Origin of the sequence: Vibrio vulnificus NBRC 15645 = ATCC 27562 (genome assembly GCF_002224265.1) — a bacterium.
Taxonomy (GTDB): Bacteria; Pseudomonadota; Gammaproteobacteria; order Enterobacterales; family Vibrionaceae; genus Vibrio; species Vibrio vulnificus.
Genome location: NZ_CP012881.1, coordinates 1,095,758 through 1,153,428, shown reverse-complemented (window position 1 = coordinate 1,153,428; position 57,671 = coordinate 1,095,758). Strand labels below are relative to the sequence as shown.

The window sequence follows — 57,671 nt, the reverse complement described above, 5'->3', positions numbered from 1 at the left end:
AAATAAAACGGGTTTCTCAAGTGATCGACGCTGTGGCAGTGCAAACCAAGGCATCAGTTCGCTCTCTTTTACTTCTGATGGTGGCAGTTTGCAATCCATATCCAAACGCCCATCGGCAAAGCAAAATCGCATGCGTGTAAAGGCATTGATGATGTAACGGTAGCGATCCAAGCCGGAGAGATTGTCCTGCCAGAGATCGGGTTGGTTACAGTACATGTTCTCAATCAGCCAGCGGTAATTTTCGCTGCGCAGCAGGCTTTCTACTTCCTCGGCACACAAACGTGCTGTCGCAAGATCCCATTGAGGCGAGATGCCTGCGTGGCAAACGACAAATTTGGGATGTTCTGCAAGAAGCGGTTGCTGGCGCAGCCAGTGGAGGAGTTCATTACCATCTTCACTTGCAAAAATTGGCGCTGTTTTGTCTTTGGCTTTGTTATTGCGAATCCCCAGAGATACGGCAATGAGATGGAGATCGTGGTTACCCAGAACCACTTTGGCACTGTTGCCGAGTGATTTGATAAATCTCAGTGTTTCTAATGACTTTGGTCCGCGCGCGACCAAATCACCAGCGACCCAGAGTGTATCCTGGTTTTTATCGAACTGGCACTGCGCTAATAGCAGCATCAATTCATCAAAACAGCCTTGGATGTCTCCAACAATATAGTTTGCCAAATTATTGCCTCAAATCAGTTAAGAATGTTGGGAACCGCGAGGCGGAAAGGTTCAATTTCGACGACAAATTCTTTGCCTTGAGCGTCGTGCATGATGTATTGACCTTGCATGACGCCAACTGGGGTGTCTAATGCGGTGCCACTGCTGTAAGTGTACTCATCACCAGCGTCGATAAACGGTTGTTGGCCGACGACGCCATCGCCTTCGACAGAGATCTGTTTGCCATTGGCATCGGTGATCAACCAACGTCGACTAAGCAGTTGCACGCTCTCTGAACTGTGGTTTTTAATGGTAATGATGTAAGCGAAGATATAGCGAGCAAGTTCAGGATTGGATTGTTCTTCGACGTATTTGGTGTGAACTTGAATTTGGATACGGGGTTGAGATACGTCCATGCTGACTCCGTGTTGGAAAAGCAGAGAGTGAGTCTATGCTCACTCTCATACCGATAGATTTATTTATGGTTAGCATCCAGCCAGTTTGCCATCGCCACAAATTGCTGCAGCGTCAGATTCTCTGGACGCATGCCAGGGTTTACCCCGAGTTCTTCAAGAACTTGCTCACTCATCAGCGACTTATAACAGTTACGCACGGTTTTGCGGCGTTGGTTAAAGCCTTCGCGGCAGACGCGTTCTAGCCATTGTAGGTTATTTGCTGGGTGAGGTAAGGTCTCGTAAGGAACGAGGCGAACCACTGCTGAGTCGACTTTCGGTGGTGGTACAAAGGCGGTTGGTGGTACTTCCAACACGGGTACCACTTTACAGTAGTATTGTGCCATCACCGTTAGACGACCATAGGCTTTGCTACCCGGACCTGCAGCAAGGCGGTTCACCACTTCTTTTTGCAACATAAAGTGCATGTCTTGAATGTCTTTATGAAATTCAAATAGGTGGAACATCAGCGGTGTTGAAATGTTGTAAGGCAGGTTGCCAAAAATACGTAACTTATTGTTTGGTTTCACTAATTGAGTGAAATCAAAACGCATCGCATCCCCTTCATGAATCGTCAGTTTGTCTGCCAATTCTGGATGAGTACGAAGGCGCTCCGCCAAATCTCGGTCAAGTTCGATAACGGTGAATTTGTCCACTTCGCGGCCAACTGGCTCGGTAATCGCGCCTAAACCAGGACCGATTTCAACCAGGTTTTGTCCCGGTCTTGGGTTAATGGCCGAGACGATACCATCAATAATGTATGGATCGTTAAGGAAGTTCTGACCAAAGCGTTTACGCGCTTTGTGCCCCATATGGACATCATTTCTCATTGTTTTTTCTCTACCAGTTCTATCGCATGCTGAAGTGCTGTTCGGAAGCTCCCTGTATCCGCTTGGCCAGTCCCGGCTAAATCGAGTGCAGTTCCGTGATCTACCGATGTTCTTATAAAGGGTAGACCAAGAGTAATGTTGACCGACTGACCAAATCCCTTGTATTTCAACACAGGCAAGACTTGGTCGTGATACATTCCTAGAACAGCATCGGCATCGTTTAAATATTTTTCATTGAAAATGGTGTCTGCTGGCAATGGGCCTAGCAGATGGATTCCTTTTTCTTGACGAATTTTTTCCAGCGTCGGCGTGATGGTTTCAATCTCTTCACGGCCTAAGCATCCGTCCTCTCCTGCGTGCGGGTTTAGTCCACACACGTAAATCTTAGGCTCGGCAATGGCGAATTTTTCTACTAAGTCGCGATGCAAAATATCGATGATCTTCTGCAATCGCTCTGCAGTGACCGCTTTCGACACATACGCCAATGGAATATGTGTCGTGACAAGCGCTACTCTTAAGCCTTCGGTGGCTAACATCATGACCACAAGAGGCGTGTTTGATAGCTCGGCAAAAAACTCGGTATGGCCGCTAAAAGCAACCCCAGCTCGGTTAATCACCCCCTTGTGAACAGGGCCGGTGACAATAGCATCAAATTCGCTTTTCATACAGCCTAAAGCGGCTCTTTCCAGCGTTTTTAATACATAATGACCATTCTCTTCATTGAGCTGCCCTGCCACACAAGTGCTCGGCATATCGATATGCTCGACCACTAATGTCCCCGCTTGTTGGGGGGAGGGGGCAGTTGAAGCATCATAATCAAGCAGGGTAACGTTAATCCCCAATTGCTCTGCACGTTGGGCGAGCATTTTTTTATCTGCACACACCACTAACTGGTGTGGCCAATGCTCTTTTGATAAAGCGAGAACAAGATCGGGACCAATGCCAGCGGGTTCTCCAGCTGTCACCACTAAGCGTTTAACCATCGTTTTCTTCCTCGTTGATGATTTCGACAAACGCACCTGCTCGAAGCTCTTGCATCCAAGCGCCGACTTCCTCGTTGAATTTACGATTAAAGAGGATGCGATAGGCCTTATTTTTCATCGCAGAGTCGGTGCGGTCGACTTCACGGCGGTCAAGCACTTCAACAATATGCCAGCCATGCACGGTCTTAAAGGGTTCACTGATGGTTCCTACCGGCAATGTTTCAACTTGGTGCTTAAACTCGGGCACATAGAGGTCGGGTGTTTGATAGCCCAACTCACCGTCTTGTGCTGCGGAACCTGGGTCTTGGCTGTATTGCTGCGCCAACTCACCAAAGGTTGCTTCACCTGCGCGAATTCGACGGATAAACTCATTCAGTTCGCGCTGAGCACCTTCATCGCTCAAAATGACCGTTGGTTTTAACAGAATGTGTCGTGCATTCACCTCAGTGACCGCAACGGTTTCCAACCCTTTTACGTCTTCAATTTTTAAAATATGAAAACCAACACCACTGCGGAATGGACCAATGATGCTGCCTTTATTTTGCATCTTGATTTGGTCAGCAAAAATGGTTGGCATCTCTTCTTTACGCATCCAACCCCAATCACCGCCTTGCAGTGCTTTTGGTCCTTTGGAATAAGTGTAAGCCATGGTGCTGAAATCAGCCCCTTGCTTGAGCTTTTCAACTAGCTCTTTCGCTTGTGCTTCCAAGGCCGATTTGTCTTGCCCATCAGTAAAACGCAACTGAATGTGGCCAATACGATACTCAACGCTAGCGTTGGTTTCTTTCGATAGCAGTTCAGCGAGGTTATCCACTTCTGCCGGCAAAATATTGATACGACGTCTCACCAAGGCATTTCGTGCTTCAGATGCCGCCATCTCTTTACGAATTTGTTCGCGAAACTCTGCGTAACTCACCCCTTCGCTGGCAATGGCCGTCGAGAGTTCGTCGATGGTTTGATTATTGTTGCGTGCGATTTCCTCAATTGCTTGATTGAGACGTGTATCATCAATGCGCACGCCAATGCGGTCGGCTTCTTGTGTTTGCAGTGTATCGATGATCAATTTATCGACGATTTGTTCGTTTAGCACGTCAGCATCGGGTAGGGCTTGTCCGCTTTTTTTCGCGTTAGCGCGCAAGGTTTTGGTCGCGGTATCAATATCACTTTGTAAGATCACACCATCGTTGACGATCACGGCGACCTTATCTAGCTCAACAGGAGCAGAAACGGCGCTGCCAGTGACCAGCATGCCAAGTAAAAGGGTTTTCCAAATGTTCATTTTGTAATCCATATAACGTTTTGTCTCTTTCGATAAGGTCATCAAAAGTACTAATTATTCAGATAGAAAGGGCGACCGTAGGTAATCGCGTTATCTGTGCTATCCAATTCTTTTGCAGCGGTTTCTGCTTTATTCTTGGTTGCAAAACCTTGAATGCCAAAGTTTACGCTGATGTTGGTATCGTAGACCGGATTGTTATTATCCCCACCGACCACGTCATTGCGCCATTTCACTAATTGGTTGGTGTAAGTAAAACCGATATACCAACAATCTGATTGGTATCGCAAACTGGCCATCCATTCCAAGTCGATCTCTTCGGTCAAATCGTAATAATACTGACCGCTTGCAGACCAATGGCGGTTAATGTTGTAGGCTCCGACAATCCCCGCTTGCGAAATTCCTTTGCGGGTAATCTTGTCTAACTCATCAAAGCTGATGGTATCTTCGATGTAATCTTTGGTGACATAGCGATAATTACCTTGAACAAAGCCATCGGTAAACTGATATTCCAAGGTGCTGTTGGCCAACTGCATCGCATTGAGATCGATGTCGTATTGGATCCCACCGTGATAGAACAAAAAGTCTTCGTAGTTGAAATCGGTCTCTACGGCCCAAGAGGAATAGTTTGACGTTTCTTCTTGGTTACCTGTCAATTTGGTTTTCTTGTCAATGTAGTAAATTTGACCGAAAGAGATGTTCAAGCGCTCCTTGTACTCATCGTCAAAGAAGCGAGTGCTGGCACCATAACTCAGTTGGTTTGCTGCGGCGATTTTGTCGATACTACTGTACTTACGACTGCGGAAGAGGCCGTAATAATCGGTTTGTAGCAGCGTCGTATCGTAGTTGTAGATATTGCCCTGTTCTTCTTCTGGTACATAGAGGTACTGAATTTGTGGCTCCAAACTTTGCGTGTAGCCTTCAAAGAGTTTCGCTTCACGCTCAAGATAAATACGAGCATGAGAGCGGTATTCAGGAATGACACGCGCAACGGTTTCATCCAACTGAGACTTTAGTGTTGGGTCGGTTAATCTATCAAGATCTTGCTGATAGTAGGTGGCTAAAAGGCGTGCTTCGGTCGTCCATGTCGCCCAACTGGTTGAGAGGGGAATGGTTAACCCAGGCTCGACGTGCGCACGCAGTGCATTCGGTTTCGAAGCATCTTGAATATCAAATTGTGTTAACTCACTTTTAACGTCAAAGTTGAGGTAATTACCAAGCAGTGGAGTGTAAAAGTTGAACTTCACCTGCGGCAGTAGTCGATAAGGTTGATTGTTATCTTGCAATAAGATTTGGAAGTCTCGCACTTGCAGCGACATATCCCAAAAATCGGAACGGTAAGCCACTTTGCCTTGTTGCATCAATTGGCCGTCTTCTCGGTTACCTAGATCGGAGCTCAAATCGCGGAAGTAATCGATGTCACTGACTTGAGAGTAGTCGAGAGAAACCAACCACTGCTTATTGATGATGCCATCATGTTTGTACTGATAACCCCAACGATCTTCATCGTTGTATTTTTCATCCCCAGGTAAGTATTCACCTTTGAGTTCACCAGAACCCCAGCCATCGCTTAGATAGCGGAAGTCTGCATCTTGCTTCACCCCACGCTGTTGCATGTAGAGTGTAGTGAGCGTTAAATCGTAATTGGGTGCAATGTTCCAGTAGAAAGGAACTTCGATTTCTAAACCATCGCTAGAACCATAGTTCACTGATGGAAAAAGAAAACCCGTTTTACGAGTGTTGCCGATCGGTAGAGTGAGGTAGGGAGCATAAAAAACCGGTACGTCGAGCACTTCAAACCGTGGGTGGTAAAAGGTTGCGGTTTCTTCATTTTGATCCACTTCAATACTCGATGCGACCAGACGCCATGCGTTGTCATCCGCAGGACAAGAGGTGATAGAGCCATCTTCTAATTCGTAAACCGCTTGGCCTGTTTTTGCGATGTAGGCCGCTTGGCCTCGTCCTTGCTGGCAAAGAAACTGATATTCAGTATTTTCTAGCGAGAAGGTCTCTGACGTCATATTATTGGTGACTTTGCTAGAGCTTGCTTTGACTTCGCCATCATTGAAAGTGACATTACCTTCTGCCACAACAATGTTTTCTTGTTGATGCAAGGTGACCGATTCTGCCGTAATTTTTTTGTTGCCTTGAGTGACTTCAACATCGCCCGAGTAAATGGCTTTGTCACCATTGATGGCTTGCAGGTTATCCGCTTGAATCACGATTTCAGCATTCGCATCATTTTTTTCAGCGTCGACCAAGCATTGATCAGTAGTGGGCATTTCCTGCACACTGTTGTTTAATATCGCTTCAGCTTGAGCGTAGGGGGCAAACAGAGCGGTGGCAATTGAAGCCGCTAAAAATGTCCGGGAGAAATGTTGCATTAAAGGAACTATCCTATGTCACTGCTGCTCGATGGCTCTATGATGGCCATGGTGAAAAAATGATTGCCTTATCATAAAGGAAATCCGTGCTTCCAGCACTATATGACCGTCAATGACGGGAAAAATTCATAGATAGAGAACTCACAAATGCAGATTTTTGGCAAAATTCTTGGTGCCTTTTTTGGTTTTTTGTTCGGCGGGGTGTTTGGGGCACTGTTCGGTTTATTTATTGGTCACCAATTCGACAAAGCACGACGCTTGAGTCAAGCGGGCTTTAAAACCGCAGGTTTTGGCCAAGGGCCAAGTCAAGCTCAGCGACAAGAGGAGTTTTTTAAGTCCGCTTTTGCTGTTATGGGACATGTGGCTAAAGCAAAAGGCCAAGTCACCAAGGAAGAGATCCAACTTGCCAGTGCAATGATGGATCGAATGAGCTTGCATGGCGAACAGCGCAGAGCAGCGCAAGATGCGTTTCGTGAAGGTAAAGAACGTGATTTCCCTCTGGAACAAGTCTTAGAGAGAGTCAAAATTGCCACTAGTGGCCGTTTTGATTTATTGCAGTTCTTTTTGGAATTACAGATCTCTGCGGCTTTTGCCGATGGCGATGTGCATCCAAGTGAACGAAATGTATTGCACAAGATTGCGCGAGGTTTAGGATTTTCGTCTGAACAGCTCGAGCGTCGTTTGCAGATGCAAGAAGCGGCATTTCGTTTCCAACGTCAGGGCGGATTTGGGGGACAACAGTATCAATCTCATCACTCATCTTCTCACGGTGGCTGGCAGCAAGCGTCGCAAACTGACCGTCTCGCGGATGCCTATAAGATCTTGGGCATTGACGCCAATGCCGATGGCAAAGAGGTGAAGCGCGCATATCGTAAGTTAATGAATGAGCACCACCCTGATAAATTGATGGCAAAAGGTCTACCGCCAGAAATGATGAATATGGCGAAAGAAAAATCGCAAGAAATTCAAAGTGCTTACGATCTTATTAAAAAAGAAAAAGGCTTCAAGTAACCAACAAAAAAACAGGACGATGAGATCGCCTGTTTTTTCTCATTCATGTAAAGAGAGAAAGGCCGTATTTCGGCCTTTCTGCGTTTATTGGGCTTGGTTGAGATTCCAGTCATAGTCGTACTCGATTTGACCAGAAAAATCTTGATACTGTGGCGCATAGCGGCCAATGTGGGAAAATAATCCCGCTTTTCCACCAAAATCATCCGCAAACCAATCGTATATGGAAGAGAGCTGCGCTTTATTACCTTGTCGTGATACGCCTTTGGCACTATTGATAAACTCTTTCGCTGCCGCGTCGAGCAAAGCCGGTGTGTTATCGGCTGTAAAGGCTTGCGGTTGCAGATTAGGACAACCTAGGCTGGCGCAGTTGACCGCATAATGGGTGCGTGGATCATTCCAGATCGGGCGCAAAATACGATGTTCGATGTCGTTGAGCGTTAATGGCTTGCTATTGATGGTGATGACTTCTTCATTCCACGGTCCAAAGCTAAACAAGCCACCTAACTTGGTAATAGACGTGAGCGGATAATTGTCGAGGATAAGATCAACCGTGATTGCATTGTAGAGATTCACCCAATAGGCATATTGCTCTGCGCGGTTGAGTATCAGCGGATTTTGCTTAGCCAGCGTAGTAAGGTATTGCTTAAGGGTCTGATGGTCTTGTGTCGACACTTGTGCATAGCGAAAAAGTGTATTTTCTCCTTGGCGAATCAAATAGCGATCGAGCAGTGTTTGCCAAGCTTGATGGGATACTTTGATGGTGCTTTGTTCGTCGGATGGTTGCCAATATGGCCAAAGATCCGACTTTGGTGCCGCGTAACTCGCAACAGAAAACAAGGTGAAAATCAGCAGTAAATATCGTCGCATCGGGAAATATCCTCTACAAAGCATGGTGTTTTAGTTTGATATAGGACCGTGACAAACGACGATCAATTTCATCGCCAGCAAACAAAATGGGAATAGCATGCTATTCCCATCGTTATCTAACTCAATGCAGAAATTAGCGCAGAAACGCAGGAATATCTGCTTCAAAAGCGGCGATCTTGTCCTCATGTTGTAGGGTCAAACCAATGTGGTCTAAACCATTCAACAAGCAGTGACGACGAAAGTCATCGATCTCAAATGAGTATTCTTTGCCATTTGCGCGCACTTTCAACGCTTCAAGATCTACTTCGATTTGTGCCCCTTCCGTCGCTTGCACATATTGGAACAGTTCATCGACTTCTTGTTCAGTTAAACGAACAGGCACCATTTGGTTATTGATCGAGTTGCCGTAGAAAATATCGGCAAAACTCGGTGCAATCATCGCACGAATACCATAGTCAGCCAGTGCCCAAGGGGCGTGCTCACGTGAAGAGCCACAACCGAAGTTCTCTCGTGCCAGCAGGATAGAGGCACCTTGGTAACGCGCGTGGTTCATGACAAATTCTGGATTGGGTTGTTCGCCCGCATCATCAAGAAAACGCCAATCATGGAAGAGGTGTTTGCCAAAACCTAAGCGAGAGACTTTTTGTAGAAACTGCTTGGGAATGATCGCATCGGTATCCACGTTCGCCGCATCAAGAGGAACCACCAAACCGGTGTGTTGTTTAAAACCTTGCATGTGTGTTCCCCTTATTTCCAATCTCGAATATCAACAAAATGACCAGCAATTGCCGCCGCGGCAGCCATGGCTGGGCTCACTAGATGTGTACGACCATCACGACCTTGGCGGCCTTCAAAGTTACGGTTTGAAGTTGACGCACAGCGCTCATGTGGCCCTAGACGATCATTGTTCATTGCCAGGCACATAGAGCAACCAGGTAGGCGCCATTCAAAACCCGCTTCTTTGAAAATGACATCCAAACCTTCGGCTTCGGCTTGCGCTTTGACTTGCTCAGATCCAGGAACAATCAGCGCTTGAACGTGTGACGCCACTTTGCGCCCTTTGGCAACGACAGCGGCGGCGCGCATATCTTCGATACGTGAGTTTGTGCAAGAGCCGACAAAGACTTTGTCGACTTTGTATTCAGACAGCGATTTACCGGCTTCCAGTCCCATGTACGCCAGTGCTTTTTCAGCGGACGCTTTTTCAACGGGATCGCTGAAGCTTTCTGGTGCTGGAATGGGCTCATCCACGGCAATCACCTGGCCAGGGTTCGTGCCCCACGTCACTTGAGGTTTGATATCGGCAGCGTTTAGCGTCACCACGGCATCAAATTTAGCGTCTTCATCGGTTTTGAGTGTTTTCCAGTATTCAACCGCCGCCTCCCAATCTGCGCCAGTTGGCGCGAATTTACGACCTTTGATGTAGTCGAAGGTGGTCTGGTCTGGTGCAATCAAGCCTGCTTTGGCACCTAACTCAATTGCCATATTGCACACGGTCATGCGGCCTTCCATGGAAAGGTCTGTAATTGCTTCACCACAAAACTCCACCACATAGCCCGTTCCACCCGCGGCGGTGGTTTTGCCAATGATGGCAAGGACGATGTCCTTGGCGGTGATACCGTCAGCGACTTTGCCTTGAACTTCGATTTTCATGGTTTTGGCGCGCGCTTGCTTAAGGGTTTGTGTTGCCAGCACGTGCTCGACTTCAGAAGTACCAATACCAAATGCCAGCGAACCAAACGCACCGTGTGTTGCGGTGTGAGAATCACCACAGACAATGGTCATGCCTGGTAAAGTGATGCCCAATTCTGGCCCCATAACATGCACAATGCCTTGATATTTATGGTTGATGTCGTACAAGGTGACACCGAATTCCTGACAGTTTTTGATCAGGGTTTCCATCTGAATACGGGCCATTTCACCAGACGCATTAATGTCCTTGGTGGTGGTGGATACGTTATGATCCATGGTCGCGAACGTTTTGCTCACTTGACGCACTTGGCGCCCCTTTTCACGTAAGCCATCAAACGCTTGTGGAGAAGTCACTTCATGCACTAAATGACGGTCGATATACAGGATCGGCGTCTCACCTTTTGCGGCAACCGCGATGTGTGCTTCATAAACTTTTTCGTATAGTGTTTTGCCCATTGCTCGAACTTCCGTGTTTTTATGAATTTAGAATGTATTGTGCGATCTTATCGCCCATTTCAGCGGTCGATAGTGCTGGTTTGTCACCGGCAAGATCGGCAGTCAGTTCACCGGCGGCTAGCGCTTGAGAAACCGCGTTTTCAATGTCTTGTGCTGCGGCCTCTTCACCAAGGCTATAACGTAGCATGAGAGCGGCTGAAAGGATTTGCGCGACTGGGTTAGCGATGTTTTTCCCTGCGATATCAGGCGCACTGCCACCTGCAGGTTCATACAGGCCGAATTTGCTTTCGTTTAGGCTGGCTGATGGCAACATGCCCATGGAACCCGTGATCATTGCACACTCGTCCGAAATAATGTCGCCAAAGATGTTGGAACAAAGCATGACGTCAAACTGCGCAGGATCTTTGATCAACTGCATCGTTGCGTTGTCGATATACATATGCGATAGCTCAACATCTGGGTAGTCTTTAGCGATCTCTTCGACGACTTCACGCCATAAGATAGAACTTTGCAGTACATTGGCTTTGTCGATAGAGCACACTTTCTTGCGGCGTAGGCGAGCCGACTCGAAGGCAATCTTCGCAATGCGTTCAATTTCAAAGCGGTGATAAATTTCTGTGTCGTACGCTTTTTCGTTGGCGCCTTCACCTTCACGGCCTTTGGGTTGACCGAAATAGATACCACCCGTTAGCTCACGCACGACGACAATATCAAAACCACGGCCCGAGATGTCGGCACGCAATGGTGAAAATGCTTCTAAGCCACTGTGAATTTGAGCAGGGCGAAGGTTGCAAAACAGCTGGAAGTGCTTACGTAGCGGTAGGAGCGCGCCACGCTCTGGTTGGTCGTTAGGTGGCAAATGTTCCCACTTAGGGCCGCCTACTGAACCAAACAGCACCGCGTCTGACTCTTCACATGCGGTCACCGTGCTTTGGGGGAGTGGACAGCCATGATTATCAATCGCAATACCGCCAACGTCGTGCTCTTCACGTTCGAAGTGAATCGCGTGTTTTTTCTCAATCGCATCCAGCACTTTGTGTGCTTGAGCCATTACTTCTGGGCCAATACCATCGCCAGGTAAAACGGCGATTTTGTAAGTTTTGTCTGTCATGTTAATCCTTTAATTATTGAATTTTATTGTGCTGTGTTGCAGCGAATTATGGGCATTCCGAGCACAATTAAGCACTCGGAATGCGGCTATACGGTTGCGACTTTTTTCTGTTTCATTTCGGCAATTTCGTTGGCACGATGAATACTGTTGATCACGTGCAGTAAAGCTTGACCTGATGCTTCAACGATATCCGTTGAGATACCCGTACCGTGGTACTTACGGCCTTTGTAATTGGCAATAATGTCTGCTTGGCCTAAGCCGTCTTCACCTTCCCCTTTGGCGGTGAGATCGAACTTGTCCAATACGATGTCGTAGCCCGTCAGACGGTAGATACATTGGTATAACGCATCAACAGGGCCATTACCAACGGCCGCTTCGCATTTCTCTTCATCGCCACACAACAACTTAATGCTGGTGGTCGCCATTACGCTGCCTGATTGCACGCTTAGGTAGTTCAGCTTGTAATAATCATCTTCTTCGCGCAGGTTAGAGAAGTGCATCAGTGCTTCTAGGTCATAGTCGAAGACTTGTCCTTTGCGATCCGCTAGTTTTAGGAAATCTTGGTATAACGCATCTAAGTTGTACTCATCTTCCTTATAGCCCATAGCATCCATGTGGCTCTTCACCGCAGCACGGCCACTGCGACTGGTTAGGTTCAGCGCTTGGTTCTTCAGGCCAATCGATTCTGGCGTCATGATTTCGTAAGTGTTCTTATTCTTTAGCATGCCATCTTGGTGGATTCCGGAAGAGTGGCTAAAGGCGTTGGCACCGACAATGGCTTTATTGGCTTGGATTGGCATGTTGCAAAGTTGGCTGACCAACTTACTGGTGCGATGGATTTCTTCGTGGTTGATGCCTGTTCGAACCCCTAGCAGCTCTTGACGAGTTTTGATGATCATGGCGATCTCTTCTAAAGAGCAGTTACCTGCTCGTTCACCAATGCCATTGATCGTCCCTTCAACCTGACGTGCACCTGCTTGAACAGCGGCGATGGAGTTGGCAACAGACATGCCTAAATCATCGTGACAGTGAACCGAAATGATCGCTTTGTCGATGTTCGGTACGCGGTTAAATAGGGTTTGAATAATACCGCCAAATTCGCTTGGTACAGTGTAGCCCACGGTATCTGGGATATTAATGGTACGTGCGCCCGCATTTATCGCGGCTTCTACCATGCGGCAAAGATTGTCGATAGGCGTACGTCCGGCATCTTCGCAAGAAAATTCCACATCGTCCGTGTATTTGCGGGCATGCTTCACCGCTCTAACACCCATTTCAACCACATCATCGTAGCTACGACGTAATTTGTCTTGTACGTGAATAGTCGAGGTGGAAATAAAAGTGTGGATACGGAATGCCTCTGCCACTTTCAAGGCTTCAGCAGCGGCATCAATGTCCTTTTCTACGGCGCGAGCAAGGGCACATACGCGGCTATTTTTAATGTTACGAGCGATGGTTTGTACGGACTCAAAATCACCAGGAGAAGAAACCGGGAAACCTGCTTCGATCACATCAACGCCAAGTCGTTCAAGCGCATAAGCAATCTGCAACTTCTCTTTTACCGTTAGGCTCGCTGATAACGCTTGTTCGCCATCACGTAACGTGGTGTCGAATATAATTACCTGATCGTTCATGTTCGCTTCCTTTTCTCGACAGTTAATCGATTTCTTCTGGTCAATGTTGTGTTTGGATATAAAAAAGCCCGCATCGATGTGCGGGCTGTTTGTTATTCTGTGTGGTTTATTTTTCTTCCACAGCCTACCCGCGCGATCTTGTCACGATGAGGAGGAGGTTCAGTAGGAAAGAAAAATGTGCTGTCATCTTGTTAAGCGTTCCACAAAATTAAGTTAACAGATTAGTACCGCACTCAGTGTGGCGCGTCAACCCTAAAGTTGATTTTTTATTCATATCCGATCAGTTGAGCGATAAAAATACGACTTGTTGGAAAAAACAACGTCAGACTCCTCTAGTGACGTCATTGTCTGTGGCATTTCTGCTCTTGCCGAGTATTGGATAGCAAAGATTAAGTGAGAGAGTGTTAATGAGTTGTCGCTACGTAATGTGACATCACTGCTAAAGCGTTTGCTTTCATACTTTTCTAATGCTTGCCCGAAACGGTGTTCGCCTAGCACTATTGGGCACTAAGAAAATAAGGTGTACCGATTAATTCCGGGTTGGCTGGCGCTTAGCGCTCGATGGAACAAGAGTTAAAGTGATGAAGAGAAGGGAGAAGATAATGTCTAATAAATCGGCTTGGTATGCAGTGTTAACATTGAGCTGCTTGACGTTACTTGGCTGTCAATCGACCAGTACCGAAAGAAAAGTAAGCAGTGTTTCTTCGGCACAATTATCTAAAAATGCAGAAGTATTACAACAGCAGCTTGAGTTGACGTTGAGCTCTCAGGAACAGAAAACCTTCCTAACCGCAATGGCGACTTTGTTGGAAAGTCAGAGTTCTGAAATGGCTGGTGGGGAGGAGAAAGAAGGGTTGAAGGCGTCACAATGGCGTATTGCTTCTTCTGATCCTAAAACCAAAACGTTTCTTGTCGGGACTGACGTTTACCCCGGAGTAACATTAAAAGGGGAACTGTCTCTACTGGATTTGCCATTCAGTGCCACCACGGTTGTTAACTTACGCTCAGGTCCATCTGCGAAATCGAATAAAGTAGGGCAGCTACACACGGGAGATGTCTTCATCGCGCTGGCAAAAGTCCCCGGTGCACCTTGGTTGTTAGTCGAGAGGCAGGGAATGATAGAAGGCTACGTACATCAAGGTTATGTACAAAGCCGTATCGAACCGCGTGACATTTTATCGGTGAAGCCCAATGCAGCGTTAACGCCGAAAACCCGATCAGCAAGTCAAAAAATATTGTGGACAGGCAGTTATCAATGTCGTGATTTACAGTATCAGCTCAATGGTGCCAATCAGGCTCGCTCAGGCAATTTGATGGCATGTCGAAAAGACAAAAACATTTGGTATATACAGTCGATCGATCCCAGTTAATTTTCGCGATGGCGATCTCTTCTCTTTATTGATGTCAAAGAGAGCACTCTGTTCGTGCTCTCTTCGTTCTTCTCTGCATCCTTTGTTCCTTTCGCTATCTTCTTGATCACCCAAGCCTTATCAAGGATTCAGGGCGTTGTCACTAAATCGCCAAATTCCTTTCATGGGATTGTCACTCTGATTTCCTAGCTTAGTAGCAGGAGAACGACATTCAGGATGGCAACAATGAAATCGATCAACACGCTGCGTCTGCCGATACAACGTATTGCAGACTTTGACTTTGCGCTTTCTAGCTTTTGCTTAAAACATAGATTCAATTACCAAGTAGCAACCATAAGCAAAGCAATTTCCCACAGTGGCGATGGGCATCTTTACGCTTTAATTGGACTGGCCGCATGGTTGGCTATTCCTTCACTAGGTACGTGGTTTTTGCTCTGTGGTTTACTGGCCTTTATCATCGAGTTGCCCATTTATTGGGGACTCAAAAACAGTTTCAAGCGCCGTCGGCCAGAAGAATACAGTGCCTATTTGCCCGCTTTTATCACCCCTTCTGATCGCTACAGCTTGCCTTCGGGTCACACCGCCGCAGGGTTTGTCATGGCCACCATCACTAGTTACTTCTTCCCAGAGTTGACATGGTTTGCATTTAGCTGGGCGGCCCTTATTGGGTTGTCACGCATTTTACTGGGCGTGCATTTTTTTAGTGACATTGTGATTGGTGCTCTGCTCGGTCATGCCTGTGCCACTTTGGCCTTGATTCTTGTGATGGAGTGAGCCTATGAAAATTCTGTATGGCGTACAAGGCACGGGGAATGGTCATATCGCCCGTGCTCGGGCAATGGCAAACGCTTTTGCGGCGCAGCATTGCCAAGTGGATTTTCTTTTTTCTGGTCGAGACCCGAAGCGCTATTTCTCCATGGAAGCCTTTGGCCAGTACAAAACGTGTCGAGGGCTCACCTTTGCGACGAAAAATGGCCGTGTGGATTATTGGCAAACTGCGCTCGAAAACAGTTTATTGACTCTGAAGCAAGAAGTGCAGCAGCAAGATCTTAGTCAGTATGATTTGGTGATCAGTGACTTTGAGCCCGTTTCGGCGTGGGCTGCTAAACGACAAAACAAGCCCTGCATTGGGCTTAGTCATCAAAATGCGTTTCGTTATTCTGTGCCATTGCGGGGGGCATCATGGCTCGATAAGCAAGTACTGCGTCATTTTGCTCCTGCTAACATTCATTTAGGTTTGCATTGGTACCATTTTGATCAACCGATCTTACCGCCGATTGTTCACACGCTTTGTTACCAAACCGAGCAAAGCGATGCGATTCTGGTTTATTTACCCTTTGAACAGTTGGAATCCATTTGCGAGTTGTTGTGGCGTTTTAAATCGCAGTCATTCATCTGTTATCACCCAGATGTGCTCGCGGAAGAAATGGAAGGCAATATTTCACTCCGTGCGCTCGATCATCATTCATTTCAATTAGATTTACATCGTTGTAAAGGGGTGATCGCGAATGGTGGTTTTGAGCTTCCTTCAGAAGCGTTGACCTTAGGTAAAAAATTATTAGTGAAACCACTTGAAGGGCAATTTGAGCAACAAAGCAACGTGGCGACCTTAGAAACTCTTGGCTTAGCGACGGTGATGGACACCTTGGACAGTCAGGTTGTGCGGCGTTGGTTGCAAGACGCGTTGGCGGAAAAAGTCATTTATCCTCAAGTGGCGCCGGCGATTGTCGAATGGATACTCAAAGGTGAGTGGTCATGTCATCAAACGCTGTGTGAGCAACTATGGCAACAAGTCGACTTTCCCAGTTACGTGTCAATTTCATAACGCTAATATTGACGAGATTGTTGGGTTTGGTGGTGAAACAATAGTTGGAGTAAATGCTTTAGGTGGGTTAAGAGATGAGACATCACTTAGCTCAATAATTGCTACTTATGAGGGTATTTCTGTTTTTTATAGTTTTTTAGGTTTTGCTTAAATGTATGTTTTTAATCAACAAAAATGATAATTGGCTAAAATATTGTGATTAATTATCAATCTAGTTGCTAAACATCAATGAATTCAATGATAGTGAGCTGCGCCCTGAGAGTGATGGGGGCGATAAATATAAGAAATACAGGTTATCTATTCCTGACTATCAAATTCAAATTTGTTGACCGTTACACGAGAGGCGCACTAGATGTTAGATAAAAAAGATGCGATGAGCGCGATTGCCAGCTATCGAATGGAAAGTACTTTACGCGGAGTGGATCTCAACCTACTGACGGTATTTGATGCCGTTATGCAAGAGCAAAATATTACTCGCGCAGCACATAATTTAGGCATGTCACAGCCTGCAGTGAGCAACGCGGTTGCTCGCTTAAAAGTGATGTTTAATGATGAGCTTTTCATGCGTCAAGGGCGTGGTATTCAACCGACCCAGCGTGCTCGCCAATTATTTGGCCCAGTCCGCCAAGCGCTGCAATTGATCCGCAATGAATTACCAAGTTCTGTATTCCAGCCTGAGTCTTCAACTCGTCTGTTCAAACTGGCGATTTGCAGCCCATGTGATATGCGTTTTGCACCACGCATTATGGCAGACATTCATAACAAAGCGCCTAATGTACAATTGCATTTGGATGCAGAGTTTGATCGCATGCTCTCTGAGCGTATGCGCTATCAAGAAATCGACTTTGTGATTGATTACGCACGTTTTGACGAGCAAGGTTTCTCAAGTACAGAGATCTTCAAAGATGAACTCGTGGTTGTGACGTCTAAGCAGCATCCTCGTATTCAAGGTAAAGTGACAGAAGCGCAGTTGATGCAAGAGCGTCACGCGAAACTGTCTCGCATTCACGGCCAACGCAGCTTCTCTGAGCAAGCGTATCGCGATCTGGACGTGGCCGCGTATTTCGAAGGCACAAGCTTGAGCAACGTTCTGTATGTGGTTGGTCAATCTGAGCTTGTGACGATCGCGCCTCGCTGGATTGTGGAAAATGCGGCAAACAACGCGCAGCTACAGATTATTGACTTCCCATTTGAAAATCGTGAAATCAGCGGTTTCTTAAGCTGGCACGAGTCATCAGAAAAAGACAAAGGCCACATTTGGCTGCGTGATCTGCTGATGGTGACATGTGGCGAAGTGGTTGCAGCGGTATAACCGACACGGCCTGTTACAAATTGAATGCCCTCATTGAGCCTTGGCCGTGAGGGCATTTTTTTATCTTGTTATTGATGATTCTCTCTAATTGAGCATAAGTTTGACCCTCATCAGTTGCGTTTTTTGTTCCCACCGCTACACTGTGCCCGCAAATAGAGCTTACATGTGTAAGCCAAAGGTAAGAGACATGGCCAATTTAGATTTTCACATCGTAAAACGAATTCGTAAGCAGATTGCACAAGGTGCGGAGCGAGTTGCGCTCAAGCATAAAGTTGGTGCAGTTTGGCAAGGTATTAGCTGGAAGCAATTTGGTCAGCAAATTGATGAATTATCCCTAGCGTTGCTTGCGCAGGGCATTGAAGTCCAAGATAAGATCGCTATCTTTTCTAACAACATGCCGCAGTGGACGGTGGCCGATTTTGCTGCTCTACAATTACGTGCAGTCACGGTTCCGATTTACCCAACCAATACGGCAGCTCAAGCGGCTTATATTGTGCAAAATGCCGACGTTAAAGTCTTGTTCGTGGGTGAACAGCCACAATTTGATGCCGCAGTGAAAATCTTCGATGAGTGTGAGCAACTGAACTTGATTGTCGCCATGTCAGACGATATTGATTTAGGCGAACATCACTTTGCGATCCATTGGAAAGCCTTCATTCAACAAGGTCAACAAGAGGCTCGCGCTGAGCTCGAACGACGTTTAGAACAAGCAAACTTTGAGGATTTGCTGACATTAATCTATACCTCTGGCACCACGGGGCAGCCGAAAGGGGTGATGTTAGATTACGCCAACATTGCCGCTCAATTAGAGGGGCATGATCGACGCTTAAGCCTGACAGAAAACGACGTTTCGCTTTGTTTCTTGCCGTTGTCACACGTTTTTGAGCGCGCGTGGACCTTTTACGTTCTGTATAAAGGCGGTACAAACTGTTATTTGCAAGATACCATGCAAGTTCGTGACGCTCTGAGTGATATCAAGCCAACGGTGATGTGTGCCGTACCGCGTTTTTACGAGAAAATCTTCTCTGCCATCCATGAGAAAGTGTCTCGCGCACCGCTGATGCGCAAAATCATGTTCACCTGGGCGGTGAACATGGGCGCGAAGATGTCCGTGTGCCACCAAGAAGGTCGCCAGCCTTCATTGATGTTGAAAAAAGCCCATGCGTTGGCGGATAAGCTGGTGTTGTCAAAACTGCGTGCCCTGCTAGGCGGCAATATCAACTTTATGCCATGTGGTGGTGCAAAATTGGATGAAACCATTGGCCGTTTCTTCCATGCGATTGGTATCAACGTAAAGCTGGGCTACGGCATGACCGAAACCACAGCAACGATTTCATGCTGGGATGACAAGTGCTTTAACCCCGACTCAATCGGCATGGCGATGCCGAGCGCACAAGTAAAAATTGGCGAAAACAACGAAATTTTGGTTCGTGGTCCGATGGTGATGCGTGGTTACTACAAGCTCCCAGAAGAAACGGAGAAAACGTTTGATGAACACGGTTTTCTCAAAACGGGCGACGCGGGTCATATTGATGAGCACGGCAACCTGTTCATTACCGACCGTATCAAAGAGCTGATGAAAACTTCTGGAGGCAAATACATTGCTCCTCAGATGATTGAAGGTGCGATTGGTAAAGATCATTTCATTGAGCAAATCGCGGTGATTGCCGATACACGCAAATTCGTTTCAGCGTTGATTGTGCCTTGTTTTGACTCTTTGGAAGAGTACGCCAAAGAGCTCAATATTAAGTATCACGATCGCGTTGAATTGATTAAGCATCACCAAGTTGTGGAAATGCTGGAGAAGCGCGTTAACGATCTGCAGAAAGAGCTGGCGAAATTTGAACAAGTGAAGAAGTTCAAGTTGCTACCAAAAGCGTTTTCTATGGATGAAGGTGAGTTGACGCCAACGCAGAAATTGCGCCGTAAGGTGATCAACGACAAGTATCAAGACGAAATCGAAGAAATGTATTCAGAAAAGAAAGAGAAATAAGCTTTTCTGTCGAACATTGACGTCACATTGATCCTTGATGAACCTCACTGAGTGTGAAACGCCAGTGAGGTTTTTTCGTCTTTGACGCCCATAAAGCAGGCGTTGCCTTGTCTTGTCTAGAACAGAATTCTCGCCGTCAGAACTGAGTGAGGTGTGAATTTTTGTTCTTTTTTAACGAAGAAATATGGTGATCATCCTGTTTAACGGCCTTTGGCCGCGATCTATTCCTTATTAAGTGCTAATAAATAGCATCTTGTTTAAATTTCGATCTATCTCTCATTAGACCTGCTGATAATAAAAAGTTACATTTGTTGCGTTACCTTGCTCTTTGTTATGACAAAGGCAGGACATAGCAAAAATGAAGTTTTTTCGAATTAGGCTACAAATAAGCCCTAAACTATGTAAAACCAGCCCATTAGATTGACCTTATTTAATGGAAACTGGCTAAGGAGAAGCACTATGACAGCAATGTTGTCAGGCGCAGAGATGGTTGTTCAATCTCTGATCGAAGAAAACGTAGAGCAAATTTTTGGTTATCCCGGTGGTTCAGTACTGGATATTTATGATGCTCTTCACGCCAAAACTGAACAAATCAAACATGTATTAGTTCGTCATGAACAAGCCGCGACCCACATGGCTGATGGTTATGCTCGTGCCACCGGCAAACCCGGCGTTGTCCTAGTCTGTTCAGGACCTGGCGCAACGAACACCATCACCGGAATTGCCACGGCTTACATGGATTCCATCCCGATGATCGTTATTTCAGGAAACGTACCAAATAGCTTAATTGGTAATGATGCTTTCCAAGAGTGCGATATCGTTGGTGTTTCTCGCCCTGTGGTTAAACATAGTTTCCTCGTTAAGCGTGCGGAAGACATTCCTGAGACCATCAAGAAAGCATTTTACATTGCCACGACAGGTCGCCCTGGTCCTGTGGTGATCGACTTGCCAAAAGACGTGATGAACCCGCAGATCAAACTGCCTTATGAATATCCTAAGTCAATCAGCATGCGGTCATACAAACCAACCACTTCGGGCCATAAAGGCCAAATCAAGAAAGCGCTAAAGGCATTACTTGAAGCTAAAAAGCCCGTTCTTTATATCGGTGGTGGGGCGATTATCTCAGGTGCGCATGAGTCGATCCTCAAGCTGGCTGAAACACTAAATGTGCCCGTTGTCAGCACACTAATGGGGCTTGGAGCTTTCCCGGGAACACACAAAAACGCTCTAGGCATGCTCGGCATGCATGGTAAATATGAAGCCAATATGGCGATGCATAACGCCGATCTTATTTTTGGTGTCGGGGTACGTTTTGATGACCGTACCACCAACAACTTAGAAAAATACTGTCCTAATGCGAAGATCATGCACATCGACATCGACCCTTCTTCGATCTCGAAAAACGTCAAAGTTGACCTACCCATCGTGGGGTCAGCGGAGCAAGTGCTTGAGACCATGGTGACACTTCTTGAAGAGCAAGGTGCTGAAAACGATACGCAAGCCTTAGCGAGCTGGTGGGATGAAATTGAAGGCTGGAAAGCACGCGATTGCCTCGCCTACGATACCTCTTCGGAGCGTATCAAGCCACAGCAAGTGATCGAGACACTGCATAAGCTGACCAATGGGGATGCTTACGTTGCGTCAGATGTAGGCCAGCATCAAATGTTTGCCGCGCTTTACTACCCGTTCAACAAACCGCGCCGTTGGATCAATTCTGGTGGTTTAGGCACCATGGGCTTTGGTCTGCCCGCTGGTATGGGGGTGAAATTCGCCATGCCAGAAGAAGAAGTGGTGGTGGTGACGGGAGATGGCAGTATCCAAATGAACATTCAAGAGCTGTCGACTGCGATGCAATATGACATTCCGGTCAAAATTATTAACTTGAACAACCGTTTCCTTGGAATGGTGAAGCAGTGGCAAGACATTATCTATCAAGGTCGCCACTCTAACTCATACATGAGTTCGGTTCCCGATTTTGCAGCCATTGCAGAAGCTTATGGCCATGTAGGTATTCGTATTGAAACCCCCGATCAACTCGAGTCAGAGCTTAAACGCGCCCTCGACATGAAAGATCGCTTGGTGTTTGTCGATATCAATGTGGATGAAACTGAGCACGTCTACCCGATGCAAATCAAAGGCGAAGGTATGGACAAAATGTGGCTAAGCAAAACGGAGAGAACTTAATATGAGACACATTATTTCGTTGTTAATGGAAAACCAACCGGGTGCCTTGTCTCGTGTGGTAGGGCTGTTCTCTCAGCGTGGCTATAACATTGAATCTTTGACCGTTTCACCCACGGACGATGAAACCTTGTCTCGTTTGAACATTACCACGATGACCGACGAGATGCAGTTAGAGCAAATTCAAAAGCAGTTACATAAACTGATTGATGTGCTGAAAGTACAAGAGGTGACGGAGTTCGATCATATCGAACGTGAACTGATGATGGTGAAAGTGAAAGCCAGTGGTTTTGCTCGTGCAGAAGTGAAGCGTACTGCGGATATTTTCCGAGGTCAGATTGTCGACGTTACGGCCTCGCAGTACACGGTGCAACTTGCAGGTACCAGCGAAAAGTTGGATGCTTTCATTCAGGCCATTTCTGAAGTCACGGAAGTGATTGAAGTTGCGCGCAGCGGTGTGGTCGGCATTGCTCGCGGAGAGCGTGCTCTTAAAGCCTAGTTTGTTGAATTTACAGAGATATGGCCACCTAGTGTGGCCATTTAATTATGTGACTTCACCACCACTCTGTAGGCCGATGCGTTGGTTAAAGAGATAATGAACTGTGCTATACTCGCGCGGTCTTTTTCCCCATATCATAGGTAGGTTTAGCGAGTGAAAATCAGAAAGCTGCTTGGCATTCTCGTTCTTACCAGCGCGTTTTTCGCTGCACTCATTGCTATCTACTATCAGGATAAATACCAAGATCTGCTCAAGGCGAATATTGAAAATACCGCGAAAGAGGCGCTCAATCAGCTCTCCTACACCGAGCGTGAATACAACAACTTGTATGATCAAGTCGCCTCGGTATTACAACTACTGACCTATAACCAAACCTTGACGGATTTCGTCGTTGATCCCAACCCTCAATCGGAAAGGGCGCTAATGTCTTTGTGGGAATCTGTGGTGGTCAACCAAAAGTGGTATACCGAAATCCGCTTGTTGGACACGGAAGGGATGGAGCAGTTGCGTCTCAATTACGACGTCAGCAGTAATTACTTTTTCCCTGCGGCGAAGATGCAAAACGACGCAAACGAAGCCTATTTTATCTATGCCAAGACACTCGAAAATAGCGAGATTGGGGCATGGGGAATCACGTTAGACACGCGAGATGAGCAATTAATTAAACCTTATGTACCCGTTATTTCTATTTTTACTCCAGTGACGATACGTGGTGAGCGCAAAGGGTATTTGGCGCTAAATCTGAATGTGGATTACATCGCTGATCGGTTGAATTACTCACCCGTCAAGGATTTTGACATTGAGATCGTCAATGAACGTGGTTACTTCGTCATCAGTGAGGAAGAAGAAAAGCAGTTTGGTGACCTACTGCCAGAGCGTGCGGCCTTTCGTTTTAGCGATCAATATCCGCAAGCTTGGCTGCAGTTTAGACACCAGAAAGCGGGTTACAGCTACGATGAGCAGGATTTAGTGGTTCATAACGGTGTTAGCTTTGGCCAAGACAGGGATCTCTACTTGCTGATCGATATGGATCAGCAGCAGTTAATGGAACGCTCGAAAATTGCCGTGAATGATCTTACGCGTGAAGCTCTATTTGTGTTGTGTTTGATCCTCGTTGTCGCGCTGCCTTCTCTGACGATTGTACTGCACTATCGCCAGCGCAATTTAGAAAGTAAATTGGCCAGAGCGGCTTTGAACGGCATGACTGCTGTGATGATTTCAGACACCTCTCACCGCATCATTCTCGTGAATCATGAATTCGAAGTGATGTTTGGTCATCAGGGAGATAAGATTGAAGGGAAAAGCGCTCAACAACTGATCTTTTTGAATGACGAATTAGAAACCGTGATCAAAGCATGGGGCGAGTTGCAAAAGAACGAGGTATGGGAAGGGGAGATCCGTTGCCAAACCAAACTCAACCATATCATCACGGTGATTATGCGTATTCAGGCGGTGAAAAACTCTCTCAATCAAGTGAGCTACTACATTACTTCGCTGGTGGATATCAGTGCGCGCAAAGAACTTGAAGAGCGTTTGAGAAATTTAAGTGAGCGTGATGAACTGACACAAATCTGGAACCGACGTAAGTTTGAACAGCAGCTTTCTCAACATACTAGTTTGATCGAACGCTATCCTGCGACACCTATGGCGTGCTTAGCCTTAGTTGATATCGATTATTTCAAGCGAGTGAATGATGAGCAAGGTCATGATGAAGGTGATCGCGTGATACGCGAAGTGGCTAAGATTCTTCAAAATGGCTTGAGAAACACCGATGTCTTAGCGCGTGTTGGTGGTGAAGAGTTTGCCATCATCATGCCACATACCACCGTTTCGGCCGCGGAAGTAGTGCTAAATCGTCTGCGTGTCGCGGTGTCGATTTCCAAACAAGTCGATGTCACGATTAGCGTGGGCTACACCGAACTTACCTCCAACAGCACCCTCAGTTACAAATGTGCTGATATTGCCTTGTACGACTCTAAAAGCTCAGGTCGCAATAAAGTCTCCCTCTGCTACAACGATGAAGATCTCGCTTAATCCGCTACTATGGAATTGTAACGAGATATATACAGTTAGACTAAAGTCTAATATGTGAGCAAAATTGAACTAAAATGGTTATTAAGTAAACTGTCACCCCTAAGTGAGTTTGCTGTGATTGCTGTCATGTTTGGTGGCGATAAACAGTAAGAACGGTCCAGTGCAGTTTGCCCTTGTCTTGAACGGAAACGTCGCGCGTTGCGTGTTTATAAGGAAATATTCAGTTCGGGCGCCAGAGGCAGAGTATGTTAAATCATTTTTTAGTTAGATTGACCATTGGAACCCTAGTGGTACTTGGATTTAAATTGAGCGCAATTTACTTCTTATTGTTGATCCTTTTGCTCAACACGCATCACAAAGAGTTCTTTGGCTGGTAGATGCAAACGCATCAACTTGAAAAAGCAACTTCAAGTTGTTTGGGCATCACGCAAAAAAAATCGGGGAATATCCCCGATTTTTTGTTTCTGCAAAATGAAATTAAGCGGCTTGGATAGCGGTTTCAATCATTTTCATCGAACTATCAAGATGGCTGTCTAAAAGGCGCGCCGCTTCTTCGGAATTTTTTGCCAAAGCAAGTTTCATGATCATCTCATGCTCTTCAATATCAAACAGAGAGTGCTTATTACCTTGGTGTTGGGAGAGAGCAAAATAGCGGTAACGTTTAATTTGATTGGCGAGATCTCTAAAGAAATCAAACATGTTTCTTGCTTCAGCGCCTGCAAGTAACGTGGTGTGGAAATGGTTGTGGCGCTCTTCCCATTCTGTCCAATCTGGTGTGGTGTCTAAATTCTGGGCGCGGGAAAGTTTGTGATAAGCCGTTAGTACTTCAAGTTCCCAGTTTTCATTTCCGCAAGCGATTGCTTTTTTCAGCAAAACAGGAGCCACGACGCGTAGGCTTTCATAAAGATCGCGCAGTTCGTTTTCGCAGACTGGGGCAACCCAACAGCCTTTTTGTGGTTCAAGTTTGACGTATTTGCTCCAAGAGAGCTGTACGAGTGCTTCGCGGATTGGTGATGCCCCAACGTTGTACTTGTCTTTTAGATCCGCAACGACTAATTTTTGTCCTGGTTTCAGCTCGCCATGAAGAATATCCTGGCAGATCATTTTTGATACTTTGTCAGTTAGGGTCGGGCTAGACACAAGAAAACCTCATTGATAACAATATATTCTGTATAGTAAGAATGTGATTATTTTAACGGTACGCAATTCTGGTTGATAATATAGCGTACTGATTGTTATCGCAAGCCGTTTCATAAAAAAAGAGGACCGAGGCCCTCTTTTTATTTTTTACAAATTGTAACGAATTCTTATAGTACGTGTACTGACGCAGTATTCGTTGTACCAGATGCAACAAGAGCACCAGATACCATCACAACGATGTCGCCTTTGCTACCTAGGCCAGATTCAAGAGCAAGCTCTTTACCGGTTACGTAGAACGCATCCGTGTTGTCGATTGAATCAACAACAACAGGTGTAACACCTTTAGTCAGTACAAGTTGAGCTGCTGTCTTCTTGTTGGTCGTTAGCGCAAGAATGTTTGCAGTTGGGAAGTACTTACGTACAGAACGTGCAGACTTACCACCTTCAGTTGCAACGATGATCAGTGGTGCTGCTAGTTTCTCAGCTGTGTCTACTGCACCTTTACATACCGCTTCAGTGATACGTAGGCGTGGGCTGTCTAGACGAGAGCCTAGCTCTGCTTTTAGTACAGAATCAGTACGGTTAGCGATTTGTGCCATGATAGTTACCGCTTCAACAGGGTATTTACCTTTCGCTGTTTCGCCAGAAAGCATGACTGCATCAGTACCATCCATGATTGCGTTCGCAACGTCACCCGCTTCTGCACGAGTTGGACGTGGGTTCTTGATCATAGAATCTAGCATTTGAGTTGCAGTGATAACCACTTTACGTGCGCGGTTACATTTTTCGATCATCATCTTCTGTGCGAAGATGACTTCTTCTGCAGGGATTTCTACACCTAGGTCACCACGAGCAACCATGATACCGTCAGAAAGCTCTAGGATTTCATCGAAGTTATCAACACCTTCTTGGTTTTCAATCTTAGAAATGATCTGAATGTTCGCGCCGCCGTTTGCTGCTAGAACTTCACGGATTTCTTTCACGTCAGATGCTTTACGGATGAAAGATGCTGCAACGAAGTCAACGCCTTGCTCACAACCAAATTTAAGGTCGTTTTTGTCTTTTTCAGATAGTGCAGGTAGGTTTACAGAAACGCCTGGTAGGTTAACACCTTTGTTTTCGCCTAGAGCACCGTTGTTCAGTACTTTACACTTAACTTCAGTCGCAGTCGTTGCGATAACTTCCATCTCGATTAGACCATCGTCAACTAGGATAGTGTTACCAGCAGATAGATCCGCAGCAAAACCTGGGTAAGTTACTGCTACGATGTCTTTGTTACCAACAACAGAAGTATCAGTCGTGAAAGTGAACTCTTGACCAGCTACTAGATCAACGTCGTCGCCGTTTTCTAGTTTGATAGTGCGGATTTCAGGACCTTTAGTGTCTAGTAGGATAGCAAGTTGCTTACCTGTGTTTTCCATTACTTTGCGGAAGTTCGCGATACGAGTGCCGTGCTCTACGTAGTCACCGTGAGAAAAGTTCAGGCGCATTACGTTCATACCTGAGTTGACTAGTTCAGTCAGTTTCTCTACAGACTCAGTTTTTGGGCCAATCGTACATACGATTTTGGTCTTTTTCATGGAAGATACTCTCCGGTCAATATAGTTACAATTTGAAAGTCGGTGTGTGTAGCCTAATGCCTTTACATGTCCCACTTTTTTAGCTTCTCAGCGGGCCTATCTACAAAAAACTTAATGACATCAGGGTTGAAAGTCTTTCATCAAGTTTAGTCATTTTATGACCAACTCAATAATTCAAAATTCTCTATTTTTGTGACTTTCTCCACTTTATATGAAGAAAGTTGCAAAAAAATAACGGTCAATTCTGTAATAAATTTTCTTTTCGGAGGCGAATTCTACCACTGAATTCAGTCAATATCACTGTCTAAGAATTGTCTTAGGACAAGGTTTCAGCGCTATTTATTAATTTTTTGGATCGAAATAAATGGACTAAAAAGTTTCACTTCAACTATAATTTCTTTCAATTCGAAACTTAAAGTTAAAAATTAAATGTCGAAACGAAACACTCAGCTGAGAAGACACAGTATTTCTAAATTGGTTAATGAGAAAGGAGAGGTCAGTGTTGACGAGCTCGCTCATAAATTTGATACCTCAGAAGTCACGATTCGAAAGGATTTGGCGTCATTAGAAAAGAATGGCCAATTGTTGCGCCGCTACGGTGGCGCGATTGCGATCCCCAAAGAAGTGATTCATGAAGAAATGAGTCAAAACGTTTCGGATCGAAAGCTAAAACTCGCAGAGAAAGCCGCGGAGCTGATTCGAGACCACAACCGCATCGTGATCGACAGCGGTAGCACAACCGGGGCGCTTATTCAGCAACTCAACAGCAAGCGTGGTTTGGTGGTGATGACCAACTCATTGCATGTAGCCAACGCGTTGAACGAGCTGGAAAGTGAACCTACGCTTTTAATGACTGGCGGTACTTGGGACAACCATTCTGAATCCTTCCAAGGCAAAGTGGCCGAATCGGTGTTGCGATCGTACGACTTTGACCAGCTATTCATCGGCGCAGATGGTGTTGACCTGGCCCGTGGGACCACCACATTTAATGAACTTGTCGGCCTGAGTAAAGTGATGGCGGAAGTCTCACGAGAAGTGATCGTCATGGTTGAGTCCGACAAGGTGGGGCGCAAAATCCCGAATCTCGAACTGGCGTGGGAAATGATCGATATTCTGATCACCAACAATGACTTGCTGCCAGAATACAAAGCCGAAATGGAAGCCAATGGCGTGCGCGTCATCTGTGCCTAATCTTTTTCCTCGTGACGACTTTTGCTTGCGAAGTACGAGGAAGCAAAAAATAAAAATGGAGATAAAACATGTGTGGAATCGTTGGTGCTGTTGCACAGCGTGATGTCGCAGAGATCTTGGTTGAAGGTCTACGTCGTTTAGAATACCGCGGTTATGACTCTGCGGGTGTTGCAGTGGTTGATAGCCAATCCAACCTAACTCGAATTCGCCGCTTGGGTAAAGTACAAGAATTGGCGGATGCTGTGGAGCAAGCCGAGGTTGTTGGCGGGACAGGGATCGCGCACACGCGTTGGGCGACTCATGGAGAGCCTTCTGAGATCAACGCGCACCCACATCAGTCGGGTGACATCAGCGTGGTACACAACGGCATTATTGAAAACCATGAAACGCTACGTGAGTTGTTGCAATCTCGTGGCTATGTGTTTGAATCTCAAACGGATACTGAAGTGATTGCTCACTTGGTTGAGTGGGAATTGCGTACCGCAGCGTCATTACTTGAAGCCGTACAAAAAACCGTTAAACAGTTGGAAGGTGCTTACGGTACTGTGGTATTGGATCGTAAAGATCCTTCTCGCTTGGTTGTTGCGCGTTCTGGTAGCCCGCTTGTGATTGGCTATGGTATGAAAGAGCATTTTATCGCCTCAGATCAACTTGCGCTGTTACCCGTTACCCGTCGCTTCGCTTTTTTAGAAGAGGGCGATGTGGCGGAAGTGACTCGTTTTGCGGTCTCTATCTTCGATGCTCAGGGCAACCAAGTTGAGCGTGAAATCAAAGAGTCGGAAGTTTCACACGATGCCGGTGATAAAGGCGAATACCGCCACTATATGTTGAAAGAGATTTATGAGCAGCCAGTGGCGATTCAGCGTACCCTTGAAGGGCGTTTAGCAAATGGTCAGGTCGTTTCTTCGGCATTTGGAGAGAATGCAGAAACCCTGTTAAGCCAAGTTAAACATGTACAAATCATAGCTTGTGGTACCAGCTATCATGCTGGTTTAGTGGCTCGATACTGGCTTGAAGAGTGGGCTGGCGTGTCTTGCAATGTTGAGATCGCTTCGGAGTTTCGTTACCGCAAATCACACGTGTTTGAAAACTCGTTGTTAGTGACAATTTCTCAGTCTGGTGAAACTGCAGATACCTTGGCAGCACTGCGTCTGGCTAAAGAAATGGGTTATATGGCGAGCTTAACCATTTGTAACGTACCTGGTTCATCATTGGTTCGCGAGTCGGATATGGCGTATATGATGAAAGCGGGTGCGGAGATCGGTGTTGCATCAACAAAAGCGTTCACCGTGCAGTTGGCAGGGCTATTGATGCTGGCAGGAGCAATTGGTCGTCACAATGGCATGAGCCAAGAGCAACAAGCGAGTTTGGTATCGTCTCTTCAGTCTTTGCCTGCGAAAATCGAGCAAACGCTTTCAATGGCAGAATCTATCGAAGAGCTTGCAGAAGATTTTGCCGACAAACACCACTCTCTATTTTTAGGCCGTGGTGAGCAATCTGCGATTGCGATGGAAGGGGCGTTAAAGCTAAAAGAGATTTCCTACATTCACGCAGAAGCCTATGCAGCTGGGGAATTAAAGCATGGTCCTCTAGCTTTGATTGATGCTGAGATGCCTGTCATTGTCGTGGCTCCGAATAATGAACTGCTAGAAAAGCTCAAGTCAAATGTTGAGGAAGTGAGAGCAAGAGGCGGATTGATGTACGTATTCGCGGACGTTAATGCTTCGTTTGAAAGTGATGAAACAATGAAAGTGCTTAATGTGCCGCATTGTGATCCTTTTATTGCTCCGATAGTTTATACCCTGCCACTTCAGTTGCTTTCATACTACGTTGCGCTCATCAAGGGAACGGATGTGGATCAGCCTAGAAACTTGGCGAAAAGTGTTACGGTTGAGTAACTCAGAAAGTAAAGGGCTGCAAAAGCAGCCCTTGTTCGTTCTATTGGTTGGTATCTAAATACGCTTTGGCAGAAATCGCCGTCCAAGCTCGCACTTTCTTCAGGTAGTTTTCTTGTGAAGTGATGATCTCTTTAGCGAGTGGATCTTTGGCTGCCTCTTCCTCTAGCAACTCATTGGTTGCTTGTCGCATGGCTTGTAGCACCGCTGGCGGAAAATCACGCACCTTGATGTCTGGGTATTCGCTTTGCATGGTAGCCCAGCTATTGGCATTGGCATCGATCGCTTGGTTGTACATATCAAACGCCGCCACGCGGAAGGCGGTTTCTAAGATCACTTGCAGATCTTTGGGTAATGTCTCCCAGGTCTTCTTATTCACTAAAAACTGCGTTTCTGAGCCCGGCTCATGCCACGCGGTATAGTAGTAGGGGGCGATTTTGTGAAAACCCATACGCAAGTCAAACGCCGGACCCACCCACTCCAATGCGTCAATGGTGCCACGTTCGAGTGATGTATAGAGTTCTCCCGGCGCAATATTGGTCGGTTTAGCACCAACGCGTGCCAGCACTTCACCCGCAAAACCGGGGATACGCATTTTTAGCCCTTTCAGATCTTCAACGGAATTGATCTCTTTCTTAAACCAGCCACCCATTTGGATATCTGAGTTTCCGCCAGGAAATGAGAGCAAATTGTGCGGAGCATAAACTTTTTGCATCAGTTCCATGCCACCACCGTAATAGAACCACGCGTACTGCTCAGTGGTGATCATGCCAAAGGGCATCGAAGAGAAATAGAGCGTGTTGGGCACTTTCCCCTTCCAGTAATAAGAGCTGGAGTGGCCAAGATCATATTGACCAGACTTGACCATATCAAACACCCCCAATGGTGCTTTGTGTTTGTTGGCCGAATCGATGCGAATCTGTAGGCGACCGTTTGACATTTCTTCAGCGAGCTTCGCCATATTTTTCGATGCGTCACCAAGGATCGGCGTATTCGGTCCCCAAGTTTCAGCCAGTTTTAAGCGATACACTTCTTCTGCAGCAAAAAGTGAAAAAGAGAGCAGGGCAGTGGAAGCGATAATCGCACGTTTCAGAAAAGATCGGTTGGGCTTGATTGTCGGCATGACGTCCTCGTTTGTGTTGTTGTTTGCCAACAGATTCAAATTAGATGATTTTTTCGTCAATAGAATAAAAACCAGTCTAATGGGCTGTGATAAGACGAATATCTGTCATATTGAACAAAGTATGCACGGAGTGTCGGTGATTTGACCGACCTGTTCAGTTGTTTGGCCGCCTGGCGCTCGTACTTTAAGAGGATTACTCTGATTGTAAAACTGCTGCTTAGGTCACGACATGGCAATGCATACGTGACCAAAAGCCATCAATTCATGCTTGATGAAGTGAGAGGTAGTGCCGCGCTTTAGCTGGCGTCATGTATTTGCCTAGCGTTTTTTCAGGCACATCACGCAGATCAACCACAATCATGCCATCCAACGCATTGTTAAATGCAGGGTCGATATTAAAACACACCAATTTGCCATTCAGCCCTAAGTATTGTCTTAGCAAAACGGGCACCCCTTTGCCTTCATCAATACGAGAAATCACTCGAGACAGCAGTTGCAAATCACCAAGAGCCGTTAGCATGCTGGTGTTCCATTTGGGATGATGATCGGGAATGGGGTTAAGTGGTTTGACGAGCTCGGCGCTGGCAGCATCATAATGGTGTAGCGTCATGGATTGAGCGAGCAGTTGCCTTGCGGTGGGGCTGTAATCGTTGCTGATGCTGACCGGCCCAAACAAATGCGTGTATTGCGGATGTTGAGAGACAAAGGTCGCAATTCCCTTCCACAGGAGCAAAAGTGCATTCATGCTGCGCTGGTAGGGGGAGGTGATCACAGAGCGTCCCATCTCAATCGACTGGCCTAACTGGGTAAGAAAGGGCGCATCATAGTCGAATAATGTGCGCGAATAGAGCCCATCCAATCCAGATTTTTCCAGCAGTTTATCCACTAAACCGAGGCGATATGCCCCAACCAGGTGCTGGTTTTCATCATCCCAGACAAACAGATGATGATAATGGTGATCAAAACGATCGATGTCGATCGCATAACCCGTCCCTTCCCCAACGGCGCGAAAGTTGATCTCTCGTTGCCTGCCGATCTCATGCAGAATCGAAGGAATGTATTTGGCAGTGGTGCAATAGACACTAAAATTACCTTGGCGAAGCAATAAAGCATCTTCTGGGAGCATCGCCAGATCCAATAACCACTTTTGCTTTTCTAATGGCTCTGCAATCGCGGCGAGAGGGGGATTGGTGTCGTGATCCATTTGGTGGTGAAGCGGTGGTTCAGCGCTGAGTAAATACGTGTTTAAACGCAAATAGCTGACCAGCTGTTCATCCGTCAAATGTTGTACTTCTTTGAATGTGATTGGCTGACCAATGGCAATCGGAATCGCTTGCTGCTTCTTATTGAGCAATTCACGCCCTAACATCAGCGTGCGCAAGAGAGGGTGAATCTTGCCGGCAAGATAAAAGCGTTGTGAGTTCTTCCCGTCGATAAACACAGGAAGTGCATGCGCTTTATGTCTGCGGATCAGAGCGCTGACAGAACGGCTCCACTCTTTATCTTCTAAGCGTTTTTGCTTTCTATCAACAAGTTGCGATACCTCACCAGCAGGAAAAACTAAGAGTAACCCTCCTTGAGCGAGATGCTTGTTTGCATCACGTAGCGCCTTCATGTTGGACTTTGCTGCCTGCTGGGAATCAAACACATCCACACCAATAAAGAGCGTATCTAACTCTGGAACGGTTTTGAGATATTGGTTGGCAAGGATCTGAACATCCTCCCGCATCATCAGCAAGAGTTCAGCAAGAATCACCCCTTCAACACAGCCTAACGGATGATTGGCCACCACCACCGTTGGACCAATCTGTGGGACGTTATCAAGCGAGCCTTTGACGATCTGATAGTCAATACCCAGAACCTCAAGGGTAAAGCGTAGAAAGGTTTGAGTATCGCATTGCGGCGGGCGCTGAGCATAAAACTTATCCAACTTGCTCAGCCCCGTCATCCACTCAGCAACATTTTCTCCAATACCAAAAGGCGTTTTGCGTGGAAGACGAAAAGGACTGTTGATTGCCATAAAGACCTCGAATCTGGGTTTCTGATCGCCATGCTAATCATGAGAGATGACAGTCTGGCTTCAGCAAGGTTGGTCTTTAATGATGCTTTTGTGACGCTTTGGTTAACGGATGAGTCGAGAAGGGCGTGCAACAACAAGTAAAATGATGGAAATAAATTATCTACCGCTCACAAAATATACTAATTTTGCATCAAAATGTAAGTTTGGGTGTTAATTTGAAACTGCGGGACAAAATAATATAACGCAAACGTCAATAAACCTTTGTTATGCTGCTCTGGAAAGCGGGAACCGAATTCGGTTCCCGTTTCTTTATCTAATTAGTGCCATGTCTCAGTACTGAAGAACTGACTACGCTAAGTTGTATGATTCGAAAGTTTTGGTAATTTTTAAGGTTAGGTTATGAGAGAAATGACAACTAAAGCCGCGTTGATTTTAGGTGCATCCCTGATCGTCGGTTTAGGCGTATTGGGTTATCTAGTTCAGCAAACGGCTATTCAATACAAAGCACTGGATCGCATTGTGACGGTCAAGGGATTATCGGAGAGAGAGTATCCTGCTGATACGGTCATTTGGCCGATTCGCTATACGGTTGCCAGCAATGATATTCAAGCACTGTTCGAGCAGGTAGATGCTCAAGCAGAGTTAATCACTGCATTTTTAGCTGAGCGCGAACTGTCTGATAGTGTGCAGTTTTCAGCACCATCGGTGATTGATAAGAAAGCTCAGCAATATGGGGGAGAAGCAAACGCCGATTATCGCTATCTCGCCATTCAAACCATCACGGTGTACAGCAATAAAGTTGATTCGGTACGTCAAGCCATCAGTCTCATTGGACAGCTGGGCAAGAAGGGGATTGTTTTCAACCAAGATTCTTACGACAACCCGATTGTCTACAGCTTCACTCGCTTAAACGAAATTAAGCCGGAAATGATAGAAGAAGCCACACACAATGCGAGAGAGGTGGCTGAGAAGTTTGCCAAAGATTCCAATAGTTCACTTGGCAAAATCCGCACAGCATCACAAGGGCAGTTTTCTATCATGGATAGAGATCACAACACGCCACATATTAAACGCATTCGTGTTGTTTCGACGGTTCAATACTATCTTTCTGATTGAGTGATTGAGTGAAGCGACTCAGTTGAGAATTACCCGTTGGGATTACATTGTCTATGGATTTAGGTAATGCCTAGAGACAGCGCGACTTCTAGCATAGTTCAAAACTAGTGAAAGCTGAAAACAGCAAAGCTGCCAATTGGTAGCTTTGTTATTCAGTTTTACTTACGCAAGTCAGGCAAAAAATTAGTAGGTACTCTTGGTTTCACCAACAAATCACTCACGTGGGATCCCACGCCGGATTCGAAAAGGGCACTTCACTAAGCCACTTTTTAATAGCAAAAAATTATTCGTTTTTTCTAATTTGAGTTATTACCCTAAGAAAGTTTTGTCAAAAAATGATTTATAAATTGCTAATGCTCGCTTCTGCATTAGCCACTAAAGAAGCTTACTCATTTCTGGCACACTGTCGGCTTGCGCTAGCAAGTATTCGCACTCTGTTTGGATGAGTGAGACACATAGCTCTATGTGTTCACGTTCCCCATCATTGATTCCTTGAGCTTCGGTAAGGTCAATCGCTTCCTTCAGGGCATTTTGTATAGCACCAACGGTTTCTACCATTATGGAAGCCATTTTGGTGCCTGAATAACCCAGCAGAGCGCCGAATTCAGCTAAATCATAGCTGGTGATAGGTCGTTTGAAGTTACCTTTCGGCGGATTTTGAAAGTCTTCACTTTCCCAATCTCCAATCGACATTGCAAAATATTGAGGGATACTGGCGGCACGACCCTCATCAGCAGACAATTTACCGCTTCGTGAGTTGCGTTTTGCTCCCTCTTGAGCGATGGCTTCTATGTTTACTAAATCATAAAAAGGGGTCAGTTCCAGGCCTTTAGGGGTGACGAAGAAGCTAATATTTTTACCATGGGCATCGTAGTTTAGCGTTACTAGATTAAAGAGCATCCATTGGGTGAGCTTTAGGTTAGTGATCACCGTGTCTATGGTTTTGACGCACAGTATGCGAGGGAAAGAAACGCCATCACGCATATATACGCCATCGCCTTCATCCCCATTCTGACGCTCGTATTTGTAACCTGGAGGTAAGTCAGTTGCCTGACAGCCATCAATCACATGTTTGCGTTGAACGACATCACGAGTCGCGATATAGGCACGATCGAACCGCTCTATTATCAGTGTCCTAGTCTTCCCAATGCGAGTTAACTCAACATGAGCGACGTCCAAACCTGCTAGCTTGGCTAATGTCATGCAAAAGAACTCATTTACAGCGATACACGGTGCTCTACCGCTTTCAAATTTCAGAATGTAGTTCGAACTTAATTTGCCTTCACCAAACCCCCATTCATCACCGCGCTTAAGTAAGTTTAACTTGTTTTGAACACCAGCAACCGAAAGGCGAACCTTACCGTCCCAATACACTAATGGCGCTAGATTTCGCTCTAGTCGTTCTATTAGTTCATCATCAGGTACAGATCTAAAACTAGTTTCCCCAGGTTTTGAGCCTGGAACTCGAAAAGACAATGCGCCAGATGTTTCCGCACCAAGCTTACGAATCAGCCCGAACGTGTTGCTTTTGGAGATAGTGGTGTTTTGTATCATCTCCTCAAAGGCTTCTCCTTCAGGAAGGAGATTTCTGAGGTAGTTCTCAATACTACGTGGCGAAGCCCGATCATCGAAAGGGATGTGTGGCGAAATTGGGAAACCAGTGTGTTTCCATTCATCTTCATAGATGAATGAAAACGCTGTTTCTGTTCCGACAGGAAGAATCAAACGACCAATTTTGGTATTCGTACCGATAAACACGTCTAACTGTTGTAACTTACTCATACCAACCGTCCTCATTGCTTCTCACGTTGTTTTCAGCTTGGGAGGGTATTTGGCAATGTGGACGAACAAATAGGTTTAAATCGATAAGGCGTAACGATAGCCCTAAGATGTCCATGAGGATGAGTACATTGGCAAAGGTGACACTGGTATCGCCTTTTTCTACTTTCATGATTGTTCTACGAGATAAGTTGGCTTTTGAAGCGAGATCATCAATACGCCAGCCTCTATCGGTGCGCTTTGAACGAATAGCGCTCCCCAGCGTTTCCATACTGAACTCGGTATTCAAATCAGGCATAGGTTGTGCCTTTACCATCTTACCTTTTTTCATAAGTGCCTTTTAATGTACTTTTGTCACTATTGGGTTCGTCTTAATATATAAGTTCACTATAACTCACTTTTGTCGTGACTGTATAAGAAATTAGCTATAAGTGCAATTTAAGTTACTTATGGCTGATTTTCGAGTGTAATACCTCTCTTTGTTCTCTATGAGAGAGTTTTATCAGCCAGAAGGACACATTTGGCAACAGCGTAGTATTCGGATTAATATTGGGAGAAGACAGAGAAGAGTGCGTGATCGGGGCTTACCTGACCCAAAATCGTCAGGTACAAAAAAAGGTTAGTAAACACTACGCTTACTAACCTTCTGGAATTTGGTGGCCCCTCCCAGACTTGAACTGGGGACCAATCGATTATGAGTCGACTGCTCTAACCACTGAGCTAAGGGGCCAAATCAGAGCCAAGATTATAGGAGAACTCGCGCGGGGTGTCTAGACGTAGCTACGGCTAATTGCGCTTAGTTTTTATTCACTTAGCGAAGGAAATGACAAAAAAGGTGAGCCATGGCTCACCTTTTTTACTTGAGAAGAGTATGCGTTACTCGTCAAGGAAGCTACGCAGAGTTTCTGAGCGGCTTGGATGACGCAGTTTACGCAGTGCTTTTGCTTCGATCTGACGAATACGCTCGCGCGTTACGTCGAACTGTTTGCCCACTTCTTCTAGAGTGTGGTCGGTGTTCATGTCGATACCAAAACGCATACGCAGTACTTTTGCTTCACGAGGCGTTAGGCCAGCAAGAACATCTTTTGTCGCTGCTTTTAGGCTGGTCGCCGTTGCAGAGTCAAGAGGCAATTCTAGCGTGGTATCTTCGATGAAATCACCTAGATGCGAATCTTCATCGTCACCGATTGGTGTCTCCATCGAGATTGGCTCTTTAGCAATTTTCAGTACTTTACGGATCTTATCTTCTGGCATTTGCATGCGCTCTGCCAATTCTTCCGGTAACGGCTCTCGACCCATCTCTTGTAGCATTTGACGAGAGATACGGTTTAGCTTGTTGATCGTTTCGATCATGTGTACCGGAATACGAATCGTACGTGCTTGGTCTGCGATTGAACGCGTGATTGCTTGACGAATCCACCACGTTGCGTAGGTCGAGAACTTGTAACCACGACGGTATTCAAATTTATCAACCGCTTTCATCAGACCGATGTTACCTTCTTGGATTAGATCCAAGAACTGTAGACCACGGTTTGTGTACTTCTTCGCGATAGAGATAACAAGACGCAAGTTCGCCTCAACCATCTCTTTCTTCGCACGGCGAGCTTTTGCTTCACCGATAGACATACGACGGCTGATGTCTTTGATGTTGCTTACTGAAAGCGACGTTTCTTCTTCAATTGCTCTTAGCTTGGCGATTGAACGACGAATGTCTTCTTCGTGAAGTTTAATCTTTTCTGCGTACGGCTTATCAGAGACTAGGATCTTATCTAACCATTCTTCGCTTGACTCGTTGCCAGTGAAGAGAGCAATGAAAGATTTCTTTGGCATCTTGGCGATTTCTACCGCAGATTTCATGATCAAACGTTCTTGCGTACGAACGCGATCCATAGCGGTGCGAAGTTCGTTAACCAAATGGTCAAACTGCTTCGGTGTTAGACGAAACTCTTTAAACACATCGAGCATCAGTTCATGGGCTTGAGCTGTTTGAGCACTCTCTCGACCATGTTCATTCACGGCAAGTTGCAGATTCTGGTAGCTGTTACGAAGCTGAGTGAACTTCTCTAGCGCCATTTCAGGGTCGATGCCGACATCGTCCTCTGAATCGCTGCTTGAATCGCCATCTTCGTCTTCATCTTCGTCTTCATCGTCGATGTCGGTGTTGTCTTCATCTTCCAAATCAGATTCTGCAAGCTCTGAACCGATGTGTGTTGCGGTTGGAGCAGCCGTTTCATCTGCATTTGGATCAACAAAACCACTGATAAGATCAGTGAGGCGAAGTTCTTCCGCTTGTACTTTGTCGAACTGTTCAAGAATATAAGGAATGGTTCCTGGGTATTCAGCAACAGAGGACTGTACTTGGTTGATACCATCTTCAATTCGTTTAGCGATGTCGATTTCGCCTTCACGAGTTAGAAGTTCAACGGTTCCCATTTCACGCATGTACATGCGCACTGGGTCTGTAGTGCGACCAATTTCGCTCTCTACGCTTGAAAGCGCAGCAGCGGCTGCTTCGGCAGCATCTTCGTCGGTAATGTTTGATTCATCACTCAGTGCTAGGTCATCAGCATCAGGAGCAGTTTCTACTACTTTGATGCCCATGTCGTTAATCATCTGAATGATATCTTCCACCTGTTCTGAATCTACGATTTCAGCAGGTAGGTGGTCATTTACTTCGGCGTAGGTCAGATAGCCTTGCTCTTTGCCACGGATGACAAGTAGTTTTAGCTGTGACTGCGGATTATGATCCATAGACGGTATCCAACTTCGTAATCTGGTGAAGGAATTAGTATGCGAAATGCAAACCACTAACTATAGCAAATAAAATTGTTGCTGACTAATTAAACAGGGTTACGCTTTTAAATCTAGCATGAGTGCCATAAGCTCCCTTCTTTCATCGGCTGATAAGCCGATGCTTCTATCTTTTGCCTGCAGGTTCTCAATTTGCTTTTCAACACACTGAGCAAGAATCTTGTCCAGCGAGTCTAAAAATATGTCTTCTTCATTGTCATCGTCGAGGGGGATTTCCCAACCTGCTAAACGAGACAGAAGCTGTTCATTCTGGCTGCCACGCCAGCTTTCTAGCAATTGGCCTGTGGTTATATTGGGGCGTGCTTGGCATCTTTCAAGCACTTCTATCAATAAACTCAAGCCGGGTATGGTTAAATGTTTGACCGGGGTTAAATCCGGTACCAGCTGCGAGAAGCTTGGACGCTGAATTAATAGGGCGACCACTTCACGCATGGGTGTTCTTTTTAGCTCACGGTGGGGCTGTGGCTTTTTGTCGGTTTGGCCTTGGCGATCGATCAGTTGTTGCAGTTGTCGTTCGTCCACCAAGCCTAAACGGCGGCCAAGTAATTCCCTCAAGTATAGACGTAAAGTACCGCCTGGCACTTTATCGATCAAAGGAACCGCTAAGGTTGTGAGCTTCGCCATACCTTCTTTGCTGCTCATGTCTACTTGTTGAGCAAGCGAGCTGAACATGAACTCTGACAAGGGCATGGCATTGGTTACTTGTTGCTCAAACTGTGCTTTACCAAATTGACGAATATACGAATCGGGATCTTCGCCATCAGGTAAAAACATGAACTTCAATTGTCGGCCATCATTTAAGTAAGGCAATGCGTTTTCCATGGCACGCCAAGCCGCTTCTCTTCCTGCTCGGTCACCATCGTAACAACAGACGACGGTGCTGGTTTGACGAAACAGCACTTGCAGATGATCGCCCGTGGTGGACGTTCCTAGTGAAGCGACGGAATAATCTACGCCATATTGGGCTAGAGCGACAACGTCCATATAGCCTTCGACCACTAAAATTTGAGGTGGCTCTCGATATGCCTGTAGGACTTCGTACAAGCCGTAAAGTTCTTTGCCTTTGTGGAAGATTGGGGTCTCTGGTGAGTTGAGATATTTTGGGGTGCCATCCCCAAGCACTCGCCCACCAAATCCGATAACACGCCCACGGCGATCGCGAATGGGGAACATCACACGGCCACGGAAGCGATCGTAGCGATTCCCCTTTTCGTTCTCGATCAACATACCACCTGAGACTAGCATCTCTTGTGCTTCAGGATGCTGACCAAAGTTTTTACGCACCAAATCCCATTCATCAGCAATATAACCAATGCCAAATTTCTGTACGATCTCGCCTGATAGGCCGCGATTTTTTAGATAATCGATGGCGATTTTGCCTGAAGAAAGCTTCAGTTGATTGCGATAGAACTGGCTAATGCTGGCCATTAAATCGTAGAGGCTGCGCTTTTGGCTGCTGCTGGCTTGAGGTGCTTGGCTAAACTTAGTGTTGGTTGAGCGTTGTTCGCGTGGAACGTCGAGACCAAGATAAGAGGCAAGCTCCTCAATGGCTTCCACAAACTCCAATCGCTCAAATTCCATCATAAAATCGATGGCATTGCCGTGTGCACCGCAACCGAAGCAATGGTAGAACTGTTTTTCTTGGCTAACGCTGAAAGAAGGCGTTTTTTCGTTGTGGAACGGGCAGCAGGCTCCGTAGTTCTTGCCTTTTTTCTTAAGTTTCACCCGTGCGTCGATGATGTCGACGATATCAAGTCGAGCAAGGAGGTCATCAATAAAACTGCGTGGGATGTGTCCTGCCATAAAACCTAATAAAAAAGAGAAGGGTAGATACAAACAAGCCGTGCGTTCCAGAGGATAGCACGGCTTGCTGCAAACAGGTGCGGGAATTAAGCCAGTTTAGCGCGAACTAAACCACTTACTTTACCCATATCTGCACGGCCTTGAATTTGCGGTTTCAATACAGCCATTACTTTACCCATGTCTTGCATGCCTGCTGCGCCAGATTCTGCAATCGCACTGTCAATCAGCGCGGCTACTTCGTCTTCATTCAGCGGTTGTGGCATGAATTCTTCAAGCACCGTAATTTCTGCTTTTTCCGCATCAGCTAAGTCTTGACGACCTGCTGCTTCAAATTGCGTAACAGAGTCGCGACGTTGTTTAACCATTTTTGTCAACACAGCAAGAATGTCGTCATCGCCCAGAGTGATCTGTTCATCGACTTCACGTTGCTTAATAGCTGACAAGGCTAAACGAATAGTGCCAAGGCGCTGTTTGTCCTTGGCTTTCATCGCTAGTTTTTGCTCTTCTTTGAGTTGTTCAATAAGAGCCATAACTAAATTCCTTTCCGGAGCTCAGTTATTAGTACAGGCGAACGCGACGAGCGTTTTCGCGAGCTAGCTTCTTAGCGTGACGCTTTTGAGCTGCTGCTTTAGCGCGTTTGCGAACTGTAGTTGGTTTTTCGTAGTGCTCACGACGACGCACTTCAGAAAGGATACCTGCTTTTTCGCAAGAGCGCTTGAAACGACGTAGAGCAACGTCGAACGGTTCGTTTTCACGTACTTTAACTACTGGCATATGCCTTTCACCTCAGGGGTTATTCGTTAACGCTGGCAATAAATAGACAAATCACTAGCGATTGGTCTCTAACCAGCTTGATCAAAAATGGTGCGGAATTTTAATCCGATCCCTGCGCCTTTGTAAAGCCTTTTGTCGATTATTGTCTGTACAAAATTTGTTTGTCTGGGCTGCGCGAGGTAATATGTCGGCAAATTTTCTATTAGCACTGAGCATACAGAGAAAACTATGCGCATTCTCGGCATTGAAACCTCCTGTGATGAAACAGGAATCGCCATTTATGACGATGAAAAAGGCCTACTGGCCCATAAATTATATAGCCAAATTAAACTGCATGCCGATTACGGCGGTGTCGTGCCTGAGCTCGCTTCTCGTGACCACGTGAAGAAAACCATTCCTCTTATTAAAGAGGCGTTGAAAGAAGCCAATTTAACAGCAAAAGATATTGATGGTGTTGCTTACACGGCTGGGCCGGGTTTGGTTGGGGCACTATTGGTGGGGGCAACGATTGGTCGAAGCCTCGCTTACGCTTGGGGAGTGCCAGCTGTTCCGGTTCATCATATGGAAGGTCACTTGCTCGCACCTATGCTTGAAGACAACCCACCTCCGTTTCCATTTGTGGCGGTATTGGTCTCGGGTGGTCACTCGATGATGGTGGAAGTGAAAGGCATTGGTGAGTACAAAATCCTAGGTGAATCCATTGATGATGCGGCGGGTGAAGCATTCGATAAGACGGCGAAGCTCATGGGCCTAGATTATCCAGGTGGGCCATTACTGTCTAAGTTGGCCGAAAAAGGGACGCCGGGTCGCTTTAAGTTCCCGCGCCCGATGACCAATGTGCCCGGTTTGGACATGAGTTTCTCTGGCTTGAAAACCTTTACTGCCAATACCATCGCGGCGAATGGTGATGATGAACAAACACGTGCCGATATTGCGTACGCTTTTGAAGAGGCTGTGTGCGCCACACTGGCGATCAAATGTAAGCGCGCACTAGAACAAACGGGTATGAAACGTATTGTGATTGCGGGTGGGGTGAGTGCCAACCGTCGTCTTCGTGCTGAACTAGAAAAACTGGCGCACAAAGTGGGCGGGGATGTCTATTATCCACGTACCGAGTTTTGTACTGATAATGGTGCAATGATCGCGTATGCGGGTATGCAGCGTTTGAAGAACAATGAAGTGTCAGATCTTGCGGTAGAGGCCCGACCTCGTTGGCCAATTGATCAATTGACGCCAGTGATGAAATAAACTCAGTATAATCACGGTCGCTTAGGCGGCCGTTTTTTTACTTTGCTGCTTTTTATTCACATGGAACTGAATGGCATCTTGTGTTGCCTATGTTAGGTTCTGCTGATTTTAGGAAAAATAATGAAAACATTCGTCATAGATGGCAAAAGCATGGCTTATCAAGATGTGGGCCAAGGTCCGGTCTTGTTATTTGGTCATAGCTATTTGTGGGATAGCCAGATGTGGGCGCCACAAATTGAATTTTTAAGTCAGTCTTATCGTTGTATTGTGCCGGATTTGTGGGCACATGGGGAATCTGAGTCCGCACCAACTCACTGCAATTCATTGGTGGATTACGCTCAACACCTGCTCGCGTTGATGGATCATCTACAAATTGAGACGTTTTCTATTGTCGGTTTATCCGTCGGTGGGATGTGGGGAGCGGAACTGGTTTCACAAGCACCAGCACGCGTGACTTCTTTAGTCATGATGGACACCTTCATTGGCCTAGAGCCGGAAGTGACACATCAGAAATACTTCGCCATGTTGGATGCTATTGCGCAAACCCAAATGGTGCCAGCACCGATTGTAGAAGCGGTGGTGCCGCTGTTTTTTGCCAACGATGCGAAAGAGCAAAACCCGCAATTGGTTTCGGATTTCGAACAACGCTTAGCGTCACTTTCCGGTGAACGTGCGGTGGAAGTGGCAAGAGTTGGGCGTATGGTGTTTGGTCGTCGCGATGTGATTGAGGATGCGGAAAAATTTGCTTTGCCAACCTTGATCGCCGTTGGTCAGCAGGACAAACCTCGCCCAGTGTTTGAATCTTACTTGATGCACGATGTGATCACCGGCAGTCAATTGGTGGAAATTCCTAACGCTGGTCACATTAGTAACCTAGAGCAGGTTGAGTTCGTTAACCAAATGCTTGAGACGTTTCTCGCGGCAGTTTACGCCCAGTAAGCGAACGAAAATGGCCTCATGAGAGGCCATTTTCTATTTCTTTGACGTTTATCGTCGTCTCGTATTTCGCTTGTCGTCTCTTATTTTGCTTACTGTGACTTAGGCATTTGCAGTTTTTTCTCACCGATTTTGGGCTCTTCACCAGTAAACAAACGGCGGATATTTTGGTGATGTCTTAACACAATCAAACAGCAGAGCATGCCTACGGGCAAGGTGTACTGGGGCTTGATCATCCAAGTGTACATCGGGGCGAGTAAAACGGTAACCAACGCGGCCAATGAAGAGTAGCGGAAGAGTATCGCGACCAACAGCCATGTCACCATGATCATCCCTGTCAAATCCAAACCGATAGGGGCTATGGCTCCCAGCGCTGTTGCCACCCCTTTACCCCCTTGGAAATGAAAGAACAGTGGGTACATATGACCAAGGCAGGCTGCAATGGCTATCACGCCAAGCAGTACGGGTTCAATACCAAGGTAGTAACCACTCCAAACCGGAATTGTCCCTTTGAGCATATCGCACAGCAGTACCGCCGCGGCGGCACCTTTACCACCGATGCGCAACACGTTGGTGGCACCAGGGTTGTTTGAACCCACACCTCGAGGATCGGGCAATCTCAGCACACGACAAATCAGCACCGCACTGGAAATTGATCCCAGCAGGTAGGCGATGATGGTCATTGTCACTGCCATTGCGTCCATGTGAGTCCCTAAATGATTGGAAAGTAATGCTCATTTTTCGCGTAGTTGCTATCATAGCGCGATTGCAAAAATAATACGATGAATTTACCCCATTCGGGTATCCGACCTCTATAAGGACAAGTTATGGCGCTGGATAAAGTGTTTATTGAACAGTTGGAAGTGATTACCACCATCGGTGTCTACGACTGGGAACAGCAAATTAAGCAAAAATTGGTGTTGGATATCGAAATGGCGCACGACAATCGTCCTGCAGGCAAAAGTGATGATGTGGCCGATGCGTTGGATTATGCGCAAGTGAGCGAGGCGGTATTGAATCATATTGAAAGCGGCCGTTTCTTACTGGTGGAACGTGTAGCGGAAGAAGTGGCAGAGCTCATCATGACTCAATTCTCTGTGCCTTGGATTCGTATTCGTTTGGCTAAGCCGGGAGCCGTTCCACAAGCTCGCGCTGTGGGGGTGGTGATTGAGCGAGGTCAAGCATGAACACCGTCTATATCGGCGTAGGCAGTAATATTGAGCGAGAAAAGCACGCACGAGCTGCTTGGCAAGAGCTCACTTTGCTTGGCGAAGCATTACAAGCCTCACCGATATATGAATGTGCCGCTGTTGGTTTTGACAGCCATGCCTTTTTCAATTTTGTCATTCGTCTCAATACGTCCATGACGTTAGAGGAATTGGCTTTTCAGCTTCGCCAAATCGAACTGAAATGGGGCCGAGAAGAAAATGCAGCGAAGTATCAGGATCGAACACTCGATCTTGATATTGTGCTGTTCGGTGAATGCATTTCGAGCCAAAAGCCTGAACTGCCTCGCAGTGATATCTTTAAATATCCCTTTGTCATACAACCGCTTTATGATTTGCAGCCGGATCTGGTGATTCCAGGAGATGGCCGTACCGTGGAAGAGATTTGGCAAACTGCACGCGATCTCGACACATTAAGAGCGGTTGATTTTTCATTATAAAAAACTGAGTAAACCATGAGTTATTTTGAAGCGTTTGTGTTGGCTTTGATTCAAGGCCTGACCGAGTTTTTGCCGATTTCCAGTTCGGCGCATTTGATCCTGCCTTCCGCCATTCTAGGTTGGGAAGATCAAGGTTTAGCTTTTGATGTGGCGGTGCATGTCGGCACCTTAGCCGCTGTGGTGATCTATTTCCGTAAAGAAGTGATCACGCTCTTCGCTGCTTTGTTCGCGTCGATTTTTAAAGGCGAACGAAGTAAAGAAGCCAAGTTGGCGTGGATGATTGTGATTGCGACGATCCCTGCGTGTATCTTTGGCTTGGTGATGAAAGATGTCATCGAAGTTTATCTGCGCAGTGCCTATGTGATTGCCACGACGACCATTATTTTTGGTCTGTTGCTTTGGTGGGTCGATAAGAATGCCTCTTTGCTGGATGATGAATACCAAGCGGGTTGGAAGAAAGCTCTGTTTATTGGTATTGCGCAAGCATTGGCGATGATTCCCGGCACTTCTCGTTCTGGGGCGACCATTACTGCGGCGCTTTACTTGGGCTTTACTCGTGAAGCGGCAGCGCGCTTTTCTTTCTTGATGTCGATTCCCATCATTACGCTGGCGGGTTCTTATCTTGGCTTGAAGTTAGTGACCAGTGGTGAGCCCGTTCATGTCGGCTTTTTGCTAACCGGTATAGTCACTTCCTTTATTAGCGCTTATCTGTGTATTCACCTTTTCTTGAAGATGATTTCACGTATGGGCATGACGCCATTTGTGATCTACCGATTGATCTTAGGTGTCGGCTTATTTGCTTACCTGTTAATGGCTTAATCTCGATCGACTCGATCGCATAATCATTATAGCGCCCACAGGAAACCGTGGGCGTTATGTTTTTTAAGCGTTCAGCAGCGCTGCTTTCACTGCTTCAATGCGTCTTCTTTCCTGTTCATCACGAATGGCTGGCCCTTTAAACCCATCCTGAATGACCGATTGCACCTCGACAGAGAGCGCTGCTTGATACGCTAACTGGATCCGTTCTGCTTGAGGGTAAGGATGATCTTGCAGGCCTTGGCGACCAGCATGATCGGCTTGGCAACAAAGGAGGATATCGTTTAATCGCTCCGCTTTGCGCCACACATCCAGTTTGTTGAAAATTTTGACTATGGTCTGCGGCTTGAGCTCGGCTGCGCGATGGATGTTGGAGTGCTGCTCACACACCATTAAAGCGAGATCGCGAAACTCATTCGGTACGCGCACGCGTTCACACAGCTGTTTAATCAACTTAAGGCCGGTATGGCAATGCATTTTGTGACTTGGCCATTCACTTGGTGGTGTCACGCCTTTGCCTAAGTCGTGCACTTGGGCCGCAAAGCGCACCACTGCTGATGAGCTTAGCTTCGCCGCTTGTTCTGCTACCAACAAGGTGTGTATGCCCGTGTCGATCTCCGGGTGCCATTTTTCAGGCTGAGGGACACCAAACAAAGCATCGATTTCGGGAAGTACCACGGCCAGAGCACCACACTGACGCAAGATAGCAAGAAACTGCTGTGGCGCGGGCGTGAGTAGCGATTTGTGCCATTCTTGCCAAACGCGTTCGGCAGTCAGTGCAGACAGCTCGCCAGAAGCGACAATGGATTGCATCAACTGCATGGTTTCATCGGCCACGCGAAACCCGAGTGGTGCCAGTTTGGCCGCAAAGCGAGCCACTCGCAACACGCGCAGAGGATCTTCGACAAAGGCCTCGGACACATGGCGCAAAATACGATCCTGCAGATCTTGCTGTCCACCATACGGGTCATAAAGCGCGCCCTGGCTATCCATGGCAATGGCGTTGATGGTTAGATCGCGTCTGAGGAGATCTTCTTCTAAAGTCACATCTGGGGAGAAAAAGCACTCAAAGCCTTTGTAGCCTTGGCCTGTTTTTCGCTCAGTACGAGCCAGCGCGTACTCTTGTTTGGTTTTGGGGTGTAAGAAAACCGGAAACTCTTTCCCGACAGGAGAGTACCCAGCATTGAGCATTTGTTCCGCGGTTGCACCGACGACAACCCAATCTTGATCGTAGACGGGAATGTCCAATAGCTTGTCTCTTACCGCTCCACCCACTAAGTAAACTTCCACGCGTGTGACCTCGAATATTTGCTTATCTGACTGGACATTGTAGCAAGCAATGGTACTTTGCTCTCTATTCAATTGACGTATTTGCATTTGGTCTGTGTATGTATAAGGATTTTTTTGGTTTCTCTGAGCTGCCTTTCTCGATAGTGCCCAATTCCCGCTATCTCTATTTAAGTCAGCGCCATCGTGAAGCCATCACACATTTACAGGCTGGCCTCGGCGATGGTGGTGGTTTTGCCATGCTGACTGGGGAAGTGGGGACGGGGAAAACCACAGTCGCAAAATCAATGTTGGCCAATCTTGATGGTCAAACGTGTGCCGCTTTGCTGCTCAACCCAACGTTTTCCAGTGTCGAACTGCTTGAAGCCATTTGTGATGAGTTTGGCTTGAGCTACGCAGCCAACTCTTCCCTTAAACAGCTCAACCAACGCATTTACCAGTTTTTGTTGGAAAATCATCAGCAAAACATCCAAACCTTATTGGTGATAGATGAAGCACAACATTTGGCGGCGGATGTGTTAGAGCAATTGCGCCTCCTCACTAACTTAGAAACGGAAACACGTAAGCTGTTAAAAGTGTTGTTGGTGGGGCAGCCTGAACTGCAACAGTTACTGCAAACCACACAATTGCGGCAACTTGCTCAGCGCATTACAGGCCGTTATCACCTATTGCCGTTGAATCCTCAAGAAACCGCAGACTACATTGCGTTTCGTATTCATACCGCAGGGGGAAGTCGTACCTTGTTTGATCATGCCAGCGCCAAAGTGATTGCTCAGTATAGTCACGGTATTCCCCGCCTGATTAACTTGATTTGCGATAAAGCGTTGCAATTGAGCTATCACCAAGGCGACAAAAAAATCGCGAAAGCGACGGTCGAGCGTGCTTGCCAAAATGTGATGGCATTTCAGGCAGAGATCTATCAGCAAACCTCAAACCGTTTGTCTTTCCCTTGGGGGAAAGTTTCTGTACTGGCCGTTTGCGTTGCCGGAGTGTTGGCCATAGCCGCTTATTGGCCTTTGGTCGCAACTGACAATGTCGCTTCCACTGCGCCTCAGGTCGAGCTAGACAGGCCTGCAACCGAGTTGCCTGTACCGGCTTCCGTACCAGCAATCTTGGTGAATGATGAACAATGGCTCGGCGAGTCAGCTGTTGCGCGGATGACCACTCGAGCGCAAGGATTAGAAGAGCTTTACAAATTATGGGGATATCGAGCAACGCGCATCGATACCATGTGTGAACAGCCATCCACGTCGATTTTCCAGTGCCAAGTTCGGCAGCTTAATTGGCAAGAGTTGCAGCAAACGCCACACCCTTTGTTGCTGACACTGCAGCATGAAGGGCAACGGGCTTACGTTGTCTTGCTGGAAGTCGACCCAGAGCGCGTCGTTCTGCTTACAGGCGAGCAACGCCTCACCTTCACGGTTTCACAATTGATGTCGTTATGGCGGGGCGAAGTTACCGATCTATGGCCAATGCCTCTGAGAGAGACATTGCGCCTGGGTATGCACGGCGAGGCCATTGAAGTTTTGGACCAATTGCTTGCCAAAGCACTCAACGATGAACCGTTAAAGACGACGCAGTTTAATGCTGAGCTGATGCAGCGAGTGGAATGGTTTCAACGTTGGCAAGCAATGACCGAAGATGGCATCGCCGGCCAGCGTACTTTGGCGCGTTTGCAGCACATGGTCTCATTGTCCGAGCCGTGGCGAGCGCTCACTCAGGCTGAGAAACAAGGCGAAGAGCAGGTGATGCGCTATCCTGAGTTTCCCTCGCTCGCGCCCCTTCTCAGAACATATCCGTTGGCGGAAACTGGCGACGTTATCAACGTGGCCGATCAAACAAGCCCCACTTTGGTTGCGAGCCCATCAATGTCGAGTGAAGAAAAGAAAACAGAGGACGAGCGACTGTTTGAAAACCTCGACCTGTCAGGCTTATCGCCAGAGCTGGCGCAAAAAGTCGAAAATGCCTTGCTGGTGGAGACGCAAGCCGATAATTCACCGCAAGTGAGGTCAACGGTTTCAAGGCTCGATCTGAGCGCGGAAAAATGGCATGGGCGCTTGCCGCCACTCAATTTGCAGACACACATGTATTCGAGCGATCCGAAACGTCGCTGGTTGAAGATTAATGGTGCGGAGTTCCATCAAGGCGAGTGGATCGATAACCAGATTCAACTGGTAGAGATTTCAGCGCAGTCGGTGATTGTCGAGTTCCAAGGGGAGCAGATCGAAATTCCAGCGCTCTATGAATGGAAAGGCTAAAGAGAGAGTGAAAAGGGCCATTAGCCTAAGAGTTAGAGAGAAATCGGGCCGCGAATGCGGCCCGATTTGATGTTTATGCCCAGCCTGAGTTGGACTTCTTACGGCGTGGGATCATGTAAGGCAGAATTAAGCCGAACAGAAGACCAATGCCAGCCACACCACCACCATACATGAAGTATTTCAACAGTAGGTCGTCTTTTTGTGTGTCGAGTTTTGCACGCAGTTGGCGATTTTCCGTTTGTACAGAAGCAAGTTGATCACTGATTTCGCTGTATTTCTTCTCTAGATCTGAAATTTGTTGGTTGCGAGTGTCAAGGGAGTCCACCAAGCCTGCCTTTTCGGTATCGGCATTTTGGCGCGCATTCGCCAATTGAGATTTTACTTCTTTCAGCTCTTTCTCAAGACGAGGAAGGCGCACAGCCATACTTTCTTGGCGTGTGATGAATTTTGCTTGAACCCAGCCCTTGCGGCCTCGCTCATCGACCACTTCGCTATAGCCAGTTTCGCTGTTGGTTTGAAGGAGTTTTACTTTGCTACCCGCATCAACGCTACCAATAATACGAAACGTGTTATTTGGGCCTGAGTGCATGTAGGTAAACAGTTCATCTGCGATGTAGCGGTCTTGGGCGAAAACGGATGGCACTGCAAGAAGAGTCAGTAACACCGTGACGATGAGTTTTTTCACAATAAATCCCTTAACGATTTAATCAGAGTCGGCGATAAAAATTCGGATTAACGAATAGTAAAAACTTTCCCTGACGCATGCAACAAAGAAGGGAGGCAAAGCCTCCCTTAATGTGCGTTTGAGTCAAATATGACAAGGCGCTTACACAATCGCGGCGCGCCTTACATTCTCATGACGAGAAAATTAACCGAAGATCGCTTGCATTGCGTAGTAGAACACCACGGCAAGCAGTGCACCCGCTGGCAGGGTGACAACCCAAGAAGCAACGATGTTACGAACCACGCCTAGGTTGAGTGCTGCGATACCGCGTGCAAAACCAACACCCAATACCGCACCCACAAGTGTTTGTGTGGTCGAAATTGGTAAACCAGTACCAGAAGCCAGTACAACGGTTGAGGCAGTGGCAAGCTGAGCAGCAAAACCACGGCTTGGAGTCAGTTCAGTGATACCTGTACCCACCGTTGCCATTACTTTGTGGCCCATGGTCGCAAGACCCACAACAATACCAAAACCACCAAGAGGAAGAATCCACCAAGCGATAGTGCTTTTCGCGGTTACTTCGCCCATGTGCTCAATGGTTGATACAACGGCAGACAGTGGACCGATCGCGTTTGCTACGTCGTTTGAGCCGTGTGCAAATGCCATTGCACAAGCGGTGATGACCATAAGAACGCTGAAGATGCTTTCTACGCCAGCGAAACCATGATCGTCTTCGCGGTTAGCGAATTTCTTCTGGATGTAGAGGTAGCCGCCTAGCATAACAAGGCCAGAAACACCTGCAGACCAGAACCACGCTTCAGTGCTGCTCAGGTGTAGACCAACGTGTTTTAGCCCTTTCTTGATGGTAACCAGTGCAATCACCATAGTGGTAATAAACATGTACACAGGTACGAAACGCTTGGCGTTCATCAATGGTTTTTCTGTATCGAAAATCAGGCGTTGTGCGCTGACGAAAATGACGTAAGCGAAGAAACCAGAGATCAGTGGTGTAATGATCCAGCTTCCAACGATGCCTTGTACGCTGCTCCAGTCTACCGCTTCAGTACCGACTGAAACGCAGGCGAAACCGATGATCGCACCGATAATAGAGTGCGTGGTCGATACTGGCCAACCCATGTAAGAAGCCAACAGTAGCCATGTACCCGCGGCTAGGAGCGCAGACATCATACCGAAGACAAGAACATCTGGTTGGTGAGCAAAGAGAGATGTTTCGATAACACCTTTACGGATAGTGTCGGTTACTTCACCGCCTGCAAGATATGCACCCGCAAATTCGAAGATCATCGCAATGATGATCGCTTGTTTTACGGTTAGTGCTTTTGAGCCTACCGATGTGCCCATCGCATTAGCAACGTCGTTCGCGCCAATACCAATTGCCATCATAAAACCAAAAGCTGCTGCAACAATAATCAGGACAGTGCCGTAGTTCGCAAGGATATCCATCGTAATACCTAGTTGATTTATAACAAGCGGAGCAATATCAAACAGACGTTATCCTGCCTTAGCCAGAAAACTGTTATTGGCCAAAACAGGATGGGTCGATAATGCTCTTCGTTATGTTTCGTTGACTTAAAAAATTAAGATCGAGATAGCATCAATTCCAGACGCGCGCCTACACGCTGTGCCTGGTCTGCAATGCCGCCTACCCATTCAAGAATCTTGTACAAGAACATGACATCGATAGGGTTCATCTCAGACTCAATGGTCATCAGTTGCTGACGCAGGCCGATTTGCATCGCATCAGTGTCATCTTCAATGACATCCAATTGATTAATCATTTCTGCAACCAGCGTGACTTCACGCCCTTTGAATCCAGTTTCAAGAAGCTCATCAAGCTCATTGATCACGTTTTGCGCTTGGTTAGCCGCATCAAGACAACGTTGAACATAAGCAATGAAATTGGGTTGGAGTGCTTCAGGAATCATCAGCTTACGACCGTAAACACGGCCTGCAATGTCCTTTGCTAAGTTGGCGAGTTTGTCTTGCTGAGTCAGTAGCTCAAGCATGTCAGTACGATCGACTGGCAGGAACAAACCGCGAGGAAGTTTCAGACGAATTTCACGTTTTAGAACATCCGCTTCTTTCTCTAGATGTGAGATTTGAGCACGGATTTCTGCTGCTTTTTCCCAATCACCCTCTGAACAAACTTCAAAGAAATTGATTAGGTGTCCGCAACATTCGTTGACACAAACTACGTGACGCTGCAAAGGCTTGATAGGGGACTTTGCAAATAACCCCATAATTGTATTCATTGGCATGGTCATTCAACCTAATAAATATAACCTTAAAAGAACATACACCATTTCGTGGTGAAATGTTGAGCGATGGCTATAAAGGCGCGCATGTTAACGCATTAAATCCATCATTAAAACTGTTTTAGATCATCATTAGTGCGATATTTCTTTCTTGCCCCTCGAGAAATTAGGCAATATCCTGTCCCAGTCTGCTTGAGAAGGTATAACTATGGAAACCGAGATAGAACTGAAGTTTTTTGTTTCTCCTGAATTTTCAGAAACTTTGCGCGAAAAAATCGCCGAAACCAAAGTACTTCAGCACAGTTGTCGCGATTTAGGAAACACCTATTTTGATACGCCAGACAACTGGCTTCGCCAACACGATACAGGCTTACGGATACGCCGCTTTGATGATGTTTTCGTGCAAACTGTCAAGACGGCAGGACGCGTTGTTGCAGGCTTACATCAACGCCCTGAATACAACGCAGAACATACCTGCAATACACCAAATCTTCATTTACATCCTGGTGATATTTGGCCGCAAGGTAAAGATATTGACACTTTGCAATCGGAATTGATGGCGCTGTTCTCTACGAACTTTACCCGCGAACAATGGCTGATTGGTATGCCCGATGGTAGCCAAGTCGAAGTGGCGTTTGACCAAGGAATGGTGAGCGCAGAGGATAAGCAAGATCCCATCTGTGAGGTGGAGTTAGAACTGAAATCAGGCCAAACCGAAGCCTTATTTACCCTTGCTCGCCATTTGTGTGAGTCTGGCGGTATGCGTTTAGGCAATTTAAGTAAAGCGGCGAAAGGTTATCGCTTGGCTTTAGGTTACCAAGGCGACGAAGTGAAACCATTGAGCCTAGTGGACACGGGCAAGATGGACAATGTGGAATATTGTTTGATCAACTCACTCGAGCATGCCCTTTCCCACTGGCACTATCACGAGCAAATTTATGTGGAACGCGAATCGGTGGAAGCGTTACATGAAATCAGCCACGCCATCAGCTTTATTCGCCAAACCTTGACCATTTATGGCGGTGTCGTGCCACGACGCGCCAGTGCGATTCTGCGTCAAGAGCTTAAATGGCTAGAAGAAGAGCTAGCGTGGTTGTCTGAACATGCACATTTAACGGAACTTCTCGATGACAAAGGCAATGTGCTGCGTAAATTGGATGCACGCAAGTTCTTAGTGGCGGAGTTAACCCAGCAATTTGAAGAGTTGCCCGATCGAGAAGAGGTGCTGACCTTACTCACCAGTGCGCGTTATACCGGATTACTGCTCGATTTGAGCCGTTGGATTTTAACGCGAGGTTGGCAGCCATTCCTTGATGACAAAGCAAGAGAAAAGATGGCCAGCGCGATCCGTGATTTTTCTGTTAAGCAACTTGATCGCACTTGGGCTGAGTTGATGGAAGCGTTTCCGGCAGAAAGAAGCATGTCGGCACAAGAGTACATCGATCAACGCTATCGTTTGATGCGTAACCTCTATACTGGTGTGGGCTTTGCCAGCTTGTATGATGCAGAAGAGCGTAATAGCTTCCGTATGCCTTGGGCCGATTTGATCCATGGTATTGATGATCTCTTAATGCTGCGCCATTTGATCCCGCTGGTAGATAAACTCGAAGGCGAAGAGAAAGAGCAACTGGAACGCTGGTTGATTCGTCAGGAGCGCTCGATGTTGCATGCGATGGATCAAACTCGCGCCATTGGTGTGGAAGCAGAGCCATACTGGCGTCATTAATGATGAATAGAGATAAGAATAGGGCGATACGCCCTATTTTTTTTGCTGTTCTTCAAGTCGTTTCAGCCGCTCTAAAATTTCATGCTGTTGCTCGAGGAGGGTTTCTAGCATCTTTTCCTTGTTGATGGCTCGATTGGTTTGCTGTTTGCTCGGTGTGGTCAGTATCGAGGTGATCAAACCGGAAATCATACCAAATAAGCCAACGCCGCTCATGATGATCACCACCGCCAGCAATTTCCCCCCATCTGTTACTGGATAATGATCACCGTAACCAACGGTCGAAATCGTCACAAACGCCCACCAAAGGGCGTCCGTTCCGGTTTGAATATTCGACGCCGGATTTTTCCCTTCAATAAACAGCATCATGCCAGAGCCGATAGTTACCAAGACCACGAGCAAAAGTAAAATCGTCGCAATGGTGGTCTCTTTGCGATTTTCTTTGAGCTGATTGAGAATAAAGCGAGAAGAACGCAATACGAGGATCACGCGCAAGATATGGAACAAGCGGGCAAATCTCAGCGGCTCAATCATGGGTAAACTGGCAAGAATATCGATCCAATGAGTTTTGAGGTATTGACGCTTATCTGCGGCGCGGATCAAATCTACACTGAGCTGAAGAAGAAAAATACTACAGATTATGAAATCGAGACCGATAAGAACTTGTCGGGTCTCTGCATCCAAAGGAAAAAACAGTAAGCCAGAGATCACAAATAGCGCCATAAAAGACAAGATTAGTGATAACAGACTCATCGGTTTGGTGTTCTCTTTGATATCATTACTTTTCATACGGGGCTCGAAATAAATAGCAAGGTGGCGTTTTTAACGCGCAAAGTATTTAAGCAAAGTGCCCAAAGGCAACATCTTCTTGATACGACTATAAAAGAACTGGTGGAGAAACAACAATGGAAAAGCTGGCTTTTAAGCCCTGGGAAAGGGTGATCTCTGACATTCGCCTCGTTCCCAAAATGATTTTGTTGATGGTGTTCAGTACCGTTTTGATTGTTGGTAAACAGCTTTGGGATGCAAGCACCTTCTATCAAGCTTTGTTGGCGGCAACGCAAAATGAGCAACTCGCGCAACAACATTACGATGAATACATGGTTCAAGTGGCTTGGCAAACTGGCTTATTGATTGTTGTGTTTGTGGTTCTCTTGATGGCGGCTGCCAGCGTGATGCTGCGTCAAACTCGCTATTTAAATGATGCGATCAAATTGATGGCGCAAAGAAACCTTTCAGTTCCGTTTGGCATGGCTTGTAAAGATGAGTATGGCGATGTGGCGCGTGAGCTGGAGAAAACCCGTCAGCAATTGCACGATATGATCAAAATGCAGATCAACGCCTCAGATGAACTGGCGGGGCTGACGGAAGTGATGACGCTGAGCATGTCGGAAACCAAAGAGTCGGCACAAGAAGAGTTTAATGAAATTGATCAACTGGCGACGGCGATGAGCGAAATGACCTCTACGGTACAAACCGTGGCCGATCACGCCAACAATGCGTCGAGTTTGACCGAGCAAGCCTCGCAACAAGCGAAAAAGGGCCAGCAATTCTTGCAAGGCACTGTGTCGAAAATGAGTCAATTGTCGTCAGACATTGCTTCTTCAGCTCAAGCGGTGAACCAAGTGGAAGAGCGAGTTGGTGCCATTGGTAGTGTGGTTGGCACCATTCAAGGCATTTCAGAACAAACCAACTTGTTGGCACTGAACGCGGCGATTGAAGCCGCACGTGCTGGTGAGGCGGGTCGTGGCTTTGCCGTTGTTGCCGATGAAGTTCGCAACTTGGCTCAGCGCACTCAAACGGCAACGGTAGAGATTCAAGACATGATCACTCAGCTGCAAACCAGTGCCAGCAGTGCCGTTGACCTAATGGAAAAGAGCGTAGTGCAAGCGGCAGAAGGCGTTGAGTTGGTGTCCAACGCCGGAACGGAACTGGATGGCATTGTTGGTCAGGTAACCAGCATCAATGACATGAACTTGCAAATCGCGACGGCAGCCGGCCAGCAGAGCAGTGTTGCCGCGGAAATGGACCAAAACCTTTCCAATGTGCGTGAGTTAGTGGAAGCATCGGTCGTGGTGGTCAGTGAGCTGCTGGAAACCTCGGAAATGATGCAAGGCAACGCGGAAGAGTTGGATAAGAAAATCAAATCTTTCAAAGTCTAAGCTTTTAGTCACAGTGAAACGCCCACATTACTCATGTGGGCGTTTTTTATTGCAGTAAGTCTGATATAAATAAGAACAATCGCTCAACAAGAACAAGGAAGAAAAATGTCGCTGCCATCCCCTTTGATCCCTGTCGCTGAACTGGCAATGCAAAATGCCCAGCAGTCTGGTTATCTTGAACACTGGCCGCAAGCGCTTATCACACAATTTCAGTTTATTTCAGGACTGAGCAAGTTTGTGGTGGAAACGGTTCTGCGCGATGCTCAATTGGCCGAGAGTCTTCCAGAAATGTTGGCGCAAGAAAGCCGACAAGAAGCCTATCGAACTCGTTTGGCTGAGCAGTTACAAGCGTGTCACGATGAAGTGGCGGGCCACCGAGTATTGCGTCAATTTCGTAACCGAGAAATGGTCTACATCGCTTGGAAAGATTTTACTCAGGCTTGGAGTCTTGAGGCATCCCTAAGTCATCTTTCGGAGTTGGCTGAGGCGATGATCTTTGAAACATACCAGTGGCAATATCAGTTGTGCTGCCAAGAATGGGGAACCCCGACCAATGCGCAAGGCGAAGCGCAACCGATGCTGATCATTGGGATGGGGAAACTGGGAGGCGGCGAACTTAACTTTTCCTCCGACATCGATTTGATTTTTACTTACCCTGAAAATGGCGAAACACAAGGTGCACGTCGTAGCATCGCCAACGCACAGTTTTTCACTCGTTTGGGGCAACGCCTCATTAAAGCGCTGGATCAGCAGACCTTCGATGGTTTCTGTTATCGAGTCGACATGCGCTTACGCCCGTTTGGCGAAAGTGGCCCGTTAGTGATGAGTTATGCGGCTTTGGA

The 57,671-nt window shown here is 46.7% G+C and carries 48 protein-coding genes and 1 tRNA gene (2 of these 49 running past the window's edge); 21 read left to right on the top strand and 28 right to left on the bottom strand.

Going from position 1 to position 57,671, the window contains the following annotated elements; genetic code table 11:
- The 6 genes in view from apaH to lptD are tightly spaced (at most 59 nt apart) and all read right to left on the bottom strand, a layout consistent with a single transcriptional unit that may run on beyond the window.
- Positions 1-672, bottom strand: partial view of a bis(5'-nucleosyl)-tetraphosphatase (symmetrical) ApaH gene (apaH, locus tag AOT11_RS05180; protein WP_017421242.1) — the 5' portion only. The gene continues 138 nt to the left of window position 1, outside the view; only the first 672 of its 810 coding nucleotides appear in the window; its start codon is at positions 670-672; its stop codon lies beyond the left edge, outside the window.
- A 14-nt stretch (positions 673-686) separates the two neighbouring features.
- Positions 687-1,067, bottom strand: coding sequence for a Co2+/Mg2+ efflux protein ApaG (gene apaG / locus AOT11_RS05175; RefSeq protein WP_011078743.1), 381 nt, complete (start codon positions 1,065-1,067; stop codon positions 687-689).
- Between the two features lie 59 nt (positions 1,068-1,126).
- Positions 1,127-1,933: a 16S rRNA (adenine(1518)-N(6)/adenine(1519)-N(6))-dimethyltransferase RsmA gene (rsmA, locus tag AOT11_RS05170; protein ID WP_011078742.1), complete on the bottom strand. Its 807-nt coding sequence runs from the start codon at positions 1,931-1,933 to the stop codon at positions 1,127-1,129.
- Positions 1,930-2,916, bottom strand: a complete 987-nt coding sequence (pdxA, locus tag AOT11_RS05165; RefSeq protein WP_017421243.1) for a 4-hydroxythreonine-4-phosphate dehydrogenase PdxA — start codon at positions 2,914-2,916, stop codon at positions 1,930-1,932. The genes rsmA and pdxA overlap by 4 nt, the downstream gene beginning before the upstream one ends.
- A complete protein-coding gene (gene surA / locus AOT11_RS05160) occupies positions 2,909-4,195 on the bottom strand; it encodes a peptidylprolyl isomerase SurA (RefSeq protein ID WP_026050469.1) in 1,287 nt (428 codons plus the stop codon). Before surA ends, pdxA begins: the two co-directional genes overlap by 8 nt.
- A 50-nt stretch (positions 4,196-4,245) precedes the next feature.
- Positions 4,246-6,576, bottom strand: a complete 2,331-nt coding sequence (gene lptD / locus AOT11_RS05155) for an LPS assembly protein LptD (RefSeq protein WP_017421245.1) — start codon at positions 6,574-6,576, stop codon at positions 4,246-4,248.
- Positions 6,577-6,723: 147 nt separating this feature from the next.
- Here lptD and djlA point away from each other — a divergent pair, with 147 nt between their 5' ends.
- A complete protein-coding gene (djlA, locus tag AOT11_RS05150) occupies positions 6,724-7,587 on the top strand; it encodes a co-chaperone DjlA (protein ID WP_013572466.1) in 864 nt (287 codons plus the stop codon).
- 84 nt (positions 7,588-7,671) lie between these two features.
- On the opposite strand, the gene AOT11_RS05145 is transcribed toward djlA, so the two are convergent.
- From AOT11_RS05145 to leuA, 5 genes are all read right to left on the bottom strand, one after another.
- A complete protein-coding gene (locus AOT11_RS05145) occupies positions 7,672-8,454 on the bottom strand; it encodes a DUF547 domain-containing protein (protein ID WP_013572465.1) in 783 nt (260 codons plus the stop codon).
- A gap of 133 nt (positions 8,455-8,587) precedes the next feature.
- On the bottom strand, positions 8,588-9,190 hold the full coding sequence (gene leuD, locus AOT11_RS05140; RefSeq protein WP_011149402.1) for a 3-isopropylmalate dehydratase small subunit: 603 nt from the start codon (positions 9,188-9,190) through the stop codon (positions 8,588-8,590).
- Between the two features lie 11 nt (positions 9,191-9,201).
- Positions 9,202-10,602: a 3-isopropylmalate dehydratase large subunit gene (gene leuC, locus AOT11_RS05135; protein WP_017421247.1), complete on the bottom strand. Its 1,401-nt coding sequence runs from the start codon at positions 10,600-10,602 to the stop codon at positions 9,202-9,204.
- 19 nt (positions 10,603-10,621) lie between these two features.
- Positions 10,622-11,713, bottom strand: a complete 1,092-nt coding sequence (gene leuB, locus AOT11_RS05130) for a 3-isopropylmalate dehydrogenase (RefSeq protein ID WP_011149404.1) — start codon at positions 11,711-11,713, stop codon at positions 10,622-10,624.
- Between the two features lie 86 nt (positions 11,714-11,799).
- Positions 11,800-13,347: a 2-isopropylmalate synthase gene (leuA, locus tag AOT11_RS05125; RefSeq protein ID WP_017421248.1), complete on the bottom strand. Its 1,548-nt coding sequence runs from the start codon at positions 13,345-13,347 to the stop codon at positions 11,800-11,802.
- A 602-nt stretch (positions 13,348-13,949) separates the two neighbouring features.
- Here leuA and AOT11_RS05120 point away from each other — a divergent pair.
- The 8 genes from AOT11_RS05120 (at position 13,950) to AOT11_RS05085 (ending at position 24,561) form a co-directional block, all read left to right on the top strand.
- Complete coding sequence (locus AOT11_RS05120) at positions 13,950-14,717, top strand: SH3 domain-containing protein (protein WP_017421249.1); 768 nt, start codon at positions 13,950-13,952, stop codon at positions 14,715-14,717.
- 225 nt (positions 14,718-14,942) lie between these two features.
- Positions 14,943-15,491, top strand: a complete 549-nt coding sequence (locus AOT11_RS05115; RefSeq protein WP_026050470.1) for a phosphatase PAP2 family protein — start codon at positions 14,943-14,945, stop codon at positions 15,489-15,491.
- A 4-nt stretch (positions 15,492-15,495) separates the two neighbouring features.
- Entirely contained in the window at positions 15,496-16,542 is a 1,047-nt protein-coding gene (locus AOT11_RS05110; protein ID WP_017421251.1) for an MJ1255/VC2487 family glycosyltransferase, read from the top strand.
- Between the two features lie 352 nt (positions 16,543-16,894).
- Positions 16,895-17,854, top strand: a complete 960-nt coding sequence (gene leuO / locus AOT11_RS05105) for a transcriptional regulator LeuO (protein ID WP_017421252.1) — start codon at positions 16,895-16,897, stop codon at positions 17,852-17,854.
- Between the two features lie 187 nt (positions 17,855-18,041).
- Positions 18,042-19,847, top strand: a complete 1,806-nt coding sequence (locus AOT11_RS05100) for an AMP-dependent synthetase/ligase (protein WP_026050471.1) — start codon at positions 18,042-18,044, stop codon at positions 19,845-19,847.
- 459 nt (positions 19,848-20,306) lie between these two features.
- Complete coding sequence (locus AOT11_RS05095; protein WP_017421254.1) at positions 20,307-22,031, top strand: acetolactate synthase 3 large subunit; 1,725 nt, start codon at positions 20,307-20,309, stop codon at positions 22,029-22,031.
- Position 22,032: 1 nt separating this feature from the next.
- A complete protein-coding gene (gene ilvN, locus AOT11_RS05090) occupies positions 22,033-22,527 on the top strand; it encodes an acetolactate synthase small subunit (protein WP_011078726.1) in 495 nt (164 codons plus the stop codon).
- Between the two features lie 153 nt (positions 22,528-22,680).
- Complete coding sequence (locus AOT11_RS05085; protein ID WP_017421255.1) at positions 22,681-24,561, top strand: sensor domain-containing diguanylate cyclase; 1,881 nt, start codon at positions 22,681-22,683, stop codon at positions 24,559-24,561.
- Positions 24,562-25,038: 477 nt separating this feature from the next.
- Here AOT11_RS05085 and AOT11_RS05075 read toward each other — a convergent pair whose 3' ends face one another.
- Together AOT11_RS05075 and pykF are read right to left on the bottom strand one after the other, a co-directional pair.
- Complete coding sequence (locus AOT11_RS05075) at positions 25,039-25,701, bottom strand: GntR family transcriptional regulator (protein ID WP_017421257.1); 663 nt, start codon at positions 25,699-25,701, stop codon at positions 25,039-25,041.
- Positions 25,702-25,868: 167 nt separating this feature from the next.
- Positions 25,869-27,281 (bottom strand): pyruvate kinase PykF, encoded by a 1,413-nt coding sequence (pykF, locus tag AOT11_RS05070; protein ID WP_026050472.1) that lies wholly within the window; start codon positions 27,279-27,281, stop codon positions 25,869-25,871.
- Positions 27,282-27,710: 429 nt separating this feature from the next.
- Here pykF and AOT11_RS05065 point away from each other — a divergent pair, with 429 nt between their 5' ends.
- Entirely contained in the window at positions 27,711-28,472 is a 762-nt protein-coding gene (locus tag AOT11_RS05065; protein WP_017421259.1) for a DeoR/GlpR family DNA-binding transcription regulator, read from the top strand.
- A gap of 68 nt (positions 28,473-28,540) precedes the next feature.
- Positions 28,541-30,370, top strand: coding sequence for a glutamine--fructose-6-phosphate transaminase (isomerizing) (gene glmS, locus AOT11_RS05060; RefSeq protein ID WP_017421260.1), 1,830 nt, complete (start codon positions 28,541-28,543; stop codon positions 30,368-30,370).
- Positions 30,371-30,410: 40 nt separating this feature from the next.
- Here the strand turns inward: glmS and AOT11_RS05055 are convergent, their stop codons facing one another.
- Entirely contained in the window at positions 30,411-31,490 is a 1,080-nt protein-coding gene (locus AOT11_RS05055; RefSeq protein ID WP_017421261.1) for a TRAP transporter substrate-binding protein, read from the bottom strand.
- 262 nt (positions 31,491-31,752) lie between these two features.
- Complete coding sequence (locus tag AOT11_RS05050) at positions 31,753-33,510, bottom strand: lysophospholipid acyltransferase family protein (protein ID WP_017421262.1); 1,758 nt, start codon at positions 33,508-33,510, stop codon at positions 31,753-31,755.
- Positions 33,511-33,909: 399 nt separating this feature from the next.
- Here AOT11_RS05050 and AOT11_RS05045 point away from each other — a divergent pair, with 399 nt between their 5' ends.
- Positions 33,910-34,626 carry an SIMPL domain-containing protein gene (locus AOT11_RS05045; RefSeq protein ID WP_017421263.1) on the top strand — a complete coding sequence of 239 codons (717 nt, stop codon included), beginning with the start codon at positions 33,910-33,912 and terminating at the stop codon, positions 34,624-34,626.
- 375 nt (positions 34,627-35,001) lie between these two features.
- On the opposite strand, the gene AOT11_RS05040 is transcribed toward AOT11_RS05045, so the two are convergent.
- From AOT11_RS05040 to rpsU, 7 genes are all read right to left on the bottom strand, one after another.
- Complete coding sequence (locus tag AOT11_RS05040; RefSeq protein WP_017421264.1) at positions 35,002-36,408, bottom strand: HipA domain-containing protein; 1,407 nt, start codon at positions 36,406-36,408, stop codon at positions 35,002-35,004.
- A complete protein-coding gene (locus tag AOT11_RS05035) occupies positions 36,401-36,736 on the bottom strand; it encodes a helix-turn-helix domain-containing protein (protein WP_017421265.1) in 336 nt (111 codons plus the stop codon). Before AOT11_RS05035 ends, AOT11_RS05040 begins: the two co-directional genes overlap by 8 nt.
- 323 nt (positions 36,737-37,059) lie before the next feature.
- A tRNA-Ile gene (locus AOT11_RS05030) sits at positions 37,060-37,135 on the bottom strand.
- Between the two features lie 146 nt (positions 37,136-37,281).
- Complete coding sequence (gene rpoD, locus AOT11_RS05025) at positions 37,282-39,156, bottom strand: RNA polymerase sigma factor RpoD (protein WP_026050473.1); 1,875 nt, start codon at positions 39,154-39,156, stop codon at positions 37,282-37,284.
- Positions 39,157-39,255: 99 nt separating this feature from the next.
- Positions 39,256-41,019 (bottom strand): DNA primase, encoded by a 1,764-nt coding sequence (dnaG, locus tag AOT11_RS05020; protein ID WP_026050474.1) that lies wholly within the window; start codon positions 41,017-41,019, stop codon positions 39,256-39,258.
- A gap of 86 nt (positions 41,020-41,105) precedes the next feature.
- Positions 41,106-41,549, bottom strand: coding sequence for a GatB/YqeY domain-containing protein (locus AOT11_RS05015; protein WP_017421268.1), 444 nt, complete (start codon positions 41,547-41,549; stop codon positions 41,106-41,108).
- A 28-nt stretch (positions 41,550-41,577) separates the two neighbouring features.
- Complete coding sequence (gene rpsU, locus AOT11_RS05010) at positions 41,578-41,793, bottom strand: 30S ribosomal protein S21 (RefSeq protein WP_001145625.1); 216 nt, start codon at positions 41,791-41,793, stop codon at positions 41,578-41,580.
- 228 nt (positions 41,794-42,021) lie between these two features.
- On the opposite strand from rpsU, the gene tsaD reads away from it, so the two are divergent.
- Entirely contained in the window at positions 42,022-43,041 is a 1,020-nt protein-coding gene (gene tsaD / locus AOT11_RS05005) for a tRNA (adenosine(37)-N6)-threonylcarbamoyltransferase complex transferase subunit TsaD (RefSeq protein ID WP_011078711.1), read from the top strand.
- Positions 43,042-43,161: 120 nt separating this feature from the next.
- Complete coding sequence (locus AOT11_RS05000; protein ID WP_017421269.1) at positions 43,162-43,980, top strand: alpha/beta fold hydrolase; 819 nt, start codon at positions 43,162-43,164, stop codon at positions 43,978-43,980.
- 89 nt (positions 43,981-44,069) lie between these two features.
- On the opposite strand, the gene plsY is transcribed toward AOT11_RS05000, so the two are convergent.
- Entirely contained in the window at positions 44,070-44,681 is a 612-nt protein-coding gene (gene plsY / locus AOT11_RS04995) for a glycerol-3-phosphate 1-O-acyltransferase PlsY (RefSeq protein ID WP_017421270.1), read from the bottom strand.
- Positions 44,682-44,804: 123 nt separating this feature from the next.
- On the opposite strand from plsY, the gene folB reads away from it, so the two are divergent.
- From folB to AOT11_RS04980, 3 genes are read left to right on the top strand one after another with little or no spacing between them, the layout of a single operon-like run.
- Entirely contained in the window at positions 44,805-45,164 is a 360-nt protein-coding gene (gene folB / locus AOT11_RS04990) for a bifunctional dihydroneopterin aldolase/7,8-dihydroneopterin epimerase (RefSeq protein WP_017421271.1), read from the top strand.
- Entirely contained in the window at positions 45,161-45,643 is a 483-nt protein-coding gene (folK, locus tag AOT11_RS04985; protein WP_017421272.1) for a 2-amino-4-hydroxy-6-hydroxymethyldihydropteridine diphosphokinase, read from the top strand. Before folB ends, folK begins: the two co-directional genes overlap by 4 nt.
- 15 nt (positions 45,644-45,658) lie before the next feature.
- Positions 45,659-46,462: an undecaprenyl-diphosphate phosphatase gene (locus tag AOT11_RS04980; RefSeq protein WP_011078706.1), complete on the top strand. Its 804-nt coding sequence runs from the start codon at positions 45,659-45,661 to the stop codon at positions 46,460-46,462.
- A gap of 63 nt (positions 46,463-46,525) precedes the next feature.
- Here the strand turns inward: AOT11_RS04980 and AOT11_RS04975 are convergent, their stop codons facing one another.
- A complete protein-coding gene (locus AOT11_RS04975; RefSeq protein ID WP_026050475.1) occupies positions 46,526-47,749 on the bottom strand; it encodes a multifunctional CCA addition/repair protein in 1,224 nt (407 codons plus the stop codon).
- Positions 47,750-47,847: 98 nt separating this feature from the next.
- On the opposite strand from AOT11_RS04975, the gene AOT11_RS04970 reads away from it, so the two are divergent.
- Positions 47,848-50,004, top strand: a complete 2,157-nt coding sequence (locus tag AOT11_RS04970) for an AAA family ATPase (protein WP_017421274.1) — start codon at positions 47,848-47,850, stop codon at positions 50,002-50,004.
- Positions 50,005-50,077: 73 nt separating this feature from the next.
- On the opposite strand, the gene AOT11_RS04965 is transcribed toward AOT11_RS04970, so the two are convergent.
- The 3 genes from AOT11_RS04965 to AOT11_RS04955 all read right to left on the bottom strand — a co-directional run bounded on the left by AOT11_RS04965 (position 50,078) and on the right by AOT11_RS04955 (position 52,947).
- On the bottom strand, positions 50,078-50,689 hold the full coding sequence (locus AOT11_RS04965) for a TIGR04211 family SH3 domain-containing protein (RefSeq protein ID WP_011149480.1): 612 nt from the start codon (positions 50,687-50,689) through the stop codon (positions 50,078-50,080).
- 183 nt (positions 50,690-50,872) lie between these two features.
- Entirely contained in the window at positions 50,873-52,132 is a 1,260-nt protein-coding gene (locus AOT11_RS04960) for an inorganic phosphate transporter (protein WP_017421275.1), read from the bottom strand.
- A gap of 134 nt (positions 52,133-52,266) precedes the next feature.
- The gene (locus AOT11_RS04955) at positions 52,267-52,947 is read right to left on the bottom strand and encodes a TIGR00153 family protein (protein WP_026050476.1); all 681 of its coding nucleotides are present in this window, start codon (positions 52,945-52,947) and stop codon (positions 52,267-52,269) included.
- Between the two features lie 205 nt (positions 52,948-53,152).
- Between AOT11_RS04955 and AOT11_RS04950 the strand changes: the two genes are divergently transcribed.
- Positions 53,153-54,670 carry a CYTH and CHAD domain-containing protein gene (locus tag AOT11_RS04950; RefSeq protein WP_017421276.1) on the top strand — a complete coding sequence of 506 codons (1,518 nt, stop codon included), beginning with the start codon at positions 53,153-53,155 and terminating at the stop codon, positions 54,668-54,670.
- Positions 54,671-54,703: 33 nt separating this feature from the next.
- Here AOT11_RS04950 and AOT11_RS04945 read toward each other — a convergent pair whose 3' ends face one another.
- Positions 54,704-55,456 (bottom strand): potassium channel family protein, encoded by a 753-nt coding sequence (locus tag AOT11_RS04945; protein ID WP_017421277.1) that lies wholly within the window; start codon positions 55,454-55,456, stop codon positions 54,704-54,706.
- A 116-nt stretch (positions 55,457-55,572) separates the two neighbouring features.
- Here AOT11_RS04945 and AOT11_RS04940 point away from each other — a divergent pair, with 116 nt between their 5' ends.
- Both AOT11_RS04940 and glnE read left to right on the top strand, forming a co-directional pair.
- Positions 55,573-56,829, top strand: coding sequence for a methyl-accepting chemotaxis protein (locus AOT11_RS04940; protein WP_011078698.1), 1,257 nt, complete (start codon positions 55,573-55,575; stop codon positions 56,827-56,829).
- Between the two features lie 105 nt (positions 56,830-56,934).
- Positions 56,935-57,671, top strand: partial view of a bifunctional [glutamate--ammonia ligase]-adenylyl-L-tyrosine phosphorylase/[glutamate--ammonia-ligase] adenylyltransferase gene (gene glnE, locus AOT11_RS04935; protein WP_017421278.1) — the beginning only. The gene runs 2,116 nt beyond the window's last position; 737 of the gene's 2,853 nt are visible here — the first part of the coding sequence; the start codon lies at positions 56,935-56,937; its stop codon lies off the right edge, out of view.

Coding starts and splice junctions, on each gene's coding strand:
- apaG (WP_011078743.1), bottom strand. CDS start 1,067: ATGGACGTATCTCAACCCCGTATCCAAATTCAAGTTCACACCAAATAC.
- rsmA (WP_011078742.1), bottom strand. CDS start 1,933: ATGAGAAATGATGTCCATATGGGGCACAAAGCGCGTAAACGCTTTGGT.
- pdxA (WP_017421243.1), bottom strand. CDS start 2,916: ATGGTTAAACGCTTAGTGGTGACAGCTGGAGAACCCGCTGGCATTGGT.
- surA (WP_026050469.1), bottom strand. CDS start 4,195: ATGAACATTTGGAAAACCCTTTTACTTGGCATGCTGGTCACTGGCAGC.
- lptD (WP_017421245.1), bottom strand. CDS start 6,576: ATGCAACATTTCTCCCGGACATTTTTAGCGGCTTCAATTGCCACCGCT.
- djlA (WP_013572466.1), top strand. CDS start 6,724: ATGCAGATTTTTGGCAAAATTCTTGGTGCCTTTTTTGGTTTTTTGTTC.
- AOT11_RS05145 (WP_013572465.1), bottom strand. CDS start 8,454: ATGCGACGATATTTACTGCTGATTTTCACCTTGTTTTCTGTTGCGAGT.
- leuD (WP_011149402.1), bottom strand. CDS start 9,190: ATGCAAGGTTTTAAACAACACACCGGTTTGGTGGTTCCTCTTGATGCG.
- leuC (WP_017421247.1), bottom strand. CDS start 10,602: ATGGGCAAAACACTATACGAAAAAGTTTATGAAGCACACATCGCGGTT.
- leuB (WP_011149404.1), bottom strand. CDS start 11,713: ATGACAGACAAAACTTACAAAATCGCCGTTTTACCTGGCGATGGTATT.
- leuA (WP_017421248.1), bottom strand. CDS start 13,347: ATGAACGATCAGGTAATTATATTCGACACCACGTTACGTGATGGCGAA.
- AOT11_RS05120 (WP_017421249.1), top strand. CDS start 13,950: ATGTCTAATAAATCGGCTTGGTATGCAGTGTTAACATTGAGCTGCTTG.
- AOT11_RS05115 (WP_026050470.1), top strand. CDS start 14,943: ATGAAATCGATCAACACGCTGCGTCTGCCGATACAACGTATTGCAGAC.
- AOT11_RS05110 (WP_017421251.1), top strand. CDS start 15,496: ATGAAAATTCTGTATGGCGTACAAGGCACGGGGAATGGTCATATCGCC.
- leuO (WP_017421252.1), top strand. CDS start 16,895: ATGTTAGATAAAAAAGATGCGATGAGCGCGATTGCCAGCTATCGAATG.
- AOT11_RS05100 (WP_026050471.1), top strand. CDS start 18,042: ATGGCCAATTTAGATTTTCACATCGTAAAACGAATTCGTAAGCAGATT.
- AOT11_RS05095 (WP_017421254.1), top strand. CDS start 20,307: ATGACAGCAATGTTGTCAGGCGCAGAGATGGTTGTTCAATCTCTGATC.
- ilvN (WP_011078726.1), top strand. CDS start 22,033: ATGAGACACATTATTTCGTTGTTAATGGAAAACCAACCGGGTGCCTTG.
- pykF (WP_026050472.1), bottom strand. CDS start 27,281: ATGAAAAAGACCAAAATCGTATGTACGATTGGCCCAAAAACTGAGTCT.
- AOT11_RS05065 (WP_017421259.1), top strand. CDS start 27,711: ATGTCGAAACGAAACACTCAGCTGAGAAGACACAGTATTTCTAAATTG.
- glmS (WP_017421260.1), top strand. CDS start 28,541: ATGTGTGGAATCGTTGGTGCTGTTGCACAGCGTGATGTCGCAGAGATC.
- AOT11_RS05055 (WP_017421261.1), bottom strand. CDS start 31,490: ATGCCGACAATCAAGCCCAACCGATCTTTTCTGAAACGTGCGATTATC.
- AOT11_RS05050 (WP_017421262.1), bottom strand. CDS start 33,510: ATGGCAATCAACAGTCCTTTTCGTCTTCCACGCAAAACGCCTTTTGGT.
- AOT11_RS05045 (WP_017421263.1), top strand. CDS start 33,910: ATGAGAGAAATGACAACTAAAGCCGCGTTGATTTTAGGTGCATCCCTG.
- AOT11_RS05040 (WP_017421264.1), bottom strand. CDS start 36,408: ATGAGTAAGTTACAACAGTTAGACGTGTTTATCGGTACGAATACCAAA.
- AOT11_RS05035 (WP_017421265.1), bottom strand. CDS start 36,736: ATGAAAAAAGGTAAGATGGTAAAGGCACAACCTATGCCTGATTTGAAT.
- rpoD (WP_026050473.1), bottom strand. CDS start 39,156: ATGGATCATAATCCGCAGTCACAGCTAAAACTACTTGTCATCCGTGGC.
- dnaG (WP_026050474.1), bottom strand. CDS start 41,019: ATGGCAGGACACATCCCACGCAGTTTTATTGATGACCTCCTTGCTCGA.
- AOT11_RS05015 (WP_017421268.1), bottom strand. CDS start 41,549: ATGGCTCTTATTGAACAACTCAAAGAAGAGCAAAAACTAGCGATGAAA.
- rpsU (WP_001145625.1), bottom strand. CDS start 41,793: ATGCCAGTAGTTAAAGTACGTGAAAACGAACCGTTCGACGTTGCTCTA.
- tsaD (WP_011078711.1), top strand. CDS start 42,022: ATGCGCATTCTCGGCATTGAAACCTCCTGTGATGAAACAGGAATCGCC.
- AOT11_RS05000 (WP_017421269.1), top strand. CDS start 43,162: ATGAAAACATTCGTCATAGATGGCAAAAGCATGGCTTATCAAGATGTG.
- plsY (WP_017421270.1), bottom strand. CDS start 44,681: ATGGACGCAATGGCAGTGACAATGACCATCATCGCCTACCTGCTGGGA.
- folB (WP_017421271.1), top strand. CDS start 44,805: ATGGCGCTGGATAAAGTGTTTATTGAACAGTTGGAAGTGATTACCACC.
- folK (WP_017421272.1), top strand. CDS start 45,161: ATGAACACCGTCTATATCGGCGTAGGCAGTAATATTGAGCGAGAAAAG.
- AOT11_RS04980 (WP_011078706.1), top strand. CDS start 45,659: ATGAGTTATTTTGAAGCGTTTGTGTTGGCTTTGATTCAAGGCCTGACC.
- AOT11_RS04970 (WP_017421274.1), top strand. CDS start 47,848: ATGTATAAGGATTTTTTTGGTTTCTCTGAGCTGCCTTTCTCGATAGTG.
- AOT11_RS04960 (WP_017421275.1), bottom strand. CDS start 52,132: ATGGATATCCTTGCGAACTACGGCACTGTCCTGATTATTGTTGCAGCA.
- AOT11_RS04955 (WP_026050476.1), bottom strand. CDS start 52,947: ATGCCAATGAATACAATTATGGGGTTATTTGCAAAGTCCCCTATCAAG.
- AOT11_RS04950 (WP_017421276.1), top strand. CDS start 53,153: ATGGAAACCGAGATAGAACTGAAGTTTTTTGTTTCTCCTGAATTTTCA.
- AOT11_RS04945 (WP_017421277.1), bottom strand. CDS start 55,456: ATGAAAAGTAATGATATCAAAGAGAACACCAAACCGATGAGTCTGTTA.
- AOT11_RS04940 (WP_011078698.1), top strand. CDS start 55,573: ATGGAAAAGCTGGCTTTTAAGCCCTGGGAAAGGGTGATCTCTGACATT.